General features: G+C 69.9%; 48 protein-coding genes and 3 pseudogenes (1 of these 51 only partly in view). 37 read left to right on the top strand and 14 right to left on the bottom strand.

Annotation, left to right across the window (positions count from 1 at the left end):
* Nucleotides 1-206, top strand: partial view of an ArsR/SmtB family transcription factor gene (locus tag ABD932_RS07550; protein ID WP_345009905.1) — the end only. It extends 445 nt beyond the left edge of the window; the window shows 206 of its 651 coding nt (coding positions 446-651); its start codon lies beyond the left edge, outside the window; the stop codon is at nucleotides 204-206.
* A 13-nt stretch (nucleotides 207-219) separates the two neighbouring features.
* A complete protein-coding gene (locus ABD932_RS07545) occupies nucleotides 220-963 on the top strand; it encodes an SRPBCC family protein (protein ID WP_345009903.1) in 744 nt (247 codons plus the stop codon).
* Nucleotides 964-976: 13 nt separating this feature from the next.
* Here the strand turns inward: ABD932_RS07545 and ABD932_RS07540 are convergent, their stop codons facing one another.
* Entirely contained in the window at nucleotides 977-2806 is a 1830-nt protein-coding gene (locus ABD932_RS07540) for an endonuclease/exonuclease/phosphatase family protein (RefSeq protein WP_345009901.1), read from the bottom strand.
* Between the two features lie 361 nt (nucleotides 2807-3167).
* On the opposite strand from ABD932_RS07540, the gene ABD932_RS07535 reads away from it, so the two are divergent.
* The 7 genes and pseudogenes from ABD932_RS07535 to ABD932_RS07505 all read left to right on the top strand — a co-directional run.
* Nucleotides 3168-4601 (top strand): hypothetical protein, encoded by a 1434-nt coding sequence (locus tag ABD932_RS07535; RefSeq protein WP_345009899.1) that lies wholly within the window; start codon nucleotides 3168-3170, stop codon nucleotides 4599-4601.
* 179 nt (nucleotides 4602-4780) lie between these two features.
* The gene (locus ABD932_RS07530; protein WP_345009897.1) at nucleotides 4781-6229 is read left to right on the top strand and encodes an alkaline phosphatase PhoX; all 1449 of its coding nucleotides are present in this window, start codon (nucleotides 4781-4783) and stop codon (nucleotides 6227-6229) included.
* A gap of 494 nt (nucleotides 6230-6723) precedes the next feature.
* Nucleotides 6724-8307: a TROVE domain-containing protein gene (locus ABD932_RS07525; RefSeq protein ID WP_345009895.1), complete on the top strand. Its 1584-nt coding sequence runs from the start codon at nucleotides 6724-6726 to the stop codon at nucleotides 8305-8307.
* 123 nt (nucleotides 8308-8430) lie between these two features.
* A complete protein-coding gene (locus ABD932_RS07520) occupies nucleotides 8431-9078 on the top strand; it encodes a GntR family transcriptional regulator (RefSeq protein WP_345009893.1) in 648 nt (215 codons plus the stop codon).
* A 53-nt stretch (nucleotides 9079-9131) separates the two neighbouring features.
* The gene (locus ABD932_RS07515; protein ID WP_345010468.1) at nucleotides 9132-10148 is read left to right on the top strand and encodes a 1-aminocyclopropane-1-carboxylate deaminase; all 1017 of its coding nucleotides are present in this window, start codon (nucleotides 9132-9134) and stop codon (nucleotides 10146-10148) included.
* 352 nt (nucleotides 10149-10500) lie between these two features.
* Nucleotides 10501-11547: a LacI family DNA-binding transcriptional regulator gene (locus ABD932_RS07510; protein WP_425587418.1), complete on the top strand. Its 1047-nt coding sequence runs from the start codon at nucleotides 10501-10503 to the stop codon at nucleotides 11545-11547.
* A gap of 37 nt (nucleotides 11548-11584) precedes the next feature.
* Nucleotides 11585-11713: pseudogene (locus tag ABD932_RS07505) on the top strand (carbohydrate ABC transporter permease); the annotation flags it as partial.
* A gap of 91 nt (nucleotides 11714-11804) precedes the next feature.
* Here ABD932_RS07505 and ABD932_RS07500 read toward each other — a convergent pair.
* The 8 genes from ABD932_RS07500 to ABD932_RS07465 all read right to left on the bottom strand — a co-directional run bounded on the left by ABD932_RS07500 (nucleotide 11805) and on the right by ABD932_RS07465 (nucleotide 19564).
* Nucleotides 11805-13019, bottom strand: a complete 1215-nt coding sequence (locus tag ABD932_RS07500; RefSeq protein ID WP_345010466.1) for a TerD family protein — start codon at nucleotides 13017-13019, stop codon at nucleotides 11805-11807.
* Nucleotides 13020-13082: 63 nt separating this feature from the next.
* On the bottom strand, nucleotides 13083-13304 hold the full coding sequence (locus tag ABD932_RS07495; RefSeq protein WP_345009889.1) for a hypothetical protein: 222 nt from the start codon (nucleotides 13302-13304) through the stop codon (nucleotides 13083-13085).
* A 127-nt stretch (nucleotides 13305-13431) separates the two neighbouring features.
* A complete protein-coding gene (locus tag ABD932_RS07490) occupies nucleotides 13432-14421 on the bottom strand; it encodes a zinc-dependent alcohol dehydrogenase family protein (protein WP_345009887.1) in 990 nt (329 codons plus the stop codon).
* Nucleotides 14418-15272, bottom strand: coding sequence for a carbohydrate ABC transporter permease (locus ABD932_RS07485; protein ID WP_345009885.1), 855 nt, complete (start codon nucleotides 15270-15272; stop codon nucleotides 14418-14420). Before ABD932_RS07485 ends, ABD932_RS07490 begins: the two co-directional genes overlap by 4 nt.
* Complete coding sequence (locus ABD932_RS07480; RefSeq protein ID WP_345009883.1) at nucleotides 15269-16207, bottom strand: carbohydrate ABC transporter permease; 939 nt, start codon at nucleotides 16205-16207, stop codon at nucleotides 15269-15271. Before ABD932_RS07480 ends, ABD932_RS07485 begins: the two co-directional genes overlap by 4 nt.
* Nucleotides 16204-17574 (bottom strand): ABC transporter substrate-binding protein, encoded by a 1371-nt coding sequence (locus ABD932_RS07475; protein ID WP_345009881.1) that lies wholly within the window; start codon nucleotides 17572-17574, stop codon nucleotides 16204-16206. Before ABD932_RS07475 ends, ABD932_RS07480 begins: the two co-directional genes overlap by 4 nt.
* A 125-nt stretch (nucleotides 17575-17699) precedes the next feature.
* A complete protein-coding gene (locus ABD932_RS07470; protein ID WP_345009879.1) occupies nucleotides 17700-18470 on the bottom strand; it encodes a DeoR/GlpR family DNA-binding transcription regulator in 771 nt (256 codons plus the stop codon).
* 269 nt (nucleotides 18471-18739) lie between these two features.
* Entirely contained in the window at nucleotides 18740-19564 is an 825-nt protein-coding gene (locus ABD932_RS07465) for an NAD-dependent epimerase/dehydratase family protein (RefSeq protein WP_345009877.1), read from the bottom strand.
* Nucleotides 19565-19730: 166 nt separating this feature from the next.
* On the opposite strand from ABD932_RS07465, the gene ABD932_RS07460 reads away from it, so the two are divergent.
* Both ABD932_RS07460 and ABD932_RS07455 read left to right on the top strand, forming a co-directional pair.
* Complete coding sequence (locus ABD932_RS07460; protein WP_345009875.1) at nucleotides 19731-20684, top strand: 5-dehydro-4-deoxyglucarate dehydratase; 954 nt, start codon at nucleotides 19731-19733, stop codon at nucleotides 20682-20684.
* Nucleotides 20681-21844 carry a hypothetical protein gene (locus tag ABD932_RS07455; RefSeq protein ID WP_345009873.1) on the top strand — a complete coding sequence of 388 codons (1164 nt, stop codon included), beginning with the start codon at nucleotides 20681-20683 and terminating at the stop codon, nucleotides 21842-21844. The genes ABD932_RS07460 and ABD932_RS07455 overlap by 4 nt, the downstream gene beginning before the upstream one ends.
* Here the strand turns inward: ABD932_RS07455 and ABD932_RS07450 are convergent.
* On the bottom strand, nucleotides 21781-23022 hold the full coding sequence (locus ABD932_RS07450) for an MFS transporter (protein ID WP_345009871.1): 1242 nt from the start codon (nucleotides 23020-23022) through the stop codon (nucleotides 21781-21783). The genes ABD932_RS07455 and ABD932_RS07450 overlap by 64 nt on opposite strands.
* Nucleotides 23023-23217: 195 nt before the next feature.
* Here ABD932_RS07450 and ABD932_RS07445 point away from each other — a divergent pair, with 195 nt between their 5' ends.
* From ABD932_RS07445 to ABD932_RS07325, 25 genes and pseudogenes are all read left to right on the top strand, one after another.
* A complete protein-coding gene (locus ABD932_RS07445; protein ID WP_345009869.1) occupies nucleotides 23218-23370 on the top strand; it encodes a hypothetical protein in 153 nt (50 codons plus the stop codon).
* On the top strand, nucleotides 23357-23767 hold the full coding sequence (locus tag ABD932_RS07440; RefSeq protein ID WP_345009867.1) for a VOC family protein: 411 nt from the start codon (nucleotides 23357-23359) through the stop codon (nucleotides 23765-23767). The genes ABD932_RS07445 and ABD932_RS07440 overlap by 14 nt, the downstream gene beginning before the upstream one ends.
* A 59-nt stretch (nucleotides 23768-23826) precedes the next feature.
* Nucleotides 23827-24108: pseudogene (locus tag ABD932_RS07435) on the top strand (DUF6010 family protein); the annotation flags it as partial.
* Between the two features lie 70 nt (nucleotides 24109-24178).
* Nucleotides 24179-24769: a TIGR03086 family metal-binding protein gene (locus ABD932_RS07430; RefSeq protein ID WP_345009865.1), complete on the top strand. Its 591-nt coding sequence runs from the start codon at nucleotides 24179-24181 to the stop codon at nucleotides 24767-24769.
* A gap of 143 nt (nucleotides 24770-24912) precedes the next feature.
* Nucleotides 24913-27018: a PrsW family intramembrane metalloprotease gene (locus ABD932_RS07425; RefSeq protein WP_345010464.1), complete on the top strand. Its 2106-nt coding sequence runs from the start codon at nucleotides 24913-24915 to the stop codon at nucleotides 27016-27018.
* A 7-nt stretch (nucleotides 27019-27025) separates the two neighbouring features.
* Complete coding sequence (locus ABD932_RS07420; RefSeq protein WP_345009863.1) at nucleotides 27026-27514, top strand: hypothetical protein; 489 nt, start codon at nucleotides 27026-27028, stop codon at nucleotides 27512-27514.
* A gap of 15 nt (nucleotides 27515-27529) precedes the next feature.
* Nucleotides 27530-28282 (top strand): MBL fold metallo-hydrolase, encoded by a 753-nt coding sequence (locus tag ABD932_RS07415; RefSeq protein ID WP_345009861.1) that lies wholly within the window; start codon nucleotides 27530-27532, stop codon nucleotides 28280-28282.
* A gap of 150 nt (nucleotides 28283-28432) precedes the next feature.
* Nucleotides 28433-29101, top strand: a complete 669-nt coding sequence (locus tag ABD932_RS07410; RefSeq protein ID WP_345009859.1) for a GntR family transcriptional regulator — start codon at nucleotides 28433-28435, stop codon at nucleotides 29099-29101.
* Nucleotides 29098-30027: a dihydrodipicolinate synthase family protein gene (locus ABD932_RS07405; protein ID WP_345009857.1), complete on the top strand. Its 930-nt coding sequence runs from the start codon at nucleotides 29098-29100 to the stop codon at nucleotides 30025-30027. Before ABD932_RS07410 ends, ABD932_RS07405 begins: the two co-directional genes overlap by 4 nt.
* Entirely contained in the window at nucleotides 30024-31754 is a 1731-nt protein-coding gene (araD, locus tag ABD932_RS07400) for an L-arabinonate dehydratase (RefSeq protein WP_345009855.1), read from the top strand. Before ABD932_RS07405 ends, araD begins: the two co-directional genes overlap by 4 nt.
* A gap of 81 nt (nucleotides 31755-31835) precedes the next feature.
* Nucleotides 31836-32771 carry a carbohydrate ABC transporter permease gene (locus ABD932_RS07395; protein WP_345009854.1) on the top strand — a complete coding sequence of 312 codons (936 nt, stop codon included), beginning with the start codon at nucleotides 31836-31838 and terminating at the stop codon, nucleotides 32769-32771.
* Nucleotides 32768-33664 (top strand): carbohydrate ABC transporter permease, encoded by an 897-nt coding sequence (locus ABD932_RS07390; protein ID WP_345009852.1) that lies wholly within the window; start codon nucleotides 32768-32770, stop codon nucleotides 33662-33664. Before ABD932_RS07395 ends, ABD932_RS07390 begins: the two co-directional genes overlap by 4 nt.
* Nucleotides 33661-34974 carry a pectate lyase family protein gene (locus ABD932_RS07385; protein ID WP_345009850.1) on the top strand — a complete coding sequence of 438 codons (1314 nt, stop codon included), beginning with the start codon at nucleotides 33661-33663 and terminating at the stop codon, nucleotides 34972-34974. The genes ABD932_RS07390 and ABD932_RS07385 overlap by 4 nt, the downstream gene beginning before the upstream one ends.
* Nucleotides 34971-36137 (top strand): Gfo/Idh/MocA family protein, encoded by a 1167-nt coding sequence (locus ABD932_RS07380; protein WP_345009848.1) that lies wholly within the window; start codon nucleotides 34971-34973, stop codon nucleotides 36135-36137. Before ABD932_RS07385 ends, ABD932_RS07380 begins: the two co-directional genes overlap by 4 nt.
* Nucleotides 36137-36982: a DUF6807 domain-containing protein gene (locus ABD932_RS07375; protein ID WP_345009847.1), complete on the top strand. Its 846-nt coding sequence runs from the start codon at nucleotides 36137-36139 to the stop codon at nucleotides 36980-36982. The genes ABD932_RS07380 and ABD932_RS07375 overlap by 1 nt, the downstream gene beginning before the upstream one ends.
* Nucleotides 36979-38520, top strand: coding sequence for a glycoside hydrolase family 43 protein (locus tag ABD932_RS07370; protein ID WP_345009845.1), 1542 nt, complete (start codon nucleotides 36979-36981; stop codon nucleotides 38518-38520). Before ABD932_RS07375 ends, ABD932_RS07370 begins: the two co-directional genes overlap by 4 nt.
* 52 nt (nucleotides 38521-38572) lie before the next feature.
* Nucleotides 38573-40582 (top strand): pectinesterase family protein, encoded by a 2010-nt coding sequence (locus tag ABD932_RS07365; RefSeq protein WP_345009843.1) that lies wholly within the window; start codon nucleotides 38573-38575, stop codon nucleotides 40580-40582.
* Between the two features lie 49 nt (nucleotides 40583-40631).
* Nucleotides 40632-41993, top strand: a complete 1362-nt coding sequence (locus ABD932_RS07360; protein WP_345009841.1) for an ABC transporter substrate-binding protein — start codon at nucleotides 40632-40634, stop codon at nucleotides 41991-41993.
* A gap of 109 nt (nucleotides 41994-42102) precedes the next feature.
* Entirely contained in the window at nucleotides 42103-42900 is a 798-nt protein-coding gene (locus ABD932_RS07355) for a rhamnogalacturonan acetylesterase (protein WP_345009839.1), read from the top strand.
* A gap of 50 nt (nucleotides 42901-42950) precedes the next feature.
* Complete coding sequence (locus tag ABD932_RS07350) at nucleotides 42951-44276, top strand: pectate lyase family protein (RefSeq protein ID WP_345009837.1); 1326 nt, start codon at nucleotides 42951-42953, stop codon at nucleotides 44274-44276.
* Between the two features lie 89 nt (nucleotides 44277-44365).
* Nucleotides 44366-45490, top strand: a complete 1125-nt coding sequence (locus ABD932_RS07345) for a pectinesterase family protein (protein WP_345009835.1) — start codon at nucleotides 44366-44368, stop codon at nucleotides 45488-45490.
* Between the two features lies 1 nt (nucleotide 45491).
* Nucleotides 45492-46540, top strand: a pseudogene (locus ABD932_RS07340) (pectinesterase family protein).
* Nucleotides 46533-47807 (top strand): pectate lyase family protein, encoded by a 1275-nt coding sequence (locus ABD932_RS07335; protein ID WP_345009833.1) that lies wholly within the window; start codon nucleotides 46533-46535, stop codon nucleotides 47805-47807. Before ABD932_RS07340 ends, ABD932_RS07335 begins: the two are co-directional and overlap by 8 nt.
* Nucleotides 47794-48954 (top strand): dienelactone hydrolase family protein, encoded by a 1161-nt coding sequence (locus tag ABD932_RS07330; protein ID WP_345009831.1) that lies wholly within the window; start codon nucleotides 47794-47796, stop codon nucleotides 48952-48954. Before ABD932_RS07335 ends, ABD932_RS07330 begins: the two co-directional genes overlap by 14 nt.
* Before the next feature lie 38 nt (nucleotides 48955-48992).
* Nucleotides 48993-50111, top strand: coding sequence for a right-handed parallel beta-helix repeat-containing protein (locus ABD932_RS07325; RefSeq protein WP_345009829.1), 1119 nt, complete (start codon nucleotides 48993-48995; stop codon nucleotides 50109-50111).
* 73 nt (nucleotides 50112-50184) lie between these two features.
* On the opposite strand, the gene ABD932_RS07320 is transcribed toward ABD932_RS07325, so the two are convergent.
* The 4 genes from ABD932_RS07320 to ABD932_RS07305 form a co-directional block, all read right to left on the bottom strand.
* A complete protein-coding gene (locus ABD932_RS07320; protein ID WP_345009827.1) occupies nucleotides 50185-52452 on the bottom strand; it encodes an ABC transporter permease family protein in 2268 nt (755 codons plus the stop codon).
* A complete protein-coding gene (locus ABD932_RS07315) occupies nucleotides 52449-53069 on the bottom strand; it encodes an ABC transporter ATP-binding protein (protein ID WP_345009825.1) in 621 nt (206 codons plus the stop codon). Before ABD932_RS07315 ends, ABD932_RS07320 begins: the two co-directional genes overlap by 4 nt.
* A gap of 166 nt (nucleotides 53070-53235) precedes the next feature.
* The gene (locus tag ABD932_RS07310) at nucleotides 53236-53640 is read right to left on the bottom strand and encodes a hypothetical protein (protein WP_345009823.1); all 405 of its coding nucleotides are present in this window, start codon (nucleotides 53638-53640) and stop codon (nucleotides 53236-53238) included.
* A 261-nt stretch (nucleotides 53641-53901) separates the two neighbouring features.
* Nucleotides 53902-56100, bottom strand: a complete 2199-nt coding sequence (locus ABD932_RS07305; RefSeq protein ID WP_345009821.1) for a glycoside hydrolase family 43 protein — start codon at nucleotides 56098-56100, stop codon at nucleotides 53902-53904.
* Between the two features lie 204 nt (nucleotides 56101-56304).
* On the opposite strand from ABD932_RS07305, the gene ABD932_RS07300 reads away from it, so the two are divergent.
* The gene (locus ABD932_RS07300; protein ID WP_345009819.1) at nucleotides 56305-57459 is read left to right on the top strand and encodes a right-handed parallel beta-helix repeat-containing protein; all 1155 of its coding nucleotides are present in this window, start codon (nucleotides 56305-56307) and stop codon (nucleotides 57457-57459) included.
* The last annotated feature ends 36 nt before the right edge of the window (nucleotides 57460-57495 follow it).

Below are 57495 nucleotides of genomic sequence, written 5' to 3'. Positions count from 1 at the left end.
CGGCCGCCGAACGTGCCGCCTTCATCCAGGAGTTGACGGCGGGCGTGAGCGCGCTGATCCGCAAGTACGACGCGCCCGACGCCGAGGGCGGCCGGGATCACCGGATCGTCGTGGCCGTACATCCCACGGTCAAGTCGGACAACCCGAACCCGAACCCGAATCAGGGCCAGAGCCCGAACCACATCCCTGAACTCGACAGTCAGTAAGCAGGAGTCCACCATGTCCAAGGAATTCGAGATCGCCCGCGAGTTCGAGGTCGACGCCACGCCCGAGGAGGTGTGGGAGGCGGTGACCGCCGGTACCGGCGGCTGGCTGTGGCCGATGGAGGCACCCGAGCCGCGCGAGGGCGGCAAGGGCCCCTTCGGATCGACCGTCACCGCCTGGGACCCGCCGCACCGCTACACCAACCGCGTCGAGGACGTGGCGGGCATCTCCGAGCAGACCCTCAACCAGCTCGACTACACGATCGAGCCGCGTGACGAGGGCCGCCGCGCCTGGGTGCGGTACGTGCACAGCGGGATCTTCGTCGACGACTGGGACAACCAGTACGACGGCGCGGCCCGGCACACCGAGTTCTACCTGCACACCCTGCGCGAGTACCTCACCCGCTTCCGGGGTCGCCCGGTCACCGCCTTCGCCACCTTCGACGGGCCCGAGGCGTCCAAGGCGTCCGATGCGTTCGTCACCGTGGGCCGTGCGCTCGGCCTCGCCGACGACACGGCGCAGGGCGCGCGGGTGCAGGCGCGCGGTCCGCAGGGGCAACTCGTCGGCGCCGTCGTCGACTTCCGCAACCCGTACTTCCTCGGACTGCGCACCGACGACGCGCTCATCCGCTTCTTCGGACGCAACCACTGGGGCTACATGGTCGGCATGTCGGTGCACGCCTTCGCGCCGGACGCCGACGCCGAGGCGGTCGAGGAAACGTGGAAGGGCTGGCTGAACGGCGTGTTCAGCCAGCCCTGAGACCCGGCGACGGTTACGGACGGAACCGCAGCACCTGCGGGTCGTGGTCGCTGATCTGGTCGTTGAACTCCGCGTTGATGTGCACGCTGTCGTACTCGAAGTCGCAGGAGCGCCGGATCGACGGGCTGATCAGGATCTGGTCCAGCGTCTGGGCGTTGCCCTGGTAGACGTACGAGTAACGCTCGCTCTTCGGCAGCGACTTGATCGCCGACCACAGGGCGCCGTCGCCCTCGAGGATCTTCACGGTGTCGGAGAACTCGAAGTCGTTGATGTCGCCGAGGGCGATCACGTCCGCGTTCTTCTGCGTGTCGAGGATGTCCTTGACGAAGGCGTGGATCGCGGTGACCTGCGCGTGGCGCTGGACCTCCGAGCTGCGCGCCGGCGGCTGGAACTGCGCGGTCAGACCCTGGTCGCCACCCTTGGAGTTGAGGTGGTTGGCGATCACGAAGACGGTCTTGCCGCGGAAGACGAACTCGCCGGCCAGCGGCTTGCGGCTGTTGGTGAAGGCCGCGTTCGCCGGGTCGATCCGGCCGGGGGAGACCGTCAGGGCGGCCTTGCCGCCCACCTTGGTCACACCGGCGGCGGTGGTGGCGTCGCCGCCCGCGCGGTCGGTGAAGGAGACCCGCTCCGGGTTGAACAGGAACACCTGGCGGATGTTGCCGCCCGGCTCACCGCCGTCGGCGTTGTTCACCGGGTCGATCGAGCGCCAGTCGTACTTGGGGCCGCCCGCCGCGACGATCGCGTCGGTCAGCTTGGCCATCGTCTGGTCGGCGGCGACCGTGTCGTCCTTCGTCGCGCCGTTGTTGTCCTGGATCTCCTCCAGGGACACGATGTCCGGCGACTGCAGGTTCTTCACGATCGCGGAGGCGTGCTCGGCGAACGTGGCGTCGGACGGGTCGAGGTTCTCCACGTTGTACGTGGCGACCGCCAGCTCGCCGCGCGACTGCTTCTGCGTGGTCTCCCGCTCCAGACCGGCGCTCTTGAGCGTGCCGATCCGGTTGGCGACCAGCGTGTAGCCGCCGAACTGGTTGTAGTCGAGGGGGCCGGACGTGGCGCCTTCGAGGACGTCACCGACGTTCGCCACCGGGAAGTCGGCGGTCTTGCCCAGGGACTGGATCTGGAGCCGGCCGGTGTTCTGGGAGTCGTAGGAGCCGTAGACCGTGCCGCCGCGGCGGTTGCGGTGCTCCCACGGCTTCACCGTGACCCACAGCTCGGTGTACGGGTCGGTGGCGCCCACCACGCGAGTGTCGGCGACCTGGACGTTCTCGCCCTCCAGGGACTCGTAGTAGTCCAGGGCGTACTTCGTGGGCTCCAGCGTCAGGCCGTTGACCGAGCCGCCGGCGGCGGTGTCGCCCTGCGGGCTGTAGACGGCCGGGACCGACTTCGCGTCGATCACCTTGGCGGCCGGGACGGCGTTGCCGCTGGAGACGACGGTGAACGTCGGCTTGGTGATCTCGGTGATCGACTGATTGCCGGTGTTGGCGCCGCCCGGGACGTACTCCTGGACCGTGCCCGACACCGTGACCGCGTCGCCGACGGCGACGCCCTTCGGCGTGGAGTTGGTGTAGACGAAAATGGCCTCGCTGGTGAGCGGGCTGTCGTCCGCCTGCGGGTCCTGGATCCAGAAGCCTCTGGAGGAGCCGTAGGTGCGCACGCCGGTGACGATTCCGGCCACGTCCGTGACCTGCTTGCCGGCGTACGGGGATATTCGGGTACTGCCCTGGATGTCATGGATGCGCACGGAGTCGGCGTGCGCGGGCGCGGTGAGCACCACGGTGGACGCCGCGGAACAGACGGCGGCGACGGTGAGCGCGGCGAGACGTGCGGACTTCTTGCTCGGCAACGGGATCCCTCCGGGGACATACGTGGGTGCCGGGACGAGGGTGACGCGTGGAACGTGGGAGTCGCGACCGGTGGGGCGGAGGCAACGCGCGTAGAAAATACAGTGAACAGATGTCCGCCAGATTTCTACGCGCGTAATCTCCTGCCTGGTCACGCCACTTGTCAAGGTTTCGGCCATGTACGTGGCCTGACGGGGAGATGAACCGGGCGGCATGGGTGGAAATCCGTCTAGGCTGAGCGGTTGAGCCGCGATGTACAGCGGCCGAGCCGTGATGGGTCGTGATGCGTGGTGAAGCGTCGTGATCCGTCGTGATGCGTCGTGATGTGTACGGCCTTGCAGAACGTCCTAGGAGAACCAGCCGATGTCAGACAGCTCCCGCTCCCCACTGCCGCCGGTGCGGCTGCACCCCGAAGCGGAGCTGGCGCGGGACGCGCTGTCCACGCCGTTGCTCGCCCGGGCCGCGCGGCTGGCCCGCTGGGCCGGGCCCGACACCCGGGTCGACGCCGGGGGCGGCCTCGTCGACGAGCAACTGCCCGCCGCCGCCGAGGTCCTCGGGCTGAGCGGCGACGACGCCGCCGCGTACGCCGGTGAGGCCTGGCGGGTGGCCGTCGACACCGGACTGGTCGAGATCGTCGACGAGGAGGCGGGCACCGTCGCGGCCGGCGCGGATCTGGCCGTGCTGACCGGCGGTTCGCCGCAGGACGTGCTCGGCGTGTGGCTCGGCGCGGTGGAGACGGTGCTCGCGGACGCGAGCGTGCCCGACCTCGACGACCTGGTCGACGCCATGGACGCGGGCGGCGAGGTCGACCTCTCCTCGCTGGACTGGGACCCGGAGGCCGAGGCGGAGTTCCTCGACGGTGTGCTCGGCAACCTGTACCTGCTGACGGTCAGCGAGGACGGCCCGGGCGACGCGCCCGTACCACTGCCCGCCCTCGCCGCGTCGATGATCGTGCCCAGCGACATGGGCGAGCCCACGAACGACGTGCTGGAGCAGGTGTCCGACGCGATGATGCGCCTCGACGACCAGTTCCGGCTGCTGGAGCCGGTCGGTCTTGTGGAGTACCAGCCGGTGGACGAGGCGCTGATGGCGGACGCCGAGGAACAGTCCACCGCCGTCGACGACACCGACGTGACGCGCTACGGCATGGTGCGGCTGACCCCGCTCGGGCGGTACGGGCTGCGGGCCCGGCTGCTGGAGGCCGGGTTCGAGGCGCCCGCGGTCGGCGACCTCGCGGACAAGGGCGCCGACGCGCTGCTCGACGGGACGGCCGGCTACCCGCAGTCCGCCGCACAGGCCGAGACCGAGCAGTGGCTGGCCGCCCGGCCCGAGCCCCTTGCCGCGGCACGGGAGTTGCTGGCCGCAGCGCGCGGCCTGGACGCCGGGGCGCCGCTGCGGAGGCTGCGCTGCCAGCAGGCCCTGTCCCTGGTGGGTGCGGAGGCCGAGCCGGCGCTGCGGGAGGTCCTCGACGATCCGGAGCTGGGCGGGCTGGCGCGGGTCTGGCTGAGCGAGGCGGGGTTCGCCGACGTGCCCGCGCCGTCGCAGGACCTGGTGTTCTGGCTGACCGTCGACACGGTCGCCGCGCAGCTGGCGGCGGAGGGGAACTCCGACGAGCTGAGGGAACTGGTGCAGGGGTTGGCCGCGCAGCACAGCGGGTTCTTCGCCGCGGCCTGGCGGGTGGATCACCCCGCGACCGCGGATGTGCTGGAGGCGATGGGGCGGTTGCATCCGGACAAGAAGGTCGCGAAGGAAGCGCGGAAGGCTGCGTTCAAGGCGCGGTCGCAGCAGGGGGGCTGAGCTTGATTCGCGGGTGCGGGTGAGTGGGGGCTGGTCGCGCCCACGCGGCGGAGCCGCATATTCGACACAGGCCCGCGCCCCTTTGGGCGTTGTTCAACTGGTGTTCACGCGTGGGCGGGACCGTTGCGCCGTCTCGACGCCCGCCACCCTCCACGGCACCCACTGTCACAGGAGACACCATGTCGCTCACCCGCAGGGACTTCGCAAGGAACTCCGCGATCACCGGTGCCGGTGTCGCACTGGCGGGCAGTGCGGGCGTTCTCGCCACCGCACCGAATGCGCTCGCGTCCACGGACACCGAGGTCGCGAGCGAGGAGTCCGCGGACGCTCACCGTGGCGGGGTGGGATACGGACCGCTGCTCCCGGACCCCAAGGGCATCCTCGCGCTGCCCGCCGGGTTCAAGTACCGCGTCATCACCCACAGCGGGAAGACGAAGCTGGAGTCGGGCGAGTTCACGCCCTCCAACCACGACGGCACGGCCGCCTTCGACGGGCCGCGCGGCACCACCCTCCTCGTCAACAACCACGAGCTGAAGGGCCCGCGCGCCAACTGGAAGTACCCCGTCCCGCTGACCGAGGGCCTCGTCTACGACCCCGCCGCCTCCGGCGGCTGCACGGTCGTCGAGGTTCGCCCCGACGGACAGGTCGCCGAGTGGGTCGGCATCGCCGGCACCTCCACCAACTGCGCGGGCGGCCGCACCCCCTGGGGCACCTGGCTCACCTGCGAGGAGAACTCCGACAGGGCCGGCACCAACGGCATGACCAAGGACCACGGCTACGTCTTCGAGGTCGACCCCAGCGACCGGCGCGCCAACCGCGACCCCAAGCCCCTGAAGTTCTTCGGCCGCTACGACCACGAGGCCGTCGTCATCGACCCCAGGCGCGGCCACGCCTACCTCACCGAGGACGCCGCCTCGCCCAACGGCCTGCTCTTCCGCTGGACCCCGCCGAAGGGCTTCGAGTACGGCCGCGGCAAGTTCCGCACGCTCGCCGACGACGCCGGTGTCCTCCAGGCCCCCAAGTGCTTCGACTCCGGCGGCAAGTTCGTCGACGACCTGTCCCGCGCCACGAAGATCGGCACGGTCTACGGCGTCGACTGGGTGGACGTCCCCGACCGCGACGCGAAGACCACCCCCGTACGCAAGCAGTTCGCCGACGGCGAGATCACCCGCGCCCGCAAGCTGGAGGGCATGTGGTGGGGCGACGGCGGTGCCTACATCGTCTCCTCCTACGCCCGTGCGGAGAGCCCTGCCCAGCACGACGGCCAGGTCTGGTTCTACGACCCCAAGCGCCGCACCCTGACCCTGAAGGTCCTCCTCGGCGTCAACCCCGACCCCTCCAAGGACGGCGCCTTCGACGGACCCGACAACATCACCGTCTCCCCGTACGGCGGCCTCGTCCTCGCCGAGGACGGCGAGGGCGTCCAGCACCTCTTCGGCGCCACCGACAGCGGCCGCACCTACCCGATCGCCCGCAACGAGCTGAACATCGGCACCGCGGAGGAGCCGGAGTACAGCGAGTTCGCCGGCGTCACGTTCTCGTGCGACGGCCGCACGCTGTACGCGAGCATTCAGACGCCGGGGATCATGCTGGCCATTACCGGGCCCTGGAAGCGTCAGCGACGGTAATTAATTCGCTCGCCCGTCCCGCGGTACCCCTCCTAGAGTGATGAACGTCCAGGTGCGAAGGCAGGACCTACTTCCACTCTTAATGGGGAGGCCGCGGGTTCGAATCCCGCCACCGGTACCACGTGCCGGTGTAGCTCAGCGGCAGAGCACCTAATGTCGGTTCCGCCGACCTGAACTCTGGACACCACAACTTCATGCACTTCCCGGTGCGCAGGCTGCGGCTACTTCTTCTCCAAAAAGAATCCCTTGCCGCCGCCGACTTGATCTCGGGAGGCGCAGCTCATGGTGAGTGCCCGGTGCGCAGGCGGCGGATACTTCGGGAACTGGTGGGGGACACCCCTCGTGCGGGTTCGAATCCCGTCATCGACTCAGGGTCGATGTGGCGGAACGGAAGACGCGCCAGTTTATAGTCACCGCAGCCGAATTCGAACTCGGGCACCCTCCTTTTGCTGCGCCTCCCTCCGAAAATGTCAATGAATTCGGGGGAATTCACCATGTCGCGATTCAACAAGCGAGCCGCCAGGGCGCAGCCCACCTCCCGCGTCACCTCGACGGGCCGAGTGCTCCGTACGTACGAGGGCGGCCGCGGTCATGAGCGGGACGCGCGCTCCGAGCTCTTCCTTCTGTCGGTCGCCAACTTCGTCTCGCAGCACACCTTCTACGAGACCGGCACCGACCGCGACACCCGGTTCGCGCGACTCGTACGGGACCTCGCGGTCACGGACCCTGCGTGGACGGCCGGCCTGCTCGGCTGGCTGCGCGGCGAGGGCAACCTCCGTACGGCCTCCGTCGTGGGCGCCGCCGAGTACGTGCACGCACGCCTGGAGGCGGGCGCCACCGACGGCCCGTCCAACCGGCAGGTCATCGCTTCCGTGCTGCGGCGCCCGGACGAGCCCGGCGAGCTGCTCGCGTACTGGACGGCGACGTACGGCCGTAACGTGCCCAAGCCCGTCAAGCGTGGTGTCGCCGACGCCGTACGACGTCTCTACAGCGGCAAGTCGCTGCTGAAGTACGACACCGCGTCCAAGGGTTACCGCTTCGGCGACATCCTCAACCTGGTGCACGCGGCGCCGGACCCGGACAAGCCGTGGCAGGGCGAGCTGTTCCGGTACGCCCTCGACCGTCGGCACAACCCCGACACCGCGCTGCCGCCCGCGTCCAACCGGACGCTGGTCGCGCATCGCGAGCTGATGGCGCTGCCGGTGGACCAGCGGCGTGCGGTCGTCACGTCCGAGGGCGGTGCCGAGCGGCTCGCCGCGGCCGGGATGACGTGGGAGGCGCTGGCGGGCTGGCTCCAGGGTCCGATGGACAAGGAGGCCTGGGAGGCCGTGATTCCGTCGATGGGCGCGATGGCGCTGGTACGGAACCTGCGGAACTTCGACCAGGCCGGTGTGTCCGACGAGGTCGCCGCGCAGGTCGCGGCACGGATCAGCGACCCGGCGGAGGTCGCGCGGTCGCGACAGTTCCCCTTCCGGTACCTCGCCGCGTACCAGCACGCGCCCTCGCTGCGCTGGGCGTACCCGCTGGAGCAGGCGCTCGGCCACTCGCTGGCGAACGTGCCGGCGCTGCCCGGCCGGACGCTGGTGCTCGTCGACCGTTCGGGCTCGATGTTCTGGTCGCAGCTGTCCGACCGCTCGGAGCTCAACCGGGCCGACGCGGCGGCGATCTTCGGCACGGCGCTGGCGCTGCGCGCGAAGGACGCGGACCTCGTCGAGTTCGGCACCACGAGCCGGCGCCTGACCTTCGGCAAGGGCGAGTCGGTGCTCAAGATCCTGGGCCGCTTCGGTGACCTGGGCGGCACGGACACCACCTCGGCGGTCCGCGCGCACTACCGGGGGCAGGACCGGGTGCTGATCGTCACCGACGAGCAGTACGCGCACAACCGGCACGGCGACCCGACCCGGCAGGTCCCCGCCGACGTGCCGGTCTACACCTGGAACCTCGCCGGCTACCGGGCGGGTCACGGCCCGTCGGGGAAGGCGAACCGGCACACCTTCGGCGGTCTGTCCGACGCCGCTTTCCGGATGGTTCCGCTGCTTGAGAGCGCTCGGGACGCCGACTGGCCCTGGGCGGCCTGAGGCCTGAGGCCTTGGGTCTTGGGTCTGGGGCCTGAGGCCTGAGCTCGGAGCGTGGCCCGCACTTCACTGGGGTGCGGGCCACACCCTTGTCCGGGCGCGAATTGACATCTAACATTTCAGTTCGTGGAGGCGATACGACCCGTGAGCCGGACCCTGCTCAGGGACCGGGCGTACGAAGCGATCCGGGACGCCATCGTGGCCGGGGAGATCGAGCCCGGCGCGGTGGTGCGGGACGCCGATCTCGCCGAGCGGCTCGGGCTGTCCCGGGCGCCCGTACGCGAGGCGTTCTCGCGGCTCGTGGACGAGGGGCTGCTGGAGAGCAAGCCGCAGAGCTACACACGCGTGACGCCGGTCGTGGCCGCCGACGTACGGGACGCGGCCGCCGTGGTCGGCGCCATGCACGAGTTGGTGACGCGGGTCGCCGTGCCCCGGCTGATGGCCGCGGACGTGGAGATCATGCGCGCCGCCAACGAGCGCTTCGCCGCCGCCGTCACGGCGGGTCAGGTGGACCTCGCCCTGCGGGCCGACGACGAACTGCACGACGTCCTGGTACGGGTGAGCGGCAACCGCGCGGCCGCCGCCACCGTCGCCCGCTACACCCCGCTCATCCGCCGCCTGGAGCGCCGGCGCTTCGGCGAGGGCGGCACCTGCCGTTCGGCCGGGCTGCACGAGCGGCTGATCGAGGCATGCGCCGCCGGGGAGGTGGACGCCGCGGTCCGCGTCACGGCGGAGATCTGGCGCACCCTCGCCGACCTGGCCGACTTCGACTGACGCCGAGACCCACAGACACGCCGGAGCCCTGGAGGCGCCCCATGTCCCTTTCCGTGCCGTTCTCCTCGTACGACCGCTACCCCCTCCTCTTCGGCCCGTCCCCCGTGCACCCCTTGGAGCGCCTGACCGCCCACCTCGGCGGTGCCTCCCTCTGGGCCAAGCGAGAGGACTGCAACTCCGGGATCGCGTACGGCGGCAACAAGACCCGCAAGCTGGAGTACCTGGTCGCCGACGCGCTCGCGCAGGGCTGCGACACCCTCGTCTCGATCGGCGGCGTGCAGTCCAACCACACCCGCCAGGTCGCCGCGGTCGCCGCCCGCGCCGGACTCAAGTGCGTGCTGATCCAGGAGAGTTGGGTGGACTGGCCCGACGCCGTCTACGACAAGGTCGGCAACATCCTCGTCAGCAGGCTCGCCGGGGCCGACGTACGCCTTGTGCGGGCCGGGTTCGGGATCGGGATCAAGGAGAGCTGGGAGCAGGCGCTGCGGGAGGTGGAGGAGTCGGGCGGCAAGCCGTACGCCATCCCGGCCGGTGCCTCCGACCATCCGCTCGGCGGGCTGGGGTTCGCGCGGTGGGCGTATGAAGTGGCCGAGCAGGAGCGGGTGTCGGGCGTCTTCTTCGACACGGTGATCGTGTGCTCGGTGACCGGCTCCACCCAGGCGGGCATGGTCGCCGGCTTCGCCGCCCTGGAGGAGGCGGGCGGCCGTCCGCGCCGCGTCCTCGGCATCGACGCCTCGGCCAAGCCCGCCACCACCCGCGAGCAGGTCGCCCGGATCGCCGACAACACCGGCCGACTCATCGGCGTCAAGCGTGAGTTGACCGAGGCCGACGTCGAGCTCGACGAGCGGTACCACGCGGGCACGTACGGCGTCCCGGACGAGACCACGCTGGAGGCGATGCGACTTGCGGCGCGGACCGAGGGGATGGTCACGGACCCTGTGTACGAGGGCAAGTCGATGGCCGGGATGATCGACCTGGTCGGCCGCGGCGAGATCGCGCCGGACTCCACGGTGCTCTACGCCCACCTCGGCGGGCAGCCGGCGCTGAACGCGTACAGCGCGCTGTTCTAGGCGGCCGGGCTTGGGCCCTGCGGGAGCGGGGCCTTGGCTTGCGGGAACGTGAGCCTCGGCCTGCGGGGCCAGAAGGCTTCGGCGTGTCAGCTCCGGAGGCCTCGGCCTGTGGGGTCCGAGGGCTCGAGGCGCGAGGTTCGGGGGCTTCGGCCCTGCGGCAACGGGCGCTTCGACCTGCGGGAACTGGGCTTCGACCTGCCGGAAACCGAGGTTCTCGGTATGCACGGTCCGAGGGCACGACCTGCAGGGCTCGGCGGCTTCGGCGCGTCAGCCCCCGCAGGCCTCGGCGTGCGGGGCCTGGCAACCGTCGCGGGTACCGGGCCCTGCCCCGGCGTCCATCTGGCCGGATACAGTGCACAGCGTGTTGGCGGACGATCAGCAGCGGGAGCCGAGTGTCGACCGGACCGACGGCCCTCGCCGCCGGGCCACGATCCACGACGTGGCCAAGCTGGCCGGGGTGTCGCGCCAGACGGTCTCCCGTGCGGTGAACGACAAGGGTGAGATCGACCCGGGCACGAAGGAGCGCGTCCTGGAGGCGGCGCGGCTGCTGGACTACCGGCCGAGCCGGTTCGCGCGCGGCCTCGTCCGGAAGGGGACCGTGACGGCGGGTCTGGTGATCCCGGACCTGATGAACCCCTTCTTCCCCGAGGTGGCCGCCGGGGTGCTGGAGGCCGCCGAGCAGCGCGGCTGGCAGGTCGTCGTGTGGGACTCGCGCACCGACGACGCCCGGGAGCGGGAGGCGCTCGATGTGCTCTCCCACCAGGCGGACGCGGTCGTCGGCTACTTCAAGAACCCGGACGACGTGCTGGCCCGCCACCTCGGCGGCGTACCGCTCGTGCTGCTGGAACGCGGCCCGCAGCAGACCCGGTTCGCGGCGGTCGGCATCGATGCCGCGGCCGGTCTCGAACAGGGCCTGGCCCATCTGGTCCGTGCCGGGCATCGCCGTATCGGCATGCTGGACGGCGTGCACGGTCCCGGCCCGCGACGGGAGGCCTTCCTGAAAGAGACCCGGCGGCACGACCTGCCCGTTGACGACAGCTGGATCGCGCTGTGCGACGAGCACAGCGTGGCGGGGGGCGAGGCCGGAATGGAGCGACTGCTGGACGAGCGGCCCGAGATCACCGCCGTGTTCGGCTTCAACGATCTCATCGCCATCGGCGCCATGCGCGCCGTCCGGTGGCGCGGCCGCCGTGTCCCGGAGGACCTCGCCGTCCTGGGGTTCGACGGACTGTCGCTGGGCGAGTTGGTGGACCCCGCCCTGACCACCCTGCACATCGACAAACGGCGGCTCGGTCGGCTGGCTGTCGAGCAGGTGGCCCGGCTGCGGGCGGGCGAGGAGCCGATGAGCGGCGCGGATGCCTGGGTCATCCCCGAACTGGTCGTGCGGGCCTCCGCCTGATACCGCCTGATGGCTCAGCGCTCGACGCCGGGCGGAGTTCATCGGCCTCTGGAACGACTACATCTGGCCGCTGGTCGTCATGATCAACCCGGACAAGGTCACCCTCCAGGTCGCCCTGGCGAACCTCAACGTCCTGTACAACTCCGACTACGCGCTCGTGATGGCCATGTGACTGGTGCGCGTCCCAGCCTCCGATCGCGCCGGGCGCCCCCGTCGACGGGAGCGCCCTGGACGTCGTACGACTGCCTGAAGTTCCCCTACAGCGCCTGGGCCGCCGGCTTCACCATCCCCCGCACCGTGCGGGACTTCACGAAGTCGCCGATGGCCGTCATCTCCCACTCGCCGGAGAACTGCCTGATCATCTTGGCCATCATCACGCCCGTCTGCGGTTCGGCGCTGGTCAGGTCGAAGCGGACCAGTTCCTCGCCGGTCGCGGCGTCGAGGAGGCGGCAGTAGGCCTTGGCGACCTCGGTGAACTTCTGGCCGGAGAAGGAGTTGACGGTGAAGACCAGGCCGGTGACCTCCTGGGGCAGGCGCCCGAGGTCGACGGTGATGACCTCGTCGTCCCCGCCGCCCTCACCGGTGAGGTTGTCGCCGGAGTGGCGGATGGCGCCCTGCACGATCTGGAGCTTGCCGAAGTAGCAGCTGTCGATGTGGTTGCGCTGCGGGCCGTAGGCGATGACCGAGGCGTCCAGGTCGATGTCCTTGCCGCGGTACGCCGGCTCCCAGCCGAGGCCCATCTTGACCTGGGAGAGCAGCGGGCGCCCGCCCTTCATCAGGGAGACGGTCTGGTTCTTCTGGAGGCTGACGCGGCCCTTGTCGAGGTTGATCTTCCCGGCGCCGGGGGCCGGCGGGGCGGGAGGTGCCGCGGGGGCCGGAGGAGCGGCCGGGGTGGACACGGGCGGGGCAGGCGGAGCGACCGGGGGCTGCATGGTGGGCTGCGGCGGGGCCACCGGTGTCGGAGCAGGGGCCGGGGCCGGTTCCTCGACCGTGACGCCGAAGTCGGTGGCGATGCCGGCCAGGCCGTTGGCGTAACCCTGGCCTACGGCACGGGCCTTCCAGGCGCCGTTGCGCAGGTAGATCTCGACGATCACCAGTGCCGTCTCGGTGCCGAGCTGCGGGGGAGTGAACGTGGCCAGGACGCTGTTGTCGTCGCCGTTGCGGATGGTGGCCGTCGGTTCGATGCCCTGGAAGGTCTGGCCGGCGGCGTCCGGGCTGGCGGTGACGACGATCTTCTCAATGCCCGGGGGGACGGCCGCCGTGTCGACGGTGATGGCGTCCGGGCTGGTGCCACCGCCCGAGCGGTACGTCACACCCGGGCCCTGGGGCTGGTTGTAGAAGATGAAGTCGTCGTCGGAGCGCACCTTGCCGTCGGCGGTGAGCAGCAGGCCCGATACGTCGAGCCGCACCGGGGCGGCGACGTCCACCGTCACGCGCGCGGCGGAGAGAGGGATGTTCGAGCCGGGGGTCATAGCTGTCATGCCCGGTGAACGAGCGGGGGCGCTTTACCGTTCCCTTACCAGCGACCGTTCGGGTCAGCGCCGGTTGCGAGGGTGATTGCGGGCCGTGCGCTCGTTGCCGTGCTTGTAGTTTCCGGTCCAGCGGGCCATGACCAGCTGGGGGTCGGACGTCTCGACCTCGGCGAGGAACTGGGCGGCGCGGGGGCCGTGGAGGGTGGTGGCGGGGCGGCCGTGGTGGGTGATGTGCACGGTGCCGGTCCCGTGTTCCTGGTAGGTGAATCCGTGGGGTCGGGGCATGTGCCAGATCGTAGGTGGAGGGAGGGCGGCGGCCCCAACGGATTTCCCACACCCGCCGACAGCGGGTCAGGGCTCGCCCGCCCACACAACCTTCTGATCCGTAGGATCGGGCAGGGACAAGAACCCCCTACGGCACCACCACGATCTTCCGCCCCACCCCCGACGCGAACTGCCCCAGCGCCTCCGGATACCGCTCCAGTGGCATCCGGTCGCTGATGAAGATCTCCGGGTCCAGCACCCCGTTCGCGAACAACTCCGCCGCCCGCTCGAAGCTGTGCAGGACCGCCATGGAGCCCGTGATGGTGATCTCCTGGTTGTAGATGCGGTACGGGTCGATCGTCACGCGCGTCGCGTAGTCCGCTACCCCGAACTGCAGGAACGTGCCCGCCTTGGCCACTCGGTCCAGGCCGTCCTGGATCGCGGCCGCGTTGCCCGTGGCGTCGACGACCAGGTCCCAGCCCTGGGGGCGGTCCAGTTCGTCCGGGTTCGCGGCGGAGGCCGAGACGCCGAGGCGGCGTGCGGTCTCCAGGCGGGAGGGGTTCACGTCCACCACGTCCACACTGGCCGCCCCCGTCCGCTTGGCCAGCTCCAGCATCATCAGGCCCATCGTGCCGGAGCCGTAGATCAGGACGTGGGCGCCGAGGCGGGACCGGAGGACGTCGTAGCCCCGTACCGCGCACGACAACGGCTCCACGAGCGCCGCGTCCTGGGTGCGGACGTGCTCGGGGAGACGTACGCAGTTCGCCACCGGGGCCACCGCGTACTGCGCCGCACCGCCGGCCGTGGTCACGCCGATCGCCGCCCAGCGTTCGCAGAGGTTGTTGTGGCCCGTACGGCAGTAGCGGCACTCGAAGCAGTACAGCGACGGGTCGACCGCGACCCTGTCGCCCACCGACACCTCCGTGACCTGGGTGCCGACCCCGACCACCTCGCCCGCGAACTCGTGCCCGGGCACGATCGGCAGCTTGGGGGCGAACTCGCCCTGGAGGATGTGCAGATCGGTGCCGCACAGGCCGCACGCGGCGACCTCGACCACGACCTCGCGCGGGCCCGGCGTCGGATCCGGGACCTCGGCGACGACGGCCTTGCCCACGGACTCGATGACGGCGGCCTTCATTTCACGGCTCCCAACGACAGGCCCTGGACCAGCTTGTCCTGGGCGGCGAACCCCGCGGCGAGCACCGGCAGGGAGATGACGAGCGACGCGGCGCACACCTTCGCCAGGAACAGGCCCTGGCTGGTGATGAAGCCGGTCAGGAAGACGGGGGCGGTCTCCGCCACCACGCCGGTCAGCACTCGGGCGAACAGCAGCTCGTTCCAGCTGAAGATGAAGCAGATGAGGGCGGTGGCGGCGATTCCCGGGAGGGCGATGGGGGCCACCACGCGGGTCAGGATCGTCGGGAGCCTCGCGCCGTCCACCCTCGCCGCCTCGATGATCGCCACCGGGACCTCCGCCAGGAAGGACTGCATCATCCACACCGCGATCGGCAGGTTCATGGAGGTGTAGAGGATGACCAGCAGCCAAATGTTGTCGAGCATGTCCGTGTTCTTCGCGAACAGGTAGAGCGGCAGCAGGCCCGCCACGGCCGGCAGCATCTTCGTCGACAGGAAGAAGAACAGGACGTCCGTCCACTTCTTCACCGGGCGGATCGAGAGGGCGTACGCCGCCGGGAGGGCCAGGACCAGGACGAACAGGGTCGAGGCGACGGACGCCACCGTCGAGTTGATCAGTGCCGGCCAGGGGCTCGCCCCACCGCCCGCGCCGAAGAACTCGCGGTAGCCGTCCAGCGTCAGTGACGCGGCGAAGGACGGCGGGTTGGTCGCCGCGTCCTGCTCGGAGTGGAAGGACGTCAGGGCCATCCACGCGATCGGCAGGAAGAACAGGATTCCGAGCAGCCAGGCCACCAGGCCCAGGCCGACCCCCTTGCGGCGGCTGCGCATACGAAGTCGTACTGCTGCTGCACTCATGCGCGTGACACCTCCTCGCGGAACAGGGACGACACCACGCGCAGCGCGAAGGTCGCGATGATGATCGAGCCGATGACCACCAGGACGCCCGCGGCCGAGGCGAGGCCGTTCTCATGGGCCTGGTAGAAGCTCTGGTAGACGGTGTAGGGGAGGTTGGCGGTGCCCAGGCCGCCGGACGTGATCGTGAAGACCGCGTCGAAGTTCTGCACGATGTAGATCGAGCCGAGCAGGGCGCCGAGTTCGAGGTAGCGGCGCAGGTGGGGGAGTGTGAGGTGGCGGAAGATCTGCCAGTCGCTCGCGCCGTCGACCCGGGCCGCCTCGATCTGCTCGTGGTCACGGCTCTGCAGGCCGGCCAGCAGGATCAGCATCATGAACGGCGTCCACTGCCAGACGAGGGAGGCCTCGACCGCGAGGAGTGGGGTGTTGGAGATCCAGTCGGGCTGTGGGCCGCCCACATAGTGCAACAACCCATTGAACAGGCCGTATTCGGGGTTGTAGAGCACATGTTTCCAGAGCAGGGCGGCTGCCACGGGGACCACCAGGAACGGGGCGATCAGCAGGGTGCGGACCACGCCCCGGCCCTTGAACTTCCGGTCCAGGAGCAGTGCCAGGACCAGACCCAGGACCAGGCTGGCCAGCACCACCGCGGCCGTCAGCAGCACGGTCGTCCACACCGAGTGGCGCAGGTCCGCGTCGGTGAGGACCTCCCGGTAGTTGTCGAGGCCGGCGAACTGGCGGGCGTCGGGGTAGAGGGAGTTCCAGTCGAAGAAGGAGATCACCAGCGTGGCCACGAACGGCAGCTGGGTCACCGCGATCATGAAGATCAGGGCGGGCAGCAGGGGGGCTCGGGTCGCCCAGGCGCGGAGCCTTGCGGAGGGCCTGCGGGGCGTATGCACGGGTGTCGTGGCCACGGGGGCCGTAGTGGTCGCTGTCATCGCCCCTCGTACTCCTCGGAGATCTTCTCGGCGAGCTGCTGGGACTTCTTCAGGGCCGACTCGACGGACTGGCGTCCGGCGATGGCCGCGCTGATCTCCTGGGAGACCTTGGTGCCGAGATCGGTGAACTCGGGGATGCCGACGAACTGGATGCCGGGCGCGGGGCGCGGCTGGACGCCGGGGTCGTTCGGGCGGGCGCCCTCGATGGCCTCCTTCGTCATCTCCTGGAAGGCGGCTGCCTCCTGGCGGTACGCCGGGTTCGCGTAGGTGGAGGCCCGCTTGCCGGCCGGGACGTTGGACCAGCCGATCTCGTCGCCGACCAGCTGCTCGTACTGCTTGCTGGACGCCCAGGACACGAACTTCCAGGCCTTGTCCGGGTTCCGGGACGCCTGCTGGATCCCCCAGGCCCACGTGTAGAGCCAGCCGGCGGACTCCGTCTTCTCGACGGGCGCGGGTGCGTAGCCCACCTTGCCCTTGACCGGGGACTTCGCCGCCTCCAGGGAACCGGCCGCGGAGGTGGCGTCGTACCACATGGCGACCTTGCCCTGGGTCATGTTGTTCAGGCACTCGGCGAACCCGGACTGGGCCGCTCCCGACTCACCGTGCTCGCGCACCAGGTCGACATAGAACTTCGTCGCCTTTTCCCACTCGGGGGAGTCGAGCCGAGCCTTCCAGTCCTTGTCGAACCAGGTGCCGCCGAAGGTGTTCACGACGGTGGTGAGTGGCGCCATCACCTCGCCCCAGCCGGGCAGGCCGCGCAGACAGATGCCCTTCATGCCCGGCTCGGCGCCGTCCACCTCGGCCGCGAGGTCCGCCACCTGCTGCCAGGTGGGGTGCGCGGGCATCGTCAGCCCTTCCTTCTCGAACACGTCCTTGCGGTACATCAGGAAGGACGACTCGCCGTAGAAGGGCTGGCCGTAGAGCTTGCCGTCGTCGCCGGTCAGGGACTGGCGCATCGGCCTCAGGACGTCCTGCTCGGCGTACGCCGGGTCCTTGGCGACGTAGGAGTTCATCTCCTTGAGCCAGCCGTTGCGGGCGTAGATCGGTATCTCGTAGTTGGAGAGGGTGGCGACGTCGTACTGGCCCGCCTGGTTGGCGAAGTCCTGGCTGATCTTGTCGCGGACGTCGTTCTCGGGCAGGACGGTGAAGTTGACCTTGATGCCGGTCTCTTCGGTGAAGCGGGGGGCGAGCTTCTGCAACTCCGTCATCTGGGGGTTGTTGACCATGAGGACGTTGATCGAGTTGCCGCCCGACCCCGCCCCGCCCGCTCCGACCCAGCAGCCGGAGAGCAGCGGGGCGAGCAGCGTCCCTGCGGCGGCCATGGCGAGCGTGGCTCGCGGTGGCCGTCGTCGGCTCTGGGTTCGCATGGATCGCTCCTGGACAAATGGGGGGGACGTATGGAGAGATGGCGTAGGGGGGAGAAGGGGGCATAGGGGAGATAGGGGACGCTGCCGGGTGTGGATGTGCCTTGCAGGGGACGTGAGGTGGACTGTCAGACGCGGATGACCTGAGGTCCCAGCAGCGAGTACCGATGCGCCTCGGCGGCCGGAAGCAGGGTGCTCGTCACGATCGCCTCCAGCGCGCTGATGTCGGCGAACCTGCAGAAGCTGACCGCTCCGAACTTGGTGTGCACGCCCGCGAACACCGTGCGGCGCGCGGCCCGGATCGCCTGCGACTTGACCTCGCTGACCGCCGGGTCGGGGGTGGTGAGGCCGTGCTCGCGGGAGATGCCGTTGGCGCCGATGAACGCCAGGTCGATGACGAAGCCGGCCAGCATCTTCGTCGTCCAGTGGTCGACGGTGGCGAGGGTGCCGGGCCGCACCCGGCCGCCGAGGAGCAGCACGGAGACGTGCTCCGACTCGGCGAGGGCGCCCGCGACCGGCAGGGACGCGGTGACCACGGTCAGCGGCCGGTCGGTGGGCAGGGCCTCGGCGATGAGCTGCGGGGTGAAGCCCTCGTCGACGAAGACCGTCTCGGCGTCCCCCAGCAGCTCGGCCGCGGCGCCCGCGACCCGGCGCTTCTCGGGGACATGGCTGGTGGCACGGAAGGCGAGCGTCGTCTCGAAGCCGGCGCTCTCCACCGGGTAGGCGCCGCCATGGGTACGGCGGAGCAGGCCGTGGTCCTCCAGGACGCGCAGGTCCCGCCGTACGGTCTCCTTGGCCACGCCCAGCTCGGTGGCGAGCGCGGTGACGTCGACGGAGCCGTCGCGCCGAGCGGCCAGCACGATCTCACGCTGGCGTTCTTCCGCCGTTCTCGTGCTCATGCCGACACCTGCCTTCCGCTGTGCTGCCCGTTCGGGCCCGGTGCGGCCCATGGGGGAATTTCTACAGCGGGGTTTCGGCGCTGACCAGGTCTGTTGCATGCCCGATGCTGCCCGTGTGCGCCCGTTCACGGTGCGGGGTGCCCGCCGCGGACCTGCATGGTTGTGGTGGGGCGCGTGAGATCGGGCGCGCGCGGCGCCCGAATACGGCGGCGGGCGGGCCCGTTCGGTGCCCGCCCGTCCTTCAGGAGCCTGTCGACGACTGGTTTCGGTCAGTACGGCCAGATGGGCGGGTCGCTCACGAAGTGGCCGCCCAGGTAGGAGTGCGCGATGTTCTCCGGGTCGAGCTCGCCCTGCTCGGCGATCAGCTTCTCGGCGTACGGCTCGGAGTCGTCCTGCGGCTCGTAGCCGAGGGCGCGGGCGGTGGTCAGGTCCCACCACAGGCGGGTGTTCGCGGAGGAGCCGTAGACGACGGTGTGCTCGACGTTCTCGGAGGTCAGGGCCGCGTGGAAGAGGCGGGCGCCGTCGGCGGGGCTCATCCACACCGACAGCATGCGCACGCTGGTCGGCTCGGGGAAGCAGGAGCCGATGCGCACGGACACCGTCTCCAGGCCGTACTTGTCCCAGTAGAACTGCGCGAGGTCCTCACCGAAGGACTTGGACAGGCCGTAGAAGGTGTCGGGGCGGCGCGGGGTGTCGACGGGGATCAGCGCGCTCGCGTCATGCGGTGCGGTGCCCTCGGGGCGGGGGGTGAAGCCCACCGCGTGGTTGGAGGAGGCGAAGACGACGCGGCTCACGCCCTCCTCGCGGGCGGCCTCGTACAGGTTGTAGGTGCCCTCGATGTTCGCCCGGAGGATCTTCTCGAACGGGGCTTCCAGGGAGATGCCCGCGAGGTGGATGATCGCGTCGACGCCCCGCACGGCCTCGCGCAGCGCCTCCCGGTCGGCGAGGTCGGCGACGATCGCGTCCGGCTCGCCCGCGACGGGGCGCAGGTCGAGCAGGCGCAGCTCGTAGCCGTACTCCGGGAGCAGGTCCCGCATCTGGGTGCCGAGTCCGCCGGCGGCGCCGGTGAGCAGAACGGTGCGGGGCGCTGGCATCCTCGGTTCTCCTTGAGTCATGGGCCGCATGCGTGCACGGTATTCACATTCATGGACTAGTTAAGGATCACCACCCTTCCCCGTCAAGAGTGGTGCAGGTTGCGTTCATAACCGTAAACTCTGATCAGAAACCTGTACTTATCCGTTCTCGTTCCAGGGAGAGCCCGTGACGCCTGCCCCCCTCGCCGCTCGACTCGGCATGCCCAGCGGGCCGCTGTTCTTCCCCGTCACCGCCTACGCCCCCGACGGCTCGGTCGACCTCGACACCTACCGCACCCATGTGCGCCGGGGCGTCGAGGCCGGGGCCGCCGCCGTGTTCGCGTGCTGCGGCACCGGGGAGTTCCACGCGCTCACGCCCGAGGAGTACGAGGCGTGCGTGCGGGCGGCCGTCGAGGCGGCGGCGGGACGGGTACCGGTCGTCGCGGGCGCCGGCTACGGCACCGCCCTGGCCGTGCGGTACGCCGGGCTCGCCGAGAGCGCCGGTGCGGACGGGCTGCTCGCCATGCCGCCGTATCTCGTCGTCGCCGGGCAGGAGGGGCTGCTGCGGCACTACCGGGAGATCGCGGCCGCGACCGCGCTCCCCGTCATCGTCTACCAGCGCGACAACGCCGTGTTCACCCCGGAGACCGTCGTCGAACTGGCCCGCACGGACGGGATCATCGGGCTCAAGGACGGTCTCGGCGACCTCGACCTCATGCAGCGCGTCGTCAGCGCCGTACGCACCGAGGTCCCCGGCGACTTCCTGTACTTCAACGGCCTGCCGACCGCCGAACAGACCCAGCTCGCCTACCGCGCGATCGGCGTCCCGCTCTACTCCTCCGCCGTGTTCTGCTTCGCCCCGGAGATCGCCCACGCCTTTTACCGGGCGCTGGAAGCGGGCGACGACACCACCGTGGGCCGCCTCCTGGACGGCTTCTACCGCCCGTTCGTCGAACTGCGCGCCCAGGGCCGCGGATACGCCGTCGCGCTGGTCAAGGCGGGCGTACGGCTGCGCGGGCTGGACGTGGGGGAGGTGCGGCCGCCGCTGCACGAGCCCAGCGAGGATCATGTCAAGCAGCTCGCCCAGGTGATCGAGCGCGGTTACGCGCTGCTGGAGAAGGAGCCGGAGGAGACCAAGTGAAGGCGTCGACATTCGTCTACCCCTGGGACGTCAACGGGGACCCCGAGGCGCCCGGGAGGATCGCCGCCCTCGGCGTGCAGCAGGTGACGCTCGCCGCCGCCTACCACTCCACCCGCGCCCTCACCCCCCGCCACCCGCGCCACCGCATCGTCACCGCCGAACACGCGGCCGTGCTCTACCCGACGGACGACCGGTGGGCGGGCCGAGAGCTGCGCCCGTACGCGGCGGGGGACTGGGCGCCCGGTGACGCGTACGGCGAGGCGGCCACCGCACTCGCGAACGCGGGCCTGGAGGTCCACACCTGGGTGGTTCTCGCGCACAACTCCCGCCTGGGTGCCGAACACCCGGCCACCTCGGTCGTCAACGCCTATGGCGACCGCTACCCGTGGGCGCCCTGCATCGCGCAGCCCGCCACGCGCGCGTACCTCGTCGACCTGGCCGCCGAGGCCGCCGTACGCCCCGGGGCGCGCGGCACCGAGCTGGAGTCCCTCGGCTGGTACGGCCTCCAGCACCTGCACGCCCACGACAAGACCGGCGGGGTACCGCTCGGGGACGCCGGCCAGTACCTGATGGCGCTCTGCTTCTGTCCCACCTGCCGGGAGGGCTACGGCGCCCAGGGCCTGGAATCCGACGCGCTCGCGGCCGCCGTACGTGCCGCCCTGGAGCCGCTGTGGCAGGGCACGGTCGCCGACGAGGGCTGGGCCGGGGTCGAGAAGTTGCTCGGCTCGCAGACGGCGGCGGCCACGCGCGCGTGGCGCGACGAAACCGCCCGTACGCTCCAGGAGGCCGCGGTCGCCGCCGTCCGCGCGGCCGCTCCCGCCGGCTTCCAGGTGCTGCTGCACGCCGACCCGGTGACGTACCACGTGGGCGCCAACCCGGGCGTCGACCCCGCGCACATCCTCTCCGTCGCGGACGGCGTGGTCGTGCCCTGCGCGGGCGGCCCCGGTCTGCTGACGCCGTTCGCCGAGCAGGGCCGCGAGGGCGCCGTCATCGCCGCCAACTTCGGTGTGGTCTCCGGGATGGGCGGCAGCCCGGCCACGCTGGCGTCGGACGCGGCACGCGCGCGTGAGCTGGGGGCCACGGAAATCCGGCTCTATCACGCGGGGTTGGCGTCGGACGGGGACTTGGAAGCGGTGCGGGAGGGGCTCGCCGGGCTGTGAAGCAGCGGTAGGGCGGTCGCCGGCCACACGGCGCCGAGGGTCGCCAACAGCAGCCGTACGTCGACCAGTTCGACCAGCGCGGCCCCCACGGCCAGCCCGATGACGTTCGGCGTGAAGACGAGTGTGTTGGCCGTGGCGGCGGTACGGCCGAGCAGCGCGTCCGGCGTCTCACGCTGTACGGCGGTGAGCGCGGCGATGAGCACGCAGGGCAGGCCCGCGCCGATCGCCGCGCTGCAGACCAGGGCGACCGGGTCGGACGGGATCGCCCTCAGCCCCGCCGCGGCGGCCGTCACGGCGATGCCGTACGCGGCGAAACGGCGTTCGCCGAGGCGACGCAGGGCCGGTCCGGAGAGCAGCCCGATCACCACCGAACCGGCGCCCTGGACGGCGTACAGCACACCGGCGTACGCGGGAGCGTGCCCGAGGCCGTCGATGACGGCGTAGACCAGCGACCCGCTGAGCCCCGCGAAGAGCATGGTCGTGCCGCCGGCCAGGACGAGCGGGCGCAGCCGGGGGTGCGACCAGAGATGGCGGGCGCCCTCGGCGGTCCGCGCCCGCCGGCCGCCGCTCGGCGGCTCGGGCCTGCTCTCGCGGACCCGGAGAGCGGCGTACAGGCCGGTCGCCACCACGAACGTCAGGGCGTCGAGCAGAGCGACACCCGCGCCGCCGTACGCCGCGTAGATACCCGCGCCGGCCAGTGGCGCGAGGAGTTTCATGCCCTCGATGGCCGTCATGCGCAGCCCGTTGAAGTCGCCGAGCAGGGGCGCGGGGACCGCGCTCGCGACGAGGGCGGACTCGGCCGCGTCGTGCACGACGCCTGCCGCGCCGTAGACGAACAGGACCGCGAAGAGGAGCCAGAGGCGATCCGGGGAGTCGACCGTGAGGAGGGTGAGCAGGAGGGCGGCCAGGAGGAGGTTGGCGCCGATCAGCAGCGGTTTGCGGCGGGTGCGGTCGGCGAGCGTGCCGAGCAGCGGGCCGGCCAGGGTGGGCGCCCACAGGGCGAGCATGCACAGCGCGGCCAGGCCGTCGGACCCGGTGAGGTCCTTGACCCATACGCCGGATGCCAGCCACAGCGCGGAGGTGCCGAAGCCGGAGATCACGACTCCGGTGAGGTAGAGGCGGGCATTGCGGTCGCGCAGGACGGCCGAAGTCGTCGAAGTCGTCGGTGTCGTCGTCATGCCTGGCGATCGTGGTTCTAAGGCGGGCGGGCGCGGATCGGGAACGTGCCTTAGAGACGCCCGCGCAGACGCGCTTTCGGGCAAGGTGAACACTCGGCCAACTACCTGTGCGCGACCGCGATTTGACCGTGACGTGGGCGCGGCCCGTGATGTAACCTTCAAGCAAAGAAAGAGTAAAGTCAGAAGGAGGCGATCATGTTCGAACTGCGCAAAGAAGCGGAGATGAGGCTGCACTCGGAGAAGATGGCCCGGGAACTCGCTATGAAGAATCTTCTGAAAAGGCAGCGCGCAGAAGGCGGCGAGACGGATGAGAACCCTGCACTTCGGCCTGAGAGTGACCAATCCTGAGCGGTCGCTCGCCTTCTACACGGCCGTCGGCTACGAGGTGGTCGGGAGCGTCCCCGACACCCCGCTGGGTCGGCTGACCATGCTCAAACTCCCTGGTGACGAGTTCGTCAGCATCGAACTCGTCCACGATCCCGCCGGGCGCCAGGCCGGGCGGGAGGAGGCCGGGGCCGACGCCGGCAGCGGCCTCAGTCACCTGGTCGTCAAGGTGGAGTCGATGGACGCCACCCTCGCTGAGCTCGCCGCCCGTGGCGTCGATGCCGAGGCGCCCGAATCGCCGGACGGCGCGGACGATTTCCGCACGGCGTGGCTCACGGACCCGGACGGCAACCGGATCGAACTGGTCCAGTGGCCGGCCGGCCATCCCGACGGTCTCAGCGCGGCCGACTTGCAGGACTGAGGGCCGGGTCCGGAACCCGTAGGAGCGCCTGGCGGGAATCCGTTGGAAGCTGTCGGCAGTGGCTGCTGCACACCGCGTGGGACGTCGTGCGCCACCTCAAGGGCAACCCGATCGTCCCGTTCCTCCACGACTCCTCGCTGGGGTGCGCGATCTGTGACCCGGTGATCGCGCTGTGGTGCCTGGGCGGGGGCAGGACGCCGCGGGAGCTGGTCGGGGCGGTGCGGGCCAGGAGGGCCGGGCGCGTCGAGCGGGCGCGCGGTGCGCGCGGTGCGTGCGGTGCGTGCGTCGAGCCCGCCGAAGCCATGGAGTCCGCCGAAAACGTGTTGCCCGCCCGGCGATGAGTTCCGGGACCGGGGCCGGTCCACCCTTCAGGACGCCCGGAACCTTGACCGTAACCGTGAGGAGCAGCCGATGACCGACACGACCCTCGACCTCGGTCCCCAGACCCGCGTCATCGCCCGCCTCGCCGCGGCCGTGACCGACGAACAGCTGGCGCACGCGACCCCGTGCCCGGACTACGCGGTGCACCACATGCTGGGCCACCTGGTCCATCTGGCCGCAGCCTTCCGCGACGCCGCCCGCAAGGACCTCGGCGCCACGACCGACACCAGCCCCACGAACGCCCTCCCGGACATCGGCCCCGGCTGGCGCGAGGAGCTGCCCAAGGTCCTCGACGAACTCGCCGACGCCTGGCGCGCCCCGGCCGCCTGGACCGGCATGACGCGAGCGGGCGGCGTGGACCTCCCCGGCGCGGTCGCCGGTGCCGTCGCCATCGACGAACTCGTCATCCACGGCTGGGACCTGGCCCACGCAACCGCCCAGCCGTACGACCCCGACCCGGCCGCGCTCCAGGCGTGCCACGACTTCCTCCTGGCCGCAGCCGCCGAAGACGACCGGGGAGGCGGCATCTTCGGCCCGGTCGTCCCGGTGCCGGACGATGCGCCCCTGCTGGACCGGGCGGTGGGGCTGAGCGGGCGGGATCCGGGGTGGCGGCGGCCGTAGCAGCACACATTTGCACTCTCCATGTGTCCATCCACCCCAGTCGCGCAACTCGCTTGCCGCACCGGTAGTTGACTGCATAGCATCGAGTTCACGATCGCGAATCGACTGTTGATCCGGTGCGTCGGGGGACTGGTGTGACGCTGATGATGGCGGTGGCGGCCGTCTGGGGTGTGCTGCAGCTGTTCGCCGTTTCCTGGCCGACGCGTTCGGTGCGCCTGTCGACCGTGCTGCTGGCTCTCGCGGTGGGAGCGTACGGGTGCGGGGTGGCGACAGCGTTGGTGCAACTCGCGTACACGCGCGTCTACGCGGATCAGTCGGGTCGGTCGCTGGTGTCGGTGGTGAACACCACGGGCTACACGGTGGCTCCCTGGGTGGAGGAGCTGATCAAGGTTTCCCCGCTGCTACTGGCGGGGTTGAGCGCCAGAGTTCGCCGGCAGTGGGGGCTGACCGATTTCGTTGTGCTGGGCGCGGCGCTGGGGAGCGGATTCGGGCTGCTGGAGGCGGTTCTCCGATTCGGCCTGGACGCGGACCGGGCGATGGTCCGCGGTGAGGGCTGGATCATCCCCGACAGTTTGTCCCCGCCCTATGTGCCGGGCCTGGGGCAGGTGTTGACGGCTTGGCTCCCGGCGCCGTTCAGCCAACTGGCCATCGGCGGCTCGCCGGTCACGGAGACTTTCTCGCATCTGGTGTTGACGGCCATGGCCGGCTTCGGGGCAGGGCTGCTGTGGCGCGCCCACGGTTGGGTGCGGCTGATGTCGGTTCTCCCCATCGCGGCCGCCGCCGTACATCACACGCTGAACAACTACGCCGCGCAGAAGCCCACCAGTGAGGTCGCGGCACGGTGGCTCGAATCCCTGGACGGTTCCGCGTGGGCGGCGCCGCTCGTGTGCCTGGCCATCGCCATGGTCGTCGACCTGCGCCAACTCCACCGCGGAAAGCGCACCGTACCGGGCGTACTGCTCGCTACTGAACGCGCCGACGGCGACAGCCTGGGGGCCCTTCTGCGATACGCGGCATGGCGTCCGCCGTGGAGCCTGCTGCTGGTGCTGCGCTACGTCAGGCTGCGGCGCTCGTTGCTGTACGCAGCCGCTTCGGCGCAGCCCGATGGCACCGGGGAACTGCGTCGAGTGGTCGCGGGGATCACTGTCCGGATGGACGCCTCCGACAACCGGCGCGCCTGGCAGGCGTTGAACATCCGTGCCTGGCTGAAGGCAACCCGAGCGGGCCGCCGTTCTCGGGAGCGGTGGCTGCTCTTGATCCCGTGCGCACTCCTTCTCCCCTCGCTGCTGTTCCTGGGTGTCGGCTCGTTCATCTCCACTGCCGGCCTCCAGGAGTTCTTCAGTACTGGGTCGGGGCCGAAGATTCTCATGGGCTTCGGCATCGCGGCCTTGGCCTGGATCGCCTACCAGCTCACGACCTTGCTGCGCACCTGGAGGACGGCGTCGGCTCAGCCTCTGGGGGAACTGCTGGCGGTTCACCGCCTCCGCCTTGCCACCGCGCTGGGGGCCGCGACCACCGGCGTATTCCTGCTGTGGCGCGCGTTCGGGGACGCGGGTCCCGACGGCAGGGCGATTCGCACGCTGCATCTCCTCGACGCCCTGGACACCTTCCTGGTCTACCTCGGCTTCGCCCTTCTCCTGCTCTCCCTGCTCGCCCTCTTCCCTCCCGGAGGGCTCGCGCTTGCCGGCGGCGGCGTGGTCGGCGCCCTCACGGCTGAGGCCGCCCTCACGGCCGGCGTTCTTGGAACCGCCGGTGTCGTGTTGATGGGGGTTGGTTCCGGGGGAGCCGACGGGAGCGAGGCGAGCGGGGGCCGGCGGGAGGAAGTCCCGCAGTGGCTGCGTGACAAGTGGAACGAGGGGCGAGAGTTCAACAAGGACAACTGGCCACGTTACCCGGCCAATGAGGTCTACCTCGAGAACGGAAAAGTCCTCGACTCGTACAAGCCTGGAAAAGAGATCGTCTCGCGCAAGCAGACGCAGATAGCGAAGATCAAGCCGGATACGTTCAGGAACTATCTGCGTGAGATCAACCAGAAGTACAAGGCGGGAACAAAGATCCCGGATACGCCGAAGGCGCGCGCCGAATATCCGCAGTTGATCGGAAAGCCCCTGAAGGGTAAATACTATATCGAAGTCCCCGTGCAGTCCCAGCCTGTGCCAGAATGGGCGCTCAGGGATGCAGCGAACCACGGCGTGATAATCCGAGACGTGCAGGGTTTCATCTACCGGATACCGAAGGGTGCGGGCTGAATCAGCCATGATCTGGACCTACTGCGAGCAGTGGAACAACCTCACCGAGACGCCCATGAACCCGTTGACGCCCGAGCAGGCTCAGGTCCGGCACGCCTCCGGCGAGTTGTACACCGCAGTCTCCTCCCCTGCCGTGCAGGCCGCACCGACAGTGCGGTTGGAAATGCGCTTGGAGACGGAGTACGCCTCGGTCATCTTCATGGACGAATACGGTCGCGACACACTGGACTACACCTTTAGGCTCATCAACGGATCCTTCTTTCTGGAGACGTCGACCTCGTACAGCTACGGAAATTCTCAGGAGCGAGGCGGCTACGCGGATGCCGACCGCACCGAGATCTACGAGTTCACCACCGATGGTGTTGTGCGGCGCACGGTCGAGGCCGAGGATGGCGAATCCAAGGAAAGTCGCCATGGAATCGATGTCTCCGCCAACTGGGAGCCGGTACCGGATTTCGGTGCGTACGCCTCACTGATCCGACGCGAACGTCAGTGACGTACGCTCCCGTTCATGTCCCTCACCCTCACCGTCCTCGGCACCGCCTCCCCGCACCCCGGCCCCGGCCGCCCCTGCTCCGGCTATCTGGTGCGCGGTGGAGGAGCCGAGGTGTGGGTGGATGCCGGGACCGGGACCTTCGCGGAGTTGCAGCGGCACGCTGATCCGGCGCGGTTGAGTGCGATCTGGGTCTCGCATCTGCATGCCGATCACAACGCCGATCTGCTTGCCGCCGTGTATGGGCTGGCCTATGGCGGGCTCACTCCGGACGCGCCCATTCCGGTCTATGCGCCCGGGGATTGCGCGCAGCGGCTCGCCGGGTTCTTCGGGCAGAGCGACACCGGATTCCTGAGCGGCATCCTCGACTTCCGGTCCCTGCACGACGGACACGCTGTCCGGCACGGCAACCTGTTGCTCACCTCGCGTGCGGTCGTGCACGACGTCGAGGCGTACGGGGTGCGGATCGAGAGCGGTGGGCGGGTTCTCGTGTACTCCGGGGACAGTGGGCCCTGCCCGGCGCTCGTCGAACTCGCCCGTGGCGCCGACCTGTTCCTGTGCGAGGCCGACATCGATGAACATCGCGAGGGTGAGCAGGTGCATCTGACGCCCGAGGACGCCGGGAACGTCGCCCGTGAGGCGGGCGTGGGGGAGCTCGTCGTCACGCATGTCGGGCCCGCGCTCACGCCGGAGGTGGCGACCTCCCGTGCCGCCGCGGCCTTCGGCGGGTCCACCCGCACCGCACGCGAGGGTCACGTGCTGTCCGTCTGAGGCAACCTCAACTTCCTTTGTCAGAAGCATTGACGAAACATGCGGCCCCTCCTACCTTCGTCGCGTCGTACTTCGTACGTCATATATGAGACGCGATACGTGAGATCCCATACGCGAGATGCCCATCCCGCGAAGATCCGAGAGGCGCGCATGACCTCTGTGCCCACGCCGATCCCGTCCCGCACACAGTACGTGCTGGAGGAGATCAAACGCCGCATCCTCACTGGGCAGTTGACGCCCGGTCAGGCCCTGGTCGAGACCGAGCTCGCCGCTCAGTTCGGGGTGTCGAAGACCCCGGTGCGCGAGGCGCTCAAGACGCTGGCCGGGACCGGGCTGGTCGTGATGAGCCAGTACAAGGGCGTCACGGTGCGCATGGTGGACGCGGACATGGCGCGCGAGGTCTACGACGTGCGGCTGCTGCTGGAGCCCGAGGCGCTGAAACGGGCCGTCCGGCGAGGGGCCTCCCTCGATGCCGCCCGGGATGCCCTGACCCGCGCCGACGCGGCCGCCGACACCGCCGAACGGTCGCTCGCCAACCGGGAGTTCCACCGCGCCCTCTACCTGCCGTGCGGCAACCCGCTCCTCGGCCGGATGCTCGACGAGGTGCGCGACCAGGCCGCCCTCGTCTCCGCCGTCGCCTGGGCGGCCTCGCCCTCCTGGGGGCGGGAGGCCGGCGAGCACCGGGAGATCCTGCGGCTCGCGCTCGACGGGGACGCCGACGGCGCGGCGCGCGCCCTGCACGCCCACATCGCGTCGTTCGTGCAACGGGCCTTCCCCGACGCGGAGGTCGAGGCCCAGGGAGAGGACGGTCGGGCATGACACCGCGGTCTGGCACGGCAACGACGTTCGAGACCCAGCGGGCGGCCCTGGCCGACGTGGTCGCGATCCCGGTGACCCCGTTCGCCGAGGACGGCCGCGTCGACCAGGACGCCCACCGGGCCCTGCTGCGTCGTCTCCTCGACGGGGGGATCAGGACCCTGACCCCCAACGGGAACACCGGCGAGTTCTACGCCCTCACCCCCGAGGAGCGCCGCCTCGTCACCGAGTTGACCGTCGACGAGGCCGGCGACCGCGACGCCGTCATCCTCGTCGGCGTCGGTCACGACGTGCCCACCGCCATCGCTTCCGCCCGGCACGCCCGTGAGCTCGGCGCCCAGATGGTCATGGTCCACCAGCCCGTCCACCCGTACGTCTCGCAGGGCGGCTGGGTCGACTACCACCGTGCCATCGCCTCGGCCGTACCCGAGCTCGGTGTCGTGCCGTACATCCGCAACGCCCAGCTCGGCGGCGCGCGCCTGGCCGAACTCGCCGACGACTGCCCCAACGTCATCGGCGTGAAGTACGCCGTCCCGGACGCCGCCAGGTTCGCCGCCTTCGCCCGCGACGCCGGGCTGGAGCGCTTCGTCTGGGTCGCCGGGCTCGCCGAGCCGTACGCGCCCTCGTACTTCTCCGCGGGCGCCACCGGCTTCACCTCGGGGCTGGTGAACGTCGCCCCGGCCGTCTCCATGAACATGATCGAAGCGCTTCGATCCGGGGACTACCCCGGCGCGATGAAGGTCTGGGAGCAGATCCGCCGATTCGAGGAGCTGCGCGCCGCCAACGGCTCCGCCAACAACGTCACCGTCGTCAAGGAGGCCCTCGCCTCCCTCGGCCTGTGCCGCCGCGATGTCCGCCCGCCGAGCCGGCACCTGCCCGAGGACGAGCGCGCCGAGGTCGCCGCGATAGCCGCCGGATGGTCCATATGACCGACAGGAAGCGCCCCGAGGAACTCAGAAGCCATCAGTGGTACGGCACCGAGGGCCAGCTGCGCACCTGGTCGCACAACGCCCGCATGCGCCAGCTGGGATACGAGGCGGAGGAGTACCGGGGCCGTCCGGTGATCGCCGTCCTCAACACCTGGTCCGACATCAACCCCTGCCACGTCCATCTGCGCGAGCGCGCCGAGGCGGTCAAGCGGGGGGTGTGGCAGGCCGGGGGCTTCCCGCTCGAGTTCCCGGTCGCCACGGTCTCGGAGACGTACCAGAAGCCCACCCCGATGCTCTACCGCAACCTCCTCGCGATGGAGACGGAGGAGCTGCTGCGGTCGTATCCGATCGACGCGGCGGTGCTGCTCGGGGGCTGCGACAAGTCGACGCCGGCACTGCTCATGGGCGCGGCCTCGGCTGACGTACCGTCGATCTTCGTCCCTGCCGGGCCCATGCTGCCGGGGCACTGGCGCGGTGAGACCCTCGGGTCTGGTACCGACATGTGGAAGTACTGGGACGAGCACCGCGCGGGCAACCTCACGGACTGTGAACTGCGGGAGTTGCAAGGAGGGTTGGCGCGTTCGCCCGGTCACTGCATGACCATGGGGACCGCGTCCACGATGACCGCGGCCGCGGAGGCCCTCGGCATGACGCTGCCGGGCGCCTCCTCGATCCCGGCCGTCGACTCCGGGCACGAGCGGATGGCCGCCGCCTCCGGGCGCCGGGCCGTGGAGCTCGCGTGGACCGGGCTCAAGCCGTCCGAGATCCTCACCCGCGAGGCCTTCGAGGACGCCGTCACCACGGTGCTCGGGCTCGGCGGCTCCACCAACGCCGTGATCCACATCATCGCGATGGCGGGCCGCGCCGGGCACAAGCTCACCCTCGACGACTTCGACCGCATCGCCCGTACCGTCCCGGTGCTGGCGAACGTGCGGCCCGGCGGACAGACGTACCTCATGGAGGACTTCTACTTCGCCGGCGGTCTGCCCGCCTTCCTCTCGCGGATCACCGACCTGCTCCACCTGGACCGGCCGACCGTGGGCGGCACGCTGAGGAAGCAGCTCGAAGGTGCCGTCGTCCACAACGACGACGTCATCCGCACTCGCGAGAACCCGGTCGCCGCCGAGGGCGGAGTCGCCGTCCTGCGCGGCAACCTCTGCCCGGACGGTGCGGTCATCAAGCACATCTCCGCCGAGCAGCACCTGCTCGCGCACACCGGTCCCGCGGTCGTCTTCGACGACTACAAGACCATGCAGCGGACCATCAACGACCCGTCGCTGAACATCACCGCCGACAGCGTGCTGGTGCTGCGCAACGCGGGACCCAAGGGCGGGCCCGGCATGCCCGAGTACGGCATGCTCCCCATCCCCGACCACCTGCTCAAGCAGGGCGTGCGGGACATGGTCCGGATCTCCGACGCCCGGATGAGCGGCACGAGCTACGGCGCGTGCGTGCTGCACGTGGCGCCGGAGTCGTACGTCGGCGGACCGCTCGCCCTGGTCCGCACCGGGGACCTGATCACCCTGGACGTCGGGGCGCGCACTCTTCAACTCGACGTGGATGACGAGGAGTTGGAGCGGCGCAGGGCGGAGTGGGCGCCACCGCCCGCACGGTACGAGCGCGGGTACGGCGCGCTCTACAACGAACAGATCACCCAGGCCGACACCGGCTGCGACTTCGAGTTTCTCGCCCGGCCGGGCAAGGTGCACGACCCCTACGCGGGCTGAACCACCCCTGACTCACGCCCTTGTTTGGCCGAAATCCCGAACGATGATCGGAAAGCGCTTCACCGAGAACGGAGAACAGTCATGGCCCAAGCCGCAGCCGTGGCGAAACCGCCCGCGCCACCCCGGCGACGCCGTGCCTCCGCCACGCCGCGCCGGCTTCCGTATCTGCTGATCGCCCCCGCCGCCCTGCTCATGCTGGGCTTCATCGCCTACCCGGTGATCAGCGTCTTCTACTACAGCCTGCAGGAGTACAACCCCACCAAGCCGTGGCGGAACGGCTTCACGGGCCTCGACAACTTCGTTCACGCCTTCACCGAGGACCCGCTGTTCTGGGACACGCTGGTCTTCAGCGCCAAGTGGGTGTTCGTCGAGGTCGGGCTGCAGCTGCTGTTCGGGCTCGCGCTCGCCCTGATCGTCAACCAGACCTTCGTGGGACGGGCGTTGGGCCGCGCGCTCGTGTTCTCCCCGTGGGCCGTGTCCGGTGTGCTGACCTCGGCGATCTGGGTGCTGCTCTACAACTCCCAGACGGGCATCACGCGTTACCTCGCCGACGTCGGCATCGGCTCCTACGGCACCAGCTGGCTGTCGGACACCTCGACCGTGTTCCCGGCGGCGATCATCGCCGATCTGTGGCGCGGCGTGCCGTTCTTCGCGATCCTCATCCTCGCCGACCTCCAGTCCGTCTCGAAGGACCTGTACGAGGCCGCCGAGGTCGACGGGGCCAGCCGTATCAAGCAGTTCTGGCACATCACGCTGCCGCATCTGAAGGACGCCATCGTGCTGTCCACGCTGCTGCGCGCGGTCTGGGAGTTCAACAACGTCGACCTGCTGTACACGCTGACCGGCGGCGGACCGGCGGGAGTGACCACCACCCTGCCCCTCTACATCGCCAACACCAGCGTCGACGCGCACAACTTCGGCTACGCGTCCGCCCTGACCACGGTCGCGTTCGTGATCCTGCTCTTCTGCTCGATGGTCTATCTGCGGCTGAGCAAGTTCGGAGGTGAGGACAAGTGAGCGTGAAGGAAGCCACCAAGACCGCGCCCGCACCCGTGCGCGCCGCTCCCGAACCGCCCCGTCCGAGGAAGAAGCACCGCGCCTACGACGAGGTCCCGCGCTGGCAGATCTACCTCCCGCTGTCGATCTACCTGGTCTTCACCCTGATCCCGTTCTACTGGATCCTGCTGTTCTCCCTGCGCCCGGCCGGCTCGACCTCGCTCGTGCCCTGGCCGATGACCTTCGACCACTTCGAGAAGGTCTGGACGGAGCGGAGTTTCGGGACGTACTTCCAGAACAGCGTGCTCGTCGGCGTCGTCACCCTGCTGATGACGACGCTCGTCGCCCTGGCCGGCGGCTACGCCCTCGCGCGCTTCAACTTCAAGATCAAGCGGGCGTTCATGCTCGCCCTGCTCTGCTCCCAGTTCGTGCCGGGTGCGCTGCTCCTGGTCCCGCTGTTCGAGATCTTCGCCGAGCTGCAGATGATCAACTCGCTGGGCAGCGTCATCATCGCGGAGACAGTGTTCCAGCTGCCGCTGTCGATCATCCTGATCAGCAACTTCATCAAGAACGTGCCGTACTCCCTGGAGGAGGCGGCGTGGGTCGACGGCTGCAACCGGATGACGGCCTTCAGGATCGTCGTCCTGCCGCTGCTGCGGCCCGGTCTGATCGCCGTCGGCTCCTTCGCCTTCGTGCACTCCTGGAACCACTTCCTGTTCGCCCTGATGTTCCTCAACAACCAGGAGAAGCAGACCATCCCGGTCGGCCTCAACACCCTGATGGGCGCCGACAGCGTCGACCTGGGCGCGCTCGCCGCGGGCGGCATCATCGCGGCCGTACCCGTCGTGATCGTGTTCGCCTTCATCCAGAAGTGGCTGATCACGGGCTTCAGCGCGGGGGCGGTGAAGGGATGAGACCGCGTCAGTCCCTGAGGTTCCGTCAGGTCGCGGCGCTGACCACGCTGTTGGCACTGCTCTGCGTCCCCGCCCACGCCGACGACTCCCGCGACATCAGCCGCGACACCCTCGCCCCGAACGACGGCTGGGCCTCGGCCGACGGTGGTACCACGGGGGGTTCCACCGCCGACGACGCCCACGTCTTCACCGTACGCGACCGCAGTGAGCTCGTCCGCGCCCTCGACGGCGGCAGCGCCACGCCGAAGATCATCAGGGTCGCCGGGACCATCGACGTCAACACCGACGACGACGGCGACCACCTGGACTGCGCCGACTACGCGACCGACGGCTACGGCACCAAGAAGTACCTGGCCGCCTACGACCCCCGCACCTGGGGCTCCGCCAGGCCCAGCGGCCCGCAGGAGGAGGCCCGCCAGGCCTCGGCGGCCAGACAGGCCGAGCGGATCGAGCTGGCCGTCGGCTCCAACACCACCATCGTCGGACTCGGCGACAGCGCCGTACTCAAGGGCGCCAGCCTCCAGATCGAGGGCGCGGACAACGTCATCGTCCGCAACCTCGAACTGCGCGACGCCTACGACTGCTTCCCTGTGTGGCAGCCCAACACAGGTGGCCTCGGCGACTGGAAGACGGCGTACGACAACATATGGCTGCGCGGCGCCACACATGTGTGGATCGACCATGTGATCCTCAGCGACAAGGGTCACCCGGACGAGCAGGAGCCCACGTACTTCGGCCGCAACTACCTCCGCCACGACGGCCTGCTCGACATCACCAACGCCTCCGACCTGGTCACCGTCTCCTGGAGCAGGTTCGCCGACCACGACAAGGCGATCCTTGTCGGCAACGGCGACACGGCCACCGGTGACCGGGGCAAGCTGCGGGTCACCCTGCACCACAACGAGTTCGAGTCCGTCGTCCAGCGCGCGCCCCGCGTCCGCTACGGGCAGGTGCACCTCTACAACAACCGGTACGTCGTCCCGGCCGACGCGCACGACTACCGCTACTCGATCGGCGTGTCGACCGAGTCGGCGATCTTCGCGGAGAACAACGCCTTCCACACCCCCGGCCACATCGAGGTCGCCGACCTGGTCAAGAGCTGGAACGGCAGCGCCCTCCACCAGTCCGGCACCCTCTTCAACGGCTTCCCGGTCGACCTGCTCGCCATCCACAACGCCTACAACTCCGGCAGCGAGCGCGATCTCACGGCCGACGTCGGCTGGACACCTACCCTGCACACAAAGATCGACAGCGCCGGGGCGGCCGACCGAGCGGTGGCCCGTGGCGCGGGCGCAGGGAGGATCCCATGAGCACTGCCGTACCCATCGTCCTGGCGGGCGCGCGCGGCCACGGCCGCTGGCACCTGGAGAACATCCGCCGGCTCCAGGACAAGGGGATCGTCCGGCTGGCGGGGATCTGCGAGCTGACCCCGCTGAGCGAGGGGGAGCTTCCCGACGGGCTCGTCCTGCCCTCGGGCGCGCCCGAGCAGTCCGCCGACTTCGGTGCCCTGCTCGACACCACCGGCGCGCGGATCGCGGTGATCTGCACGCCGATCCCGACCCACACCGACCTCGCGCTGACGGCCGCGCGCAGGGGCGTGCACCTCCTGTTGGAGAAGCCGCCCGCCCCGTCGTACGCCGAGTTCCGGCGCATGGCCGACGGGGTCGCCGAGGCCGGGGTCGCCTGTCAGATCGGCTTCCAGTCGCTGGGCTCGCACGCGGTGCCGGCGATCCGGACGCTGATGGCCGAGGGCGCCGTCGGCGAGATCGTCGGGATCGGCGGGGCCGGTGCCTGGGCGCGTCCCGAGGCGTACTACCGGCGGGCACCCTGGGCCGGCAAGCGAAGGCTGAACGGTGTCGACGTCATCGACGGCGTGCTGACCAACCCGCTCGCCCACGCCGTCGCCACCGCGCTCGCGCTGGGCGGCACCACTCGCGCCGAGGACGTCACCGGCATCGAGACCGAGCTGCTGCGCGCCAACGACATCGAGTCCGACGACACCTCCTGCGTCCGCGTCACCACGACCGGCCGCCAGATCGTCGTCGGCGCGACCCTGTGCGCCGAGGACCCCGACGAGCCGTACGTCATCGTCCACGGCGAACAGGGCCGGATCACCTTCTGGTACAAGCAGGACCGCGTCCTGCTCCAGCGCGCGAACCACGGCCCGGAGGAGTTCGAGTACGGCCGCACCGACCTGCTGGAGAACCTCGTCGAGCACCTCACCGACGGCGCCGACCTGCTGGTCACACCCGACGCGACCGGCGCCTTCATGAAGGTCGTTGAAGCGATTCGACTGGCCCCCGACCCGGCCCCGCTGCCGGAGGGGGCCTGGCAGCTGCTCCCCGACGAGCAGCGCCGGGTCGTGCCCGGCATCGACGGCCTGGTCGCGGCCGCCGCCGACACCCTCGCCCTCTACTCCGAGCTCGGCGCCCCCTGGGTACCGCCGGCACGAAACAACGAGGTGAGCACCTGATGACCCCCCACGACACCCCGGTGCTGCGCGTCGCGGGCCGGCCCGTCGGCCGGTACGTCACCCGGCCCGAACTCCCGGCCCGGCTCTCCCCGCGCCCGTACCTCCACCCCGTCACCACCCTGGCCGGCACGGCGGTCACCGAGCTCAGCCCGGCCGACCACACACACCACCTCGGCGTCGGTGTCGCCGTTCCCGACGTCGAGGGGTCCAACTTCTGGGGCGGCCGCACCTACGTCCGCGACCAGGGCCCGACCGAGCTGGACAACCACGGAGCCCAGCGGCACACCGCCTTCCAGCTCCGCGACCCCGACGGCTTCGTCGAGGAACTGCGCTGGGTGGCCTCCGGAGCCGAGCTGCTGCGTGAACGCCGTACGGTCGCGGCAACCGAACTCACCACGTTCGCCTGGGCGTTGGACTTCACCTTCTCCCTGACCAACGTCACCCCGGACCCGCTGTCCATCGGCAGCCCGGCGACGAACGGACGCCCCGGCGCCGCGTACGGCGGCTTCTTCTGGCGGGCCCGCAAGGAGGCGTCGGCGCCGGAGGTGTTCACCGTCGACCGCGAGGGCGAGGCGGCCGTCCACGGCACCCGCGCCGACTGGGTCGCCCTCGCGGGCGGCACCTGGACGCTCGTCTTCGCCGGGGCCACCGAAGAGACCCGGCAGGACCCGTGGTTCGTGCGCGCCGAGGAGTATCCGGGCGTCGGCTCCTCGCTGGCCGCCGAGGAGCGGCTGGCGGTTCCGCCGGGCGAGACCGTCGTCCGGCGGATCGTCACCGTCGTCGCCGACGGCCGGCTTCCCCGTCTCGAAGTGGCGGCTCTGGTCCGCAAGGCGGTGAGCCAGTGACGACCGGGACCTACACCAACCCCGTCCTGAACGCCGACTGGTCCGACCCTGACGTCGTCCGCGTCGGCGACGACTTCTACCTCACCGCCTCCAGCTTCGGCCGCGCCCCCGGCCTGCCCCTGCTGCACTCCCGCGACCTGGTCAACTGGACCCTGGTCGGCCACGCCGTCGACCACCTCGAACCGGCGCGGGAGTTCGCGGCGCCCCGCCACGACTGCGGCGTATGGGCCCCCTCGCTCCGGCACCACGACGACCGCTTCTGGATCTTCTGGGGCGACCCCGACCAGGGCATCTTCCAGGTCAACGCCCCCGAGATCCGCGGCCCCTGGACCAAGCCGCACCTGGTGAAGGCCGGCAAGGGCCTGATCGACCCCTGCCCCCTCTGGGACGACGCGACCGGCGAGGCCTACCTCGTGCACGCCTGGGCCAAGTCCCGCTCCGGCGTCAAGAACCGCCTCACCGGCCACCGTATGCACCCCGACGGCACCGAACTCCTCGACGAGGGCAAGCTGATCGTCGACGGCGACCGGATCCCCGGCTGGTTCACCCTCGAAGGACCCAAGCTCTACCAGCACGACGGCTGGTTCTGGATCCTGGCGCCGGCCGGGGGAGTGGAGACGGGCTGGCAGGGTGCCTTCCGCTCGCGCGAGTTCTTCGGGCCGTACGAGGAGAGGATCGTCCTCGAACAGAAGGACACCGACGTCAACGGACCGCACCAGGGCGGCTGGGTGCGCACCCCGTCCGGTGAGGACTGGTTCCTGCACTTCCAGCAGCGCGGCGCGTACGGCCGTGTCGTCCATCTCCAGCCGATGAGCTGGGGCGCCGACGGCTGGCCGGTGCTCGGCGACGACGGCGCCCCCGTCGTCGTCCACCGCACCCCCGACCTCCCGCCGCAGCCGCCCGCCGCGCCCGCCACCGACGACGACTTCCCCGGCGGACGCTTCGGCCGCCAGTGGTCGTGGACGGCCAACCCGCAGGACGGCTGGGCCACCCAGCACTCCGGCGACGGCCTGAAACTGGCCTGCGTGCGCTCGGCCGACGCCCACGACCTGCGCAAACTGCCGAACGTCCTCACCCAGCGGCTGCCCGGCACGCCCTGCGCGGTCGAGGTCGAACTACGGCTGGACAGCGACGAACCCGGGGCGCGGGCGGGGCTCGCGGTGCTCGGGGACGCCTTCGCCTGGATCGGGCTCCAGCGGGGCACGGACGGGGCGGTGCATGTCGTGCACCGGTTCGCGGAAGCCGTCGCCGAGCGGGAGCGGGACGCCGAGCACGCGCGGCTCGCACCGGAGGGACGAGTGCGGCTGCGGATCGAGATCGGGGCGGGGGCGCGCTGCCGGTTGTTCTACACGCTGCCTTCTGGGGGGACACCCCCCAGGCCCCCCGACGGAGACGGCCCGCGTCCTTCCGGGCCGGTCTTCGCCGCCACGCCCTGGCGCTGGGTCGGTGCCCTGCTCGGCCTGTTCGCCCTCGCGCCCGCCGGAACCGGACACGCCGGCGCGGCAACCTTCTCGCACTTCAGGATCGACCCCCTGTAACGCACCTGACCCGCTTGTAACGCACCTGCCCGTAAGCCTGTTGGGAGCCGCAATGACGCAGCACCTTGATAGCAAGCGCTTGCAGAGACCGGGGCACGGCAAGGTCCTGGCCGCCGTGCTCGGCCTTGTCGCCGCGCTGAGCCTCGGCGCGATAGGGGAGGCGAAGGCCGTAGGGGAGCCGAAGACCGCGAGTCCTACGGCGACCTCGGCCTCCGTCGACCGCTGGACCGACCGGCCCCACGGCTTCGCCTCCCTCGCCGGGGGCACCACCGGCGGGGCGGGCGGCAAGGTCGTCACCGTCACGGACCAGGCCTCGCTGGCCAAGTACGCGGCGGCCGAGGAGCCATACATCATCCGTGTGTCGGGCTCGATCGACGTCGAGCCCTTCGGCTCGGACATCGTGGTGGGGTCGAACAAGACGCTCGTCGGCGTCGGCGACACCGGCGAGATCGTGCACGGCGAGCTGCACCTCAACCCCGGCACGAGCAACGTCATCATCCGCAACCTGACGATCCGCGACAGTTACGTCGAGGGCGACTGGGACGGCAAGACGACCGACTTCGACGCGATCCAGATGGACACCGTCGACCACGTCTGGATCGACCACAACCGCTTCACGCACATGGGCGACGGGCTGCTCGACATCCGCAAGGACAGCCAGTACATCACCGTCTCCTACAACCAGTTCACGAACCACAACAAGGCGTTCGGGATCGGATGGACGACCAACGTCCAGACGCAGATCACCGTCGACCACAACTGGTTCACGGGCACCAAGCAGCGCAACCCGTCGGCCGACAACTGCGCCTACGCCCACCTCTACAACAACTACCTGTCGGCGCAGGTGGCCGACGGCGACCCGACGTGGACGTACGGGAACTGGTCGCGCGGCAGGACGCGGATGGTCATCGAGAACGGCTACTACGACGGGGTCCAGCACCCCTATCAGGCCGACGCGACGGCCGAGTTGGTCGAGCGCGGGTCGATCCTGAAGAACGTCAGCGGGCGGCAGGACGAGTGGGGTGCCGCCTTCGATCCGCGGGAGTTCTACGACTACCGGCTCGACCCGGCGGCCGCCGTCCCGGCGCTGGTGACGCGGTTCTCCGGGCCGCAGAAGCGGATCGGGGACTCGGTGACGCTGCACGTCCCCGGGGAGTACCCGACGGTGCAGGCCGCCGTGGACGCGGTGCCGGACGGGAACGCCGGGCGGGTCACGATCGCCGTGGCGCCCGGGACGTACCGCGAGAAGGTGTTCATCCCCGCGGGCAAGCCGAACATCGTGCTGGAGGGCAAGGGGCGGAATCGGTCCGACACCGTCATCGTCTTCGACACGCCTGCCGCGTACGGGGGTTCGACGGGGAGCGCGACCGTCAGGATCGCCGCGCACGACGTCACCGCCCGCAACCTCACCTTCAGCAACGACTTCGACGAGGCCGCGCACGAGCTGAACGGTGAGCAGGCGCTGGCGATGAAGACGACGGGTGACCGGATCGTCTTCGAGAACACCGCCTTCCTGGGCAACCAGGACACGCTGATGACCGACAGCCCAAAGCTGGACGTGATCAGCCGGGTCTACGTCCGGGACTCGTGCATCGAGGGCGACGTCGACTTCGTCTACGGACGGGCGACGACCGTCATCGAGCAGTCGGTGATCCGTGCGCTGAGCCGAGGGTCCAGCAGCAACAACGGTTATGTGACGGCCGCTTCGACCTGGACCGGCAATCCGTACGGCTTCCTGATCACCCGCTCCAGGATCGTGAGCGACGCGCCCGACGGGACCTACCACCTCGGGCGGCCCTGGCACCCGGGCGGTGAGCCGGCGGCGGTGGCGCAGGTGCTGATCCGGGAGACCGAGCTGCCGGCGGCGGTCAAGTCGTCGCCCTGGACCGACATGAGCGGGTTCTCGTGGAAGGACGCGCGGTTCGCGGAGTACCGGAACTTCGGACCGGGGGCCGCTGTCACCGCGGACCGGCCGCAGATGAGCGACGAGGAGGCGCGGTCCCACACCGTCGCCGACTACCTCAAGGGCGCCGACGGCTGGAAGCCGTACGCCCGCCACTGACCCCCCACAACTTCATATCTCCGTCTGATCCAGAAGAGAGAGCCGACCAATGAAGATCAGCAATCGCAGGAGCAGCACAGGCGGGCGCCGCACGTCGGCCGCCGTCGCCCTGAGCGCCGTGCTCGCCCTGACCGCCACCGCCTGCGGTGACGACGGGAGCGGCACGGGCGGCGACAAGGGCGCCGAGGGCAGCGGCAAGGGGAAGATCGTCTTCTGGGACAACAACGGCGGTGTCCGCACCGACATCTGGAAGGAGATCATCGCCGACTTCGAGAAGGCGAACCCCGACATCGAGGTCGAGTACGTCGGGATCCCGTCCACCGACTACCAGTCCAAGGTGGACACCGCCATCCAGGCCGACAGCCTGCCGGACGTCGGCGGTGTCGGTGCGGCCATGCTCGCCGGGTTCGCCGCGCAGAACGCGCTGGAGCCGCTGGACGACCGGCTCGCCAAGTCCTCCCTGAGCGGCAAGCTCAACGAGGACATGGTGGCTTCGCTGAAGGCCGCGGGCGGTGGTGACGGCAAGCTGTACTCGGTGCCGACCTCCGCGAACAACGGTGTGCTGTACTACCGCACCGACCTGTTCAAGAAGGCCGGGCTGGACGAGCCGACGACCTGGGACAAGTTCTACGAGGCCGCGGAGAAGCTGACCGACGCCGGGAAGAACGAGTTCGGGTACACCATCCGTGGTGGCTCCGGGTCCATCGCGCAGGCGCTGGACGCGATGTACGGGCAGTCCGGGATCACGTCGTTCTGGGACGCGAGTGGTGAGAAGACCACCGTCAACGACCCGAAGAACGTGGCCGCGCTGGAGAAGTACGCGGCCCTGTACAAGAAGGTCACTCCGGCCGCCGACCTCAACAACGACTTCACCAAGATGGTCGCGCAGTGGGACTCCGGCACGATCGGGATGCTGAACCACAACCTGGGGTCGTACCAGGACCATGTGAAGGCGCTGGGGACCGACAAGTTCCGGGGGATTCCGCAGCCGGTCGGCTCCGCCGGTAAGCGGGTTCAGGTGTCAAACCCCGTTGACGGGATGGGGCTGTTCAAGAGTTCCGGGAACAAGGAAGCCGCCTGGAAGTTCATCGAGTTCGCGACCTCGCACGAGGAGAACTCGAAGTTCAATGAGGCGGCTGGGCAGGTGCCGTCGAACAATGACGCCGCGAAGGACGCGTGGATTTCTGAGGCTGAGCCCACGAAATTGGCTGCCGCCGCGTTGACCGACGGGTCTACGACGATTGTGCAGTTGCCGTACTACCTGCCTGACTGGAACACCATCTCCAAGGCCGACAACGAGCCGAACTTCCAGAAGGTGCTGAACGGGGACATGAGTGCGAAGGAGTTTCTGGACACGGTGGCTGAGCAGCTGAATGAGGCTCAGGCCGAGTGGACGGAGCGGAACGGCTAAGAGCTCGGTTGTTTCTGTGCGCGGCCGGCTGCGGGTTGGTTGTGGCTGGTCGCGCAGTTCCCCGCGCCCCTAAGGGGGGTGCACCCCCCTTGCCTGAAAGGGACCCCTCGTGTCGCTCTCCCGTAGACAGGTCACCGTGGCGGCGCTCGCCGCCGTTCCCCTCGGCGTCGCGGTCGCCGGTACCGCACAGGCAACCCCGCGTCATCGCACTCTCTACATCGCCGGTGATTCCACCGCCGCCCAGAAATACGTCGACGCCGCCCCGGAGACCGGGTGGGGCATGGCGCTCCCCTTCTTTCTGCACAAGGACCGGCTCGTTTCCAACCATGCTGTGAACGGGCGTAGTTCGAAGAGCTTTGTCGATGAAGGGCGGTTGGATGTCATCCTCGCCGCCCTTCGCCCCGGCGACTTCCTGTTGATCCAGTTCGCGCACAACGACGAGAAGGTCACCGACCCCGCTCGGTACACCGAGCCCTGGACGACGTACCAGGACCATCTACGGCTGTACATCGACGGGGCCCGGGCCCGGGGCGCGCGGCCGGTGCTGGCCACGGCCGTCGAGCGGCGGCGGTTCGACGCCGAAGGCAACGCCGTGCCGACGCACGGCGACTATCCGGCGGCGATGCGGGCGCTCGCGCAGGAGGAGCGCGTCGCGTTGCTCGACATCCAGGCACTGTCGCTCGCGCTGTGGCAGCGGCTCGGGGTCGAGGAGACGAAGAAGTACTTCAACTGGACCGCCACCGAACAGGACAACACGCACTTCAACCCGTCCGGCGCGATCGCCGTGGCGCGTCTCGTGGTGCGGGAGTTGCTGCGTACGCGGGTGCTCGGTCCGCAGGACGTGCGCCGGCTCGACGAGGAGATCCCGGAGTCCTGGATCACCTGGCCGGAAGCCTCTGCCGCTTAAACCAACCCGCCGCTCAACCACCCTCCGATCGCAGAAGAGAGAGCCGCACAATGAACACACACGTATGGCATGGGCATGCCACAAGGGCCACCGTCAAGAGGGCCGCTGTTCTGATCGGCTGCACCGCGCTCGTCCTCGGGCTGACCGGTACCGGAGCGCAGGCCGGGCCCCGTGACCTCGGCCGGCAGGTCCTCGGGGCTGGTGACGGCTGGGGCTCGGAGGGAGCGGGGACGACCGGTGGGTCGGCCGCCGACGCCGAGCACGTCTACACCGTCACCACCTGGGCCGAGTTCAAGGCCGCGCTGAAGGCCGGCGGTGACGCGCCGAAGATCATCCAGGTCAAGGGCTTGATCGACGCCGTCTCCGAGGGCTGCGAGGCCTTCGTCACCGGCGGCTACGACCTTCAGGAGTACCTCAAGGCGTACGACCCCGCCGTCTGGGGCAACGACGAGGTCGCCAGCGGTCCGCAGGAGGACGCCCGGGTCGCCTCCGCCGCCAACCAGGACACGGAGATCAAGGCCAACATCCCCAGCAACACCACCATCGTCGGCGTCGGCAGGAACTCCGGCATCCTCGGCGGCAGCCTCCAGATCAAGGGCGTCTCGAACGTCATCCTGCGCAACCTCACCATCGAGGCCCCGCTCGACTGCTTCCCCAAGTGGGACCCGACCGACGACAACAAGACCGGCAACTGGAACTCCGAGTACGACGCCGTCGTCGTCTACGGCACCGACCATGTGTGGCTCGACCACAACACGTTCACCGACGGCCGGTACCCGGACAGCGAGCGGCCGGTCTACTTCGGCAAGGTCTTCCAGCAGCACGACGGACTGACGGACATCGTGCGCGGCTCCAACTACGTGACCGTGTCCTGGAACCGCTTCCAGGACCACGACAAGAACATGCTGATCGGCAACGGCGACGGCCTCGCCGCCACCGACGGCGGCAAGCTCAAGGTCACCATGCACCACAACCGCTTCGACGGCATCCTCCAGCGCTCCCCGCGCGTGCGGTTCGGGCAGGTCGACGTCTACAACAACCACTACGTGGTGACCGAGGAACAGAAGGACGACTACTACATCTTCGGTGTCGGCATCTCCTCGCAGCTCCACGCCAGCGACAACGCCATCTCGCTGCCGGCCGGGGCGAGCGTCGGCAAGGTCCTGAAGAAGTGGAACGAGTCGCCGCTGACCGCCGAGAACAACTACGTCAACGGCAAGCTGACCGATCTCATCGCCGTGCACAACGCCGAGATCCCGGCGGAGACCCTCCAGTCCGGCGCCGGATGGACACCGACCCTCCGGACCAAGGTCGACAACCCCAAGGCGGTGCCGGGGATCGTCAACCGCTGCGCGGGCGCCGGCCGCCTGGGCTGACGCACCCACCGGGGGAGGGGCGCACAGCAGGCTCGGCCGCCCCTCCCCGGCCACTACCAGCACGAGCCGCCCTGCGAAGGAGCACCCGCATGCCCTCGCCCCACCTCCGACTTCCCCTGTCCAGAAGGGGATTCCTCACCGCGAGCGCCGCCACCGCACTCGCCCTCGCGCCATACCCCGCACGAGCCGCCACCCGCCCCTGCCCCTTCGGCCGCTACGGTTCCCCGGCCGCCCGCCTGACCCCGCAGACCCTCTACGTCGACCCGTCCGGCCAGGGCGACTTCACCACCGTCCAGGCCGCCGTGAGCGCCGCTACCGGCAGCGGCCGGACGCTGGTCATCGCGCCGGGGACGTACCGCGAGACGGTCGCCGTCGACGTGACCCGTACGGAGATGACCTGGCTCGGCGCCGGCCGGGACCCGCGTGACGTCGTCATCGTCTACGACAACGCCGCCGGCACCCCCAAGCCCGGCGGCGGCACCTACGGCACCACCGGCTCCGCCACCACCCTCGTCCAGGCCGACGGCTTCACCGCCCACCGCATCACCTTCGCCAACGACTGGCTGCGCGCCGATCACCCCGGCATCAGCGGCACCCAGGCCGTCGCCATCAAGGTGCAGGGCGACCGTTCCGCGTTCCACCACTGCCGGTTCCTCGGCCACCAGGACACCCTGTACGCCGACTCCATGGCCCTCGGCGTCTTCGCCCGCCAGTACTTCGCGCACTGCTACGCGGAGGGTGACGTCGACTTCGTCTTCGGGCGGGCCACGGCCGTGTACGAGCACTGCCACTTCCGGACCCTGACCCGGACCGACCTGTCGTCCGCCCCGTACGGTTTCGTCTTCGCGCCCTCGACGGCCGGTGCAAACCCGCGCGGCTACCTGGTGACCAGGAGCCGCATCACCAGCGAGGCCCCGGACGGCTACTACAAGCTGGCCCGCCCCTGGGTGCCCAGCTCCGACCCCACCGCCCGCCCCTCGCTCACCGTCCGCGACACCCACCTCGGCCCCGGCATCGACGCGGTCGCGCCCTACACCAACATGTCGGCGTCCTTCCCCTGGCAGGAGCAGCGGTTCGCCGAGTACCGCAACGCCGGGCCGGGAGCGGAGATCACCGTTCCGGAGAACCGGCCCCAACTCACCGCCGTGCAGGCCGAGTCGGCGACCCGTGAGGCGTACCTCGGCGACTGGACGCCGTGGAAGGAGAGCCGCTGAGATGCGCAGGCGGACTCTCCTGGCGGGGATGGCAGGGATCGCCGGGGTCTCCGGAGGACTGGTCGCCGTCGGGTCCCCCGCCTTCGCCGGTGGTGTCGGCCGCCGGGTGCTGCACGTCCGGCCCGGTGGCTCGGTGCAGGCGGCCGTCGACGCGGTGGACGGCCCCGGCTGGACGATCGTCGTGCACCCGGGGACGTACCGCGAGGTGGTGAAAGTCCCCGTGGCGAAAGCCGAGTTGACGCTGCGCGGTGCCACCAGGAACCCGCGCGACGCCGTCATCGTCCACGACAACGCCAACGGCACCCCCAAGCCCGACGGCTCGGGCACCTACGGCACCGCCGGCTCCGCCACCTTCACCTCGGCCGCCCCCGGCCTCACCGTCCGCGACCTCACCCTCGCCAACGACTGGCTGCGCGCCGACCACCCCGACATCACCGGCACGCAGGCGGTGGCGGCGTACATCACCGGCGACCGGTCGTCCTTCGCGAACGTCCGCTTCCTCGCCCACCAGGACACCCTCTTCGTCGACACGACCGCGCTCGACACCTTCGACCGGCAGTACTTCCGCCACTGCTACATCGACGGCGACGTCGACTTCGTCTTCGGGCGGGCGACGGCCGTCTTCGAGGAATGCCACTTCCGCACGCTGCGACGGGACGTGGACTTCACCCCCAAGGGCATGGTCTTCGCCCCGTCCACCGCCCGCGCCAACCCGTACGGCATCCTCGCCGTCCGCTCCCGCATCACCTCCGGCGCCGAGGACGGGGCGTACAAGCTGGCCCGGCCCTGGGTGCCGTCGTACGAGACGACCGCCTGGCCGTCCCTCGTCGTGCGGGACACCCGGATCGGGCCGGGGATCGACGCGGTGGCGCCGTACACCAACATGCGCGAGCAGTACCCCTGGCAGACCATGCGGTTCTGGGAGTACCGCAACAGCGGGCCGGGGGCGGTGACCACGGTGCCGGAGAACCGGCCTCAACTCGCCGTTGCCGAAGCCGAGTTGCACACGAGGAAGACGTATCTGCGGGACTGTGGCGGCCGTATGCGTAGGGTGGCCGCACTCCTCGTCTGCGTGGGCCTGCTGTGGGCCGCTCCGGTCGCCTCGGCGGCCCCCGTCCGCGAACCCGTCGGCTGGGCCGCCACCGGCACCGGCACCACCGGCGGCGCGGGCGGCACGACCTGGACGGTGCGTACTCGCGCCGAGCTCAAGGAGGCCCTCGGCAACCGCGGCGACCCTGTCGCACCGAAGGTGATCCGGGTCGTCGGCGACATCAACGGGCATGAGGCGGCGGACGGTTCGCTGCTCGGCGAGCAGGACTACGCGCCCGGATACGACCTCGCCAAGTACATGTCCTGCTTCGGCGAGGACGGCGCCGAGTGGTCCGACACCCGCCACGACCACTGCAAGCAGCAGCGTCAGCTCCGGCAGGCCGGATCCGCGAAGGAGAAGGCGCAGATCCAGCTGACCGTGCCGAGCAACACCACGCTCGTCGGGGCCGGCGACGACGCCCGGCTCCTCGGGGTCTTCCTGACCGTCAACACCGGCACGAACATCGTCGTACGGAACCTCCACCTCGAAGCGCCCGTCGATCACTTCACCACCTGGTCGCCGGGGGACGGGGCGCGGGGAAGCTGGAACGCCCGCTTCGACGCGCTGACCGTCATCACCGGCAGGAACATCTGGATCGACCACTGCACCTTCACCGACGGCCGGTTCCCCGACCGCGAGGCACCCCTCGGCTTCCACGGTGAGCACGTCAGGCGGCACGACGGGCTGCTGGACATCGAGGACGGCTCCGACTTCGTCACCGTCTCCGACAGCCGTTTCGAGGACCACGACAAGGCGATCCTCGTCGGGTCCGGCGACGGGCGCGGGGACCGTGACCGGGGGCACCTGAAGGTGACGTTCCTGCGGAACCTGTTCACCGACATCGCGCAGCGCGCCCCGCGCGTCCGCTTCGGGCAGGTGCACGTCGTCAACAACGTGTACCGGGGACGGGCCGCCGACACCGTCTACGCCCTCGGCGTCGGCGTGGAGTCCGCGATCTTCTCCGAGCGCAATGTGTTCCGTTACCGGCAGGGCGCCCTCGCCCTCGCCGTCGCGGACTACGGAGGCGACCGCTTCCAGGACACCGGGTCGTGGTTCAACGGACGCCCCGGCCACCTGAACTCGGTGGCGGCCGGCCTCGGCCTCACGCCCGACGTCGGCTGGCATCCCGCCGACGTCTACGACTACCGGCCCCTCACGTCCGCGTCGGCGGTCGAGGAGTACGTCGTCCGGCACGCCGGCACGGGGAGGGCGTATGAGCGGCCATGACGCCGTGGGACGCCGGGTTTTCGTGGTCGGGGCCGGGGCGGCGGCGCTGTTCGCCGGAGGAGCGGTGAGCGGGGCGGAGGCGGCCGTGGTGGACGGTCCGCTGCCCGACTTCCACCCGGCCCTCAAGGACGGGCTCACCTTCCCGCTCGCCTGGGGACACTCACCGATCCACGACATCCGCGCCTGGCGCCGGGCCGCCCGCGCCAAGGTCGAGGAGCACCTCCTCGTGCCCCGCCCGGACGGGACACCGTACGCCGCTGAACTCGCGGAAGGCCCACAAGGGGACGGATACGGGCGGGAGTTGGTGACGCTCTCCCTCACCCCGTACGAACGCGTCCGCGGTGTGCTGCTCACTCCGCACGGCACCGGCCCCTTCCCCGCCGTCCTGCTCCTCCACGACCACGGCGCCAAGTTCGACATCGGGAAGGAGAAACTGGTCCGGCCCTGGTACGACGACACGCGGCTCGCCTCGGCGCAGGCCTGGGCGGACAAGTACTTCAGCGGACGCTTCGTAGGCGACGAACTGGCCCGGCGCGGCTACGTCGTCCTCTGCCTGGACGCCCTCGGCTGGGCCGACCGAGGCCCGCTCGTCTACGACCAACAGCAGGCCCTCGCCTCAAACTTCTACAACCTAGGCTCCTCACTCGCCGGGCTCATGGCCCGCGAGGACACCAGGGCCGCCGGTTTCCTGGCGGGCCTCGACCGCGTGGACGCGCGCCGGGTCGCGGCCGTCGGGTTCTCCATGGGCGCCTACCGCGCCTGGCAGACGGCCGCGCTCAGCGACGACATCGCCGCCGCGGTGAGCGTCGGCTGGATGACCGGCCTGAAGGAAATGATGGTGCCCGGCAACAACACCCTGCGCGGGCAGTCGGCGTACTACATGCTCCACCCCGGGCTCGCCCGGCATCTCGACTTCCCCGACGTGGCGAGCATCGCCGCCCCCAGGCCGATGTTCTTCCTGAACGGCGGCCTCGATCGCCTGTTCCCCGCCGACGGCGTCCGCGTGGCCCACGCCAAGCTGCGCGCCGTCTGGCGTTCCTGCCACGCCGAGGAGCGGCTGCGGCTGCAGACCTGGCCCGACCTCGGCCATGTCTTCACCGCACCCATGCAGGACGAGGTCTCCGACTGGCTCGACTCCGCCCTGTGAACCATCCCCCCACCCGCACGAGAGAGGAACCGCTCCCCATGTCTCGTCGTACCGCTCTCACCGCTCTGGCGGCCCTGACCCTGGGCAGCTGCCTGGCCGTACTCCCCACCCAGGCCCAGGCCCAGGCCGCGACCGTGGTCGTCAGCAACTCGACCGATCTGTCCAACGCCATCAAGAACGCCACCGCCGGCACCGTCATCCAGGTCCGCGGCGGCACCTACTACCCGACGGCCACGCTTCAGTCGACGGCCAACGGCACGTCCTCCTCGCCGATCACACTCACCGCGTACGGCTCGGAGACCGTCAAGATCGCCGGGTCGTCGCTGCCCTCCGGCTCCTGGATCTTCAAGCTGACCGCCGACTACTGGAACGTCTCCAACATCACCTTCCAGAACTCCCCGGACAGCGCGGTCGTCTGCCAGTCCTGCACCGGCACCAACTGGAACAACATCAAGACCATCAACGGCGGCGACTCCGGGTTCACGCTCACCGGGGACGGCACCGTCAACAACACGGTCCGCAACATCGACTCCTACGGCCACTACGACGCGGCCAACCACGGTGAGAACGCCGACGGCATCGCCGTGAAGTTCGGCTCCGGCACCGGCAACCTCATCACCGGGGCCCGCCTCTACAACAACTCGGACGACGGGCTGGACTTCTGGTCCTTCTCCTCGCCCGTCACCGTCGAGCACACCTGGGCCTTCGGCAACGGCAAGAACCGCTGGTCCGACTCCGCCTTCGCGGGCGACGGCAATGGCTACAAGCTGGGCGGCGACGGCGAGACCGTGGCCCACGTCATCAACAACTCGGCAGCCTGGGACAACGCCGGCAACGGCTTCACCGAGAACAGCAACAAGGGCGCGATCGTCATCAACCGCACGACGGCGTACGCCAACGCCAAGTGGGGTTACTACTTCGCCACCGGCGCGGCCCGGCTCGGCAAGAACCTGGCCGTGAGCAACGGCGGCGGCACGGTGAACAAGGGCTCCTCGGTTGTCTCGGCCGGCAACAACTGGGACTCCGGGATATCGACTCCCGCGTTCCGGTCGACGGATGCGTCGAGTACGTACAACGCGCGCAGTTCGAGCGGGACTCTGCCTGCGACGACGTTTCTGACGACGGGGAGTTCGACCATCGGGGCGACGATGGACTGAGCTGTCCGGTGACGGACGAAGCGGGCCGGAGAGTGCGCTCCGGCCCGCTTCGGGCATGGGTCCCGTATGCCGATCAGTCCCGGCGGATCAGCTCCGGATCGATGCGGCGGCCGACCAGGGGGAGGGTGCCGAGGATCGCTAGGGCAACGACGACGAGGGTGGAGACCAGCAGTACAGGCACGCCCGCGCCGTCCCAGAAGATCTCGCCGCCGCCCGTGACCAGATAGGCGGTCTCGGCCAGCTTGCCCGCGACCAGGGCCAGCAGCAGGCCGATCGCGAGCGGCAGGACGACCTGCAGGCACTGCACCGCCCGCAGGGTGCCGGCCCGGGCTCCGATGAGAGCGAGGGCGGTGACCTGGGACCGGCGTTCCACGGCCCGGTCGGTGACCGACACGAGGAACGCGGCGACGCCGATGACCAGACCCATCACCATGCCCAGCACGAGGAGCGTCTTGATCACCGTGAGCTGCTGCAGGGCCTCGATGTTGATGCCCGTCGGATCCACGTCGGCCGTCGGTGCGATCGCGCCGATCCCGTCCAGGACCGAGCGCACCGTCGACGGATCGGAGGAGGAGGCGAGGAGCAGCGTGGCGGACGCCGGGACGGCGCCGGGCGGCAGCTTGCCGGGCGGGACGAGGATGTAGACGCTGGACAGGTTCGTCACGCCCTGACCCGCATACAGCACGGTGTCCTTCGGCACCGGGATGCGCAGGGTCATGCGCTTGCCGTCCTTCTCCAGCGTGTAGGTGGAGGTCTTGAAGGGCTCGTCCCCGGTGTTCGGGTCCGACATGCGCATCACCTCGCCGTCCACACAGCCCTCGACCCGCCGGGTCAGCGCGGAGAGCTGGGCACAGGTGGCGATCAGGGCGGTGGCCTGGTTGTCGTCGGTGTCGCTCTGCAGGTCGTTGTCGAAGTCCATGACGACGGCGGACACCTCCACGCCGGGAATCTCACGCAGCCGTTGCTGCTGGTCCCGGCTCAGCTGGGACATCTGCAGACCGTACTCCTGGGTCGGCGAGGTGTTGCGCGAGACCTGGCTCAGCTCGACCAGGACGCCCTGGGCGAGGGACGCCGAGAACACCAGCAGGACCAGGCCTGTGACCACGCGCATCGCGCTGCCCGGTTCGACCTCGTTGCGGCGCATGGCCAGGTTGAGGGCGAGGTTGCCCGAACGGGCGAGCCGCTGGGCCAGCAGGTACGACAGCAACGGCAGCGTCAGGACCAGGCCGAGGCCGGTCAGCAGCACACCGCCCGGCACCAGGAGGGCGTTGATGCCGTCGCTGCGCGCGGGGTGGTCGGTCAGCCCGGTGGCACTGAAGCCGATGATGATCCCCAGACCGGTGACGAGCAGCAGCCCACCCCAGACACGGGGCGCCCTGGGGGCCGCCGTACGGCGGGTGGCGAGCGGGTTCCGGGCCGCCGCGCGGGCGCTCGCCCGGCCGACGAACCAGGCCAGCGCCGGACAACCGAGCAGACAGATGGCCATTGTCTGCCCCGACATCGCGCCGTCGGCGGCGTACCACTTCAGGCCGGGCAGGCCCGTCCGGGCGACGATCTGGTTGAGCAGCCAGAACTCCGCGAGGCCGAGGGCCGCACCGAGCAGGGCCGCCACGACGGTCTCGGCGGCGTTGACCCGCTGGGTGCCCTTCGCACTGACGCCGAGCAGACGCAGGGCCGCGAGCCGGCGGTTGCGGCTGGCGGCGGACAGCTTGGCGCACACCGACAGGAAGACGGCGAGGGGCAGCAGGACCAGGGTGGCCAGAGTGAAGCGGAGGATCTCCAGCGTGGAGGGGTCGACGGCCCAGGTGGGCGGGTACGGGCTGCCGAAGCTCTTCAACGCCCGGGCGTCGCCGCCGAGGTGGTCACGGGTCGTGCCGATATAGGCGTACAGCTCGTTGGGGTCGGTCAGACCGGCCGCGCCGATCAGGCCCTTCTCGGTGCCGGGCAGCAGGCCCTTGAGGCCGGGCTCGCGCTGGAGTTGGTCGCGCAGGGCAGGGGAGACGTACACCTCGCCCGGGCCGGGCAGCCTGCTCAGGCCGGGCGGTGGCGCGGGCGTGTCCTGTGTGCCCGGGGCGATGAAGACGCGGCCGAACGGCCTGGAGCCGTGCGGGTCCCGGAACTCCTGCACCAGGGTCCGCTGACCGGTCGGCTCACCGGCGTGGACCCGGGGGTACCGGGCGGCGGCCCGCCCGTCGTGGGCATCGAGGATCGCCGGGATCGTGAGGACGAGGGCGAGACAGCACACGCCGAGCGACCCGCCCAGGGTCATCAGCACAAACCGGGCGCGGTTGCCCCGACCGGACCCGAACAGCAACCGCAGACCGAGCAGGAACTCCCTCATCCCGCCGCTCCGATGGGGGCGAGCACCCCGTCGGCCATGGTGTAGCGGCTGTCGGCGCGGGCGGCCACCGTCGCATCGTGGGTCACCAGCAGCACGGCGGTGCCCTGCGAGCGGGCCAGATCCAGGAACTCCTTCAGAACGGCACCGGCGTTGGCGCTGTCGAGGGCGCCGGTCGGCTCGTCCGCGAACACGACAGCAGGCTTGTGCACCAGGGCCCGGGCGACGGCGACGCGCTGGTTCTGCCCGCCGGACACCTGCGAAGGCCGCCGCTCACGCAGGTCGGCGATCCCCAGCCGGTCGAGCACCTCGGCGGCGGCTGTGAGCGCGGGCCGCTTGCGCTGACCGGCGAGGCGCAGTGGCAGGGCGGTGTTCTCCTCGATGGTCAGCTCGGGCAGCAACTCGCCGTACTGGAAGACGAACCCGAACCGCTCCCTGCGCAGGGCGCTGATCTCCTCGTCGTCCAGGTCGGCGTAGGCCTGCCCCTCGAAACTGATCCGGCCCCGGGACGGTGGCAGCACGCCCGCCAGGCAGTAGAGCAGCGAGGACTTGCCGGAACCGCTCGCCCCGGTGATCGCCGCGACCTCGCCCCGCGCGAGCGCGAGGTGGGCGTCGCGCACGGCCGGTGTGGAGCCGTAGGAGAGCTCGACACCGCTCGCGGAGAGGATGTGTGACGTGTCTGACGTACTGGTACTGATCGTGTCCCCCGGAGGCCGGAGGGCCCCGGCGGTCAGTCCGGGGCCCAAGGGTATTTCTGTGACTGACGGTGTCACCCGTCAGTCTTTCCTAGCGGTGGTATGCCTTCGTCACCGAGCAGTTGTCCGGGCGGAGCGAACCCCGGTCACGGCAGGCCCGTATCCAGGCGTCATCGGTGTGCAGCGCGGCACCGTCGTAGCTGAGCTTGTCCAGCCAGACGGTCTTCTTCTGCTTGCCGTTGAACCGGCTCCAGTCGTACCCCTCGACGCGGACCTGCACGTAGACGTTGTGTCCGTCGCCGTGGTCGGCGTCCCGGAGGTTGCCCTTCCAGTGGAAGGCACCCTTGTTGGGGTTGGGGTGCGCAGGCTCGAACTTGTACTTGGCGTCCTTGAACTGGACACCCCCGCTGTTCAGCGTGGGGATGCCCTTCCACGCGGCACGAGCCTCGGCCGCACTGGTCGTTCCCCCGCTTGCCGTGGCGAACGCTGTCCCCATGCCAGTCAGAAAGAGCCCGGTCGCGAGCACACCGACAGCCAGCTTTCGATTCACTTGTTTTTCCTCCCGTTTGTCCCGGTGCCAAACCTTGATCACCGGGCGCTGGGAACGCTAACACCATCTGGCCGAAAGATGATCAACTTTTCGGTCTCGGGCTCGCCGTCGCGTGAGCATTCGCGAATACCCTGCACACCCTTTACGGACATCGCACCAACCAGAGGGAACCCGGACCCCGTTTTTCGCATCGCGGCCTCGTCGGCGTCAGTTCCGCACCGGCTTGATCCCTTCCAGCGTCGGCACCACCGGCAGAATCGTGCCGTCGGCCGCGAACTCCATGCGGTCGACGGTCGTCTCGCGGTGCATGCCGTCACCGCCCGCCTTTCCGGGGCCGTTCAGGGCGAAGCGGTGGTAGACGATGTACCAGTCGTCCGTGCCGGGGGTGTTCACCACCGAGTGGTGGCCGGTGGCGAGGATGCCGTACTCCGGGCGCTTCTGCAGGATCGTGCCGCGCTTGGTCCACGGCCCGAGCGGGGACGGGCCGGTCGCGTACGCCACGTGGTAGTTCTCGCTGCGCGTGTCGTCTTCGGACCACATGAAGTAGTACGTGCCCTTCCGCTTGATCACGAAGGAGCCCTCGCGGAAGTTGTCGGGCGTGATGTCCCGCACCTTCGACGCGTCGAACGACACCATGTCGTCGTTCAGCGGGACGACGTAGCCGTGACCATTGCCCCAGTACAGGTACGACGTCCCGTCGTCGTCCGTGTACACCGCCGGGTCGATCATCTGGCCGCTCCACGCCCCGCCCTTGGCGACCAGCGGCTTGCCGAGCGCGTCCTTGAAGGGGCCCGCCGGGGAGTCGGCCACCGCGACGCCGATCTGCTGCTCGGCGCAGAAGTAGAAGTAGTACTTGCCGTCGCGCTCGGCGATCGCCGGCGCCCAGGCGTACTTGTCCGCCCAGGACACGTCGGGGCCCAGGTCGAGGATGACGCCGTGGTCCTTCCAGTGGACCAGGTCCTTCGACGAGTACGCCTTGAACCTGGTCCCGCTCCAGCCCTGGAAGCCGTCGGTCGTCGGGTAGATCCAGTACTCGCCGTTCAGGTAGTGCACGTCCGGGTCGGCGTTGAGGCCGGGAAGGACGGGGCTTCCGGTCCGTACCGCCTCGACCGTCCAGGTGCGCTTCGTGCCGTCCGGCGCCGTCACGGTGTACGACTGCGGCTTGCGGAAGTCGCGCCGGGTGCCGGAGCCCGGGCTGACCGTGGCGCCCTCACCGGCCCACAACTTCGGGGCCAGGCGCGCGAGGTCGGCCCCCGGCCGCATCGGCAGGACGACCTTCGAGGCGCTCTCGGTGACGATCGCGTACCCCTTCTGGTCCTTCGCCGTCGCGTCCACCACCGAGGCGGGGCTCGCGGGGTACGCGGACAGCAGCCGGTCGTACTCCGCCTGCGTCACCGGGATCACCGTGCCGTGCCGGGGACTTGCGGGGAGCTGGTAGTCGGTGGACGGGGTCCACTTGCCCGAGTCGAGGTCGGTCGTCTCGAAGGGGACGTAGCCGCGGCCGCCGTACTCGTCGATGAACAGGTACCACTTCTCCTCGGTGTTCGACTTGAACACCGTCGGGCCCTCACCCCGCTCCATCGCGCCGCTGCCGATGCAGTCGGCCACGAAGTCGTACGACGTGTCGGTCAGGCTCGTCGACTTCTCCGCGGTGATGAACTTCGAGCAGGGACTGGAGGAGCCGGGGTCCCGTTCGTCCTTGGTGTAGCGGTAGTAGGTGCCCTTGTGCTGCACGACCGTCGAGTCGATGACCGAGTAGCCGGGGTCGTCCCAGACCTTCGGCTCGCTGAAGGTGCGGAAGTCCTTCGTGGTCGCGTACAGCATCTTGTTGTACGTCGATCCGGTGTGGTCGGGGTCGTCGGCGGCGTAGAGCTTCGACGCCCAGAAGACGACGAACTCGCCGAGGGAGTCGTCCCAGTAGGCCTCCGGCGCCCAGGTGTTGCCCGCGTTGTCGGGGGAGACCTTCACCAGGCGCTGGCCGGTCCAGTGGACCAGGTCGGTGGACTCCCACACCATGATCGACTTGCTGCCGTGCCGCTGGACCTGGTCCCAACTGCCGCTGCTGTTCCGGTACATCCGCAGGTCAGTGGCGATCATGTAGAACTTGTCGCCCTCGGGGGAGCGGATCACGAACGGGTCGCGCAGGCCCTTCTCACCGATCGTGGAGGAGAGCACCGGCTTCCCGGCGTTCAGCTCACGCCAGTGCAGCGGGTCGTTGCCGCGGCTGAGGGCGTAGCGGATCTGCTCGCCGTCGGCGGTTCCCTCGCCGGTGAAGTAGGCGAAGAGATAGCCGGCGTACCGGGACTGCTGCACGGGTGGTGCTCCTGACTGGGCGGTGCTGGGCGGGGCGGTGAGGAGAGCGAGCAGTAGCGAGAGACAGGCGAGGAGGAGGGTGCGGGGACGCATGTCACTCCTTGTGGGGGCGTGGGGGTTTCTGTTGGTCGGTGTGCGCGCCCTCGGAGTGTTGCCAGAGGTAAACAGCACGTCAATCGGTGAGTGCGGGATGAGGGGCAGCGAAAGTTTCGGTCGATTTCGCTGAGGTGCGGCAACCTCTGTGGGGCGCGGCGACCACTGCAGGGCATCTCTCGTCCCCCAGGAAAGGAACGCCCCGTGCGTTTGAGCACCGGCCGCCACCGCAGGACACGCACCCTCTCCATCGCCGCCGCGGTGGCCGTCTCCGCGGGGGCCGGCGGCGTCTATCTCGGCCTGTCGAACGGCGGTGCCCAGGCCGCCTCGACGACGGTCACCGTGTCCAGCACCGCTCAGCTGGAGTCGGCCGTCAAGAACGCCGTCGCCGGTACGACCATCCAGGTGCGCGGCGGTACCTACCAGCCGGCCGCCACCCTCAAGTCCACGGCGAACGGCACGAGTTCGGCGCGGATCACGCTGCAGGCGTACGGCAGCGAGAAGGTGCGGATCGACGGGGCCAAGCTGCCCGACGGCTCCTGGCTGGCCGGGATCTACGGCGACTACTGGACCGTGCAGAACCTCACCTTCCAGAACTCCCCGGCCCAGGGCTTCGTCGCCACGTCGTCCGTGGGAGGCGTCTTCAAGAACCTCGTCACCGCGAACAACGGCGACTCCGGGTTCACGCTGCGCGGCGACGGCACGACCGGCAACCTCGTGCAGAACCTGGACAGTCACGGCAACTACGACCCGGCCGGGCACGGCCAGAACGCCGACGGCATCGCCATCAAGTTCGGCTCCGGGACGGGGAACAAGGTCACCGGGGCGCGCCTCTACAACAACTCCGACGACGGCCTCGACCTCTGGCAGTTCTCCTCGCCTGTCACCATCGGGCACACCTGGGCCTTCGGCAACGGCAAGAACCGCTGGGGCGACTCCGCATTCGAGGGCAACGGCAACGGGTTCAAGCTGGGCGGTGGGGGCGCCTCTGTGGCCCATGTGGTCAACAACAACGCGGCCTGGGACAACACGCTGCACGGCTTCACGGAGAACTCCAACACCGGGGCGATCGCCCTCAACCGCAACACCGCGTACTCCAACGCCGAGACCGGGTTCTACTTCGCCACCGGCAAGGCGCGCCTCGCCCGCAATCTCGCCGTGAGCAACAAGAAGGGGCTGTCCAGGCTGGGTTCGTCGACCGTGTCGGCGGCGAACAACTGGGACAGCGGTGTGGCGACCCCGTCCTTCAAGTCGACGGACGCGGCGACGGCGTACGGCGCCCGCAAGTCGGACGGCTCGCTGCCGGCGACCACCTTCCTCACCACGGGCTCCACCACCATCGGCTCGACGATGAACTAGCCCTCGACGACGCAAGATCGAACGCCCCGCCTGTCG

Origin of the sequence: Streptomyces shaanxiensis (assembly GCF_039537145.1) — a bacterium.
Lineage (GTDB): Bacteria > Actinomycetota > Actinomycetes > Streptomycetales > Streptomycetaceae > Streptomyces > Streptomyces shaanxiensis.
Note: the sequence above shows the minus strand (reverse complement) of the source record. Positions and strands in the feature narration are given on the sequence as shown.

What these genes read in the sequence shown, in the direction of transcription:
- ABD932_RS07545 (WP_345009903.1), top strand. Translation starts at nt 220, where the DNA reads ATGTCCAAGGAATTCGAGATCGCCCGCGAGTTCGAGGTCGACGCCACG.
- ABD932_RS07535 (WP_345009899.1), top strand. Translation starts at nt 3,168, where the DNA reads ATGTCAGACAGCTCCCGCTCCCCACTGCCGCCGGTGCGGCTGCACCCC.
- ABD932_RS07530 (WP_345009897.1), top strand. Translation starts at nt 4,781, where the DNA reads ATGTCGCTCACCCGCAGGGACTTCGCAAGGAACTCCGCGATCACCGGT.
- ABD932_RS07525 (WP_345009895.1), top strand. Translation starts at nt 6,724, where the DNA reads ATGTCGCGATTCAACAAGCGAGCCGCCAGGGCGCAGCCCACCTCCCGC.
- ABD932_RS07500 (WP_345010466.1), bottom strand. Translation starts at nt 13,019, where the DNA reads ATGACCCCCGGCTCGAACATCCCTCTCTCCGCCGCGCGCGTGACGGTG.
- ABD932_RS07495 (WP_345009889.1), bottom strand. Translation starts at nt 13,304, where the DNA reads ATGCCCCGACCCCACGGATTCACCTACCAGGAACACGGGACCGGCACC.
- ABD932_RS07490 (WP_345009887.1), bottom strand. Translation starts at nt 14,421, where the DNA reads ATGAAGGCCGCCGTCATCGAGTCCGTGGGCAAGGCCGTCGTCGCCGAG.
- ABD932_RS07485 (WP_345009885.1), bottom strand. Translation starts at nt 15,272, where the DNA reads ATGAGTGCAGCAGCAGTACGACTTCGTATGCGCAGCCGCCGCAAGGGG.
- ABD932_RS07480 (WP_345009883.1), bottom strand. Translation starts at nt 16,207, where the DNA reads ATGACAGCGACCACTACGGCCCCCGTGGCCACGACACCCGTGCATACG.
- ABD932_RS07475 (WP_345009881.1), bottom strand. Translation starts at nt 17,574, where the DNA reads ATGCGAACCCAGAGCCGACGACGGCCACCGCGAGCCACGCTCGCCATG.
- ABD932_RS07470 (WP_345009879.1), bottom strand. Translation starts at nt 18,470, where the DNA reads ATGAGCACGAGAACGGCGGAAGAACGCCAGCGTGAGATCGTGCTGGCC.
- ABD932_RS07465 (WP_345009877.1), bottom strand. Translation starts at nt 19,564, where the DNA reads ATGCCAGCGCCCCGCACCGTTCTGCTCACCGGCGCCGCCGGCGGACTC.
- ABD932_RS07450 (WP_345009871.1), bottom strand. Translation starts at nt 23,022, where the DNA reads ATGACGACGACACCGACGACTTCGACGACTTCGGCCGTCCTGCGCGAC.
- ABD932_RS07445 (WP_345009869.1), top strand. Translation starts at nt 23,218, where the DNA reads ATGTTCGAACTGCGCAAAGAAGCGGAGATGAGGCTGCACTCGGAGAAG.
- ABD932_RS07430 (WP_345009865.1), top strand. Translation starts at nt 24,179, where the DNA reads ATGACCGACACGACCCTCGACCTCGGTCCCCAGACCCGCGTCATCGCC.
- ABD932_RS07425 (WP_345010464.1), top strand. Translation starts at nt 24,913, where the DNA reads ATGATGGCGGTGGCGGCCGTCTGGGGTGTGCTGCAGCTGTTCGCCGTT.
- ABD932_RS07420 (WP_345009863.1), top strand. Translation starts at nt 27,026, where the DNA reads ATGATCTGGACCTACTGCGAGCAGTGGAACAACCTCACCGAGACGCCC.
- ABD932_RS07415 (WP_345009861.1), top strand. Translation starts at nt 27,530, where the DNA reads ATGTCCCTCACCCTCACCGTCCTCGGCACCGCCTCCCCGCACCCCGGC.
- ABD932_RS07410 (WP_345009859.1), top strand. Translation starts at nt 28,433, where the DNA reads ATGACCTCTGTGCCCACGCCGATCCCGTCCCGCACACAGTACGTGCTG.
- ABD932_RS07405 (WP_345009857.1), top strand. Translation starts at nt 29,098, where the DNA reads ATGACACCGCGGTCTGGCACGGCAACGACGTTCGAGACCCAGCGGGCG.
- araD (WP_345009855.1), top strand. Translation starts at nt 30,024, where the DNA reads ATGACCGACAGGAAGCGCCCCGAGGAACTCAGAAGCCATCAGTGGTAC.
- ABD932_RS07395 (WP_345009854.1), top strand. Translation starts at nt 31,836, where the DNA reads ATGGCCCAAGCCGCAGCCGTGGCGAAACCGCCCGCGCCACCCCGGCGA.
- ABD932_RS07385 (WP_345009850.1), top strand. Translation starts at nt 33,661, where the DNA reads ATGAGACCGCGTCAGTCCCTGAGGTTCCGTCAGGTCGCGGCGCTGACC.
- ABD932_RS07380 (WP_345009848.1), top strand. Translation starts at nt 34,971, where the DNA reads ATGAGCACTGCCGTACCCATCGTCCTGGCGGGCGCGCGCGGCCACGGC.
- ABD932_RS07375 (WP_345009847.1), top strand. Translation starts at nt 36,137, where the DNA reads ATGACCCCCCACGACACCCCGGTGCTGCGCGTCGCGGGCCGGCCCGTC.
- ABD932_RS07365 (WP_345009843.1), top strand. Translation starts at nt 38,573, where the DNA reads ATGACGCAGCACCTTGATAGCAAGCGCTTGCAGAGACCGGGGCACGGC.
- ABD932_RS07360 (WP_345009841.1), top strand. Translation starts at nt 40,632, where the DNA reads ATGAAGATCAGCAATCGCAGGAGCAGCACAGGCGGGCGCCGCACGTCG.
- ABD932_RS07350 (WP_345009837.1), top strand. Translation starts at nt 42,951, where the DNA reads ATGAACACACACGTATGGCATGGGCATGCCACAAGGGCCACCGTCAAG.
- ABD932_RS07345 (WP_345009835.1), top strand. Translation starts at nt 44,366, where the DNA reads ATGCCCTCGCCCCACCTCCGACTTCCCCTGTCCAGAAGGGGATTCCTC.
- ABD932_RS07335 (WP_345009833.1), top strand. Translation starts at nt 46,533, where the DNA reads ATGCGTAGGGTGGCCGCACTCCTCGTCTGCGTGGGCCTGCTGTGGGCC.
- ABD932_RS07330 (WP_345009831.1), top strand. Translation starts at nt 47,794, where the DNA reads ATGAGCGGCCATGACGCCGTGGGACGCCGGGTTTTCGTGGTCGGGGCC.
- ABD932_RS07325 (WP_345009829.1), top strand. Translation starts at nt 48,993, where the DNA reads ATGTCTCGTCGTACCGCTCTCACCGCTCTGGCGGCCCTGACCCTGGGC.
- ABD932_RS07320 (WP_345009827.1), bottom strand. Translation starts at nt 52,452, where the DNA reads ATGAGGGAGTTCCTGCTCGGTCTGCGGTTGCTGTTCGGGTCCGGTCGG.
- ABD932_RS07310 (WP_345009823.1), bottom strand. Translation starts at nt 53,640, where the DNA reads ATGGGGACAGCGTTCGCCACGGCAAGCGGGGGAACGACCAGTGCGGCC.
- ABD932_RS07305 (WP_345009821.1), bottom strand. Translation starts at nt 56,100, where the DNA reads ATGCGTCCCCGCACCCTCCTCCTCGCCTGTCTCTCGCTACTGCTCGCT.